The 57,542-nt window shown below is 69.4% G+C and carries 46 protein-coding genes; 32 read left to right on the top strand and 14 right to left on the bottom strand.

The features are described 5' to 3' along the window. Positions 1–201 precede the first annotated feature (201 nt). Positions 202–1,158 carry a prolyl aminopeptidase gene (pip, locus tag QMK61_RS15015; protein WP_302073041.1) on the top strand — a complete coding sequence of 319 codons (957 nt, stop codon included), beginning with the start codon at positions 202–204 and terminating at the stop codon, positions 1,156–1,158. A 95-nt stretch (positions 1,159–1,253) separates the two neighbouring features. Here the strand turns inward: pip and QMK61_RS15020 are convergent, their stop codons facing one another. The 4 genes from QMK61_RS15020 to QMK61_RS15035 all read right to left on the bottom strand — a co-directional run bounded on the left by QMK61_RS15020 (position 1,254) and on the right by QMK61_RS15035 (position 6,931). Next, entirely contained in the window at positions 1,254–3,998 is a 2,745-nt protein-coding gene (locus tag QMK61_RS15020) for a lamin tail domain-containing protein (protein ID WP_302073042.1), read from the bottom strand. Between the two features lie 133 nt (positions 3,999–4,131). After that, a complete protein-coding gene (gene upp, locus QMK61_RS15025) occupies positions 4,132–4,776 on the bottom strand; it encodes a uracil phosphoribosyltransferase (protein ID WP_302073043.1) in 645 nt (214 codons plus the stop codon). A gap of 109 nt (positions 4,777–4,885) precedes the next feature. Continuing rightward, complete coding sequence (locus QMK61_RS15030; protein ID WP_302073044.1) at positions 4,886–5,251, bottom strand: PsiF family protein; 366 nt, start codon at positions 5,249–5,251, stop codon at positions 4,886–4,888. 183 nt (positions 5,252–5,434) lie between these two features. Next, positions 5,435–6,931: an aminotransferase class III-fold pyridoxal phosphate-dependent enzyme gene (locus QMK61_RS15035; RefSeq protein WP_302073045.1), complete on the bottom strand. Its 1,497-nt coding sequence runs from the start codon at positions 6,929–6,931 to the stop codon at positions 5,435–5,437. A gap of 261 nt (positions 6,932–7,192) precedes the next feature. On the opposite strand from QMK61_RS15035, the gene QMK61_RS15040 reads away from it, so the two are divergent. The 10 genes from QMK61_RS15040 (at position 7,193) to secF (ending at position 17,753) form a co-directional block, all read left to right on the top strand. Beyond that, complete coding sequence (locus QMK61_RS15040) at positions 7,193–8,104, top strand: ABC transporter ATP-binding protein (RefSeq protein ID WP_302073046.1); 912 nt, start codon at positions 7,193–7,195, stop codon at positions 8,102–8,104. Continuing rightward, positions 8,104–8,874 carry an ABC transporter permease gene (locus QMK61_RS15045; RefSeq protein ID WP_302073047.1) on the top strand — a complete coding sequence of 257 codons (771 nt, stop codon included), beginning with the start codon at positions 8,104–8,106 and terminating at the stop codon, positions 8,872–8,874. The genes QMK61_RS15040 and QMK61_RS15045 overlap by 1 nt, the downstream gene beginning before the upstream one ends. Positions 8,875–8,894: 20 nt before the next feature. Then, positions 8,895–10,112 carry a sensor histidine kinase gene (locus tag QMK61_RS15050; RefSeq protein ID WP_302073048.1) on the top strand — a complete coding sequence of 406 codons (1,218 nt, stop codon included), beginning with the start codon at positions 8,895–8,897 and terminating at the stop codon, positions 10,110–10,112. Further along, positions 10,109–11,320 (top strand): sensor histidine kinase, encoded by a 1,212-nt coding sequence (locus tag QMK61_RS15055; RefSeq protein WP_302073049.1) that lies wholly within the window; start codon positions 10,109–10,111, stop codon positions 11,318–11,320. Before QMK61_RS15050 ends, QMK61_RS15055 begins: the two co-directional genes overlap by 4 nt. Continuing rightward, a complete protein-coding gene (locus QMK61_RS15060; RefSeq protein WP_302073050.1) occupies positions 11,317–11,922 on the top strand; it encodes a response regulator transcription factor in 606 nt (201 codons plus the stop codon). The genes QMK61_RS15055 and QMK61_RS15060 overlap by 4 nt, the downstream gene beginning before the upstream one ends. 65 nt (positions 11,923–11,987) lie before the next feature. Next, positions 11,988–13,019 (top strand): tRNA preQ1(34) S-adenosylmethionine ribosyltransferase-isomerase QueA, encoded by a 1,032-nt coding sequence (gene queA, locus QMK61_RS15065; RefSeq protein ID WP_302073051.1) that lies wholly within the window; start codon positions 11,988–11,990, stop codon positions 13,017–13,019. A gap of 50 nt (positions 13,020–13,069) precedes the next feature. Then, positions 13,070–14,209, top strand: coding sequence for a tRNA guanosine(34) transglycosylase Tgt (gene tgt, locus QMK61_RS15070; protein WP_302073052.1), 1,140 nt, complete (start codon positions 13,070–13,072; stop codon positions 14,207–14,209). 235 nt (positions 14,210–14,444) lie between these two features. Next, positions 14,445–14,777 (top strand): preprotein translocase subunit YajC, encoded by a 333-nt coding sequence (gene yajC, locus QMK61_RS15075; RefSeq protein WP_302073053.1) that lies wholly within the window; start codon positions 14,445–14,447, stop codon positions 14,775–14,777. A gap of 99 nt (positions 14,778–14,876) precedes the next feature. Then, on the top strand, positions 14,877–16,778 hold the full coding sequence (secD, locus tag QMK61_RS15080; protein ID WP_302073054.1) for a protein translocase subunit SecD: 1,902 nt from the start codon (positions 14,877–14,879) through the stop codon (positions 16,776–16,778). Positions 16,779–16,790: 12 nt separating this feature from the next. Next, positions 16,791–17,753 (top strand): protein translocase subunit SecF, encoded by a 963-nt coding sequence (gene secF, locus QMK61_RS15085; RefSeq protein WP_302073055.1) that lies wholly within the window; start codon positions 16,791–16,793, stop codon positions 17,751–17,753. Between the two features lie 200 nt (positions 17,754–17,953). Here secF and murU read toward each other — a convergent pair whose 3' ends face one another. The 3 genes from murU to QMK61_RS15100 all read right to left on the bottom strand — a co-directional run bounded on the left by murU (position 17,954) and on the right by QMK61_RS15100 (position 20,394). Then, positions 17,954–18,673 (bottom strand): N-acetylmuramate alpha-1-phosphate uridylyltransferase MurU, encoded by a 720-nt coding sequence (murU, locus tag QMK61_RS15090; RefSeq protein WP_302073056.1) that lies wholly within the window; start codon positions 18,671–18,673, stop codon positions 17,954–17,956. Between the two features lie 211 nt (positions 18,674–18,884). After that, positions 18,885–19,901 carry a phosphotransferase gene (locus tag QMK61_RS15095; protein WP_302073057.1) on the bottom strand — a complete coding sequence of 339 codons (1,017 nt, stop codon included), beginning with the start codon at positions 19,899–19,901 and terminating at the stop codon, positions 18,885–18,887. A gap of 88 nt (positions 19,902–19,989) precedes the next feature. Next, the gene (locus QMK61_RS15100) at positions 19,990–20,394 is read right to left on the bottom strand and encodes a helix-turn-helix transcriptional regulator (protein ID WP_302073058.1); all 405 of its coding nucleotides are present in this window, start codon (positions 20,392–20,394) and stop codon (positions 19,990–19,992) included. Between the two features lie 105 nt (positions 20,395–20,499). Here QMK61_RS15100 and QMK61_RS15105 point away from each other — a divergent pair, with 105 nt between their 5' ends. Next, positions 20,500–22,494 carry a DNA methyltransferase gene (locus tag QMK61_RS15105; RefSeq protein ID WP_302073059.1) on the top strand — a complete coding sequence of 665 codons (1,995 nt, stop codon included), beginning with the start codon at positions 20,500–20,502 and terminating at the stop codon, positions 22,492–22,494. Continuing rightward, complete coding sequence (locus QMK61_RS15110) at positions 22,491–25,457, top strand: DEAD/DEAH box helicase family protein (protein WP_302073084.1); 2,967 nt, start codon at positions 22,491–22,493, stop codon at positions 25,455–25,457. Before QMK61_RS15105 ends, QMK61_RS15110 begins: the two co-directional genes overlap by 4 nt. A 66-nt stretch (positions 25,458–25,523) precedes the next feature. On the opposite strand, the gene QMK61_RS15115 is transcribed toward QMK61_RS15110, so the two are convergent. The 3 genes from QMK61_RS15115 to QMK61_RS15125 form a co-directional block, all read right to left on the bottom strand. Further along, positions 25,524–26,780 carry a hypothetical protein gene (locus QMK61_RS15115; protein ID WP_302073060.1) on the bottom strand — a complete coding sequence of 419 codons (1,257 nt, stop codon included), beginning with the start codon at positions 26,778–26,780 and terminating at the stop codon, positions 25,524–25,526. A gap of 148 nt (positions 26,781–26,928) precedes the next feature. Next, on the bottom strand, positions 26,929–30,168 hold the full coding sequence (locus tag QMK61_RS15120) for a TonB-dependent receptor (protein WP_302073061.1): 3,240 nt from the start codon (positions 30,166–30,168) through the stop codon (positions 26,929–26,931). A 202-nt stretch (positions 30,169–30,370) separates the two neighbouring features. Beyond that, positions 30,371–32,911 carry a glycoside hydrolase family 3 N-terminal domain-containing protein gene (locus QMK61_RS15125; protein WP_302073062.1) on the bottom strand — a complete coding sequence of 847 codons (2,541 nt, stop codon included), beginning with the start codon at positions 32,909–32,911 and terminating at the stop codon, positions 30,371–30,373. 311 nt (positions 32,912–33,222) lie between these two features. Between QMK61_RS15125 and QMK61_RS15130 the strand changes: the two genes are divergently transcribed. Continuing rightward, entirely contained in the window at positions 33,223–34,236 is a 1,014-nt protein-coding gene (locus QMK61_RS15130; RefSeq protein WP_302073063.1) for a LacI family DNA-binding transcriptional regulator, read from the top strand. Between the two features lie 128 nt (positions 34,237–34,364). Continuing rightward, positions 34,365–35,636, top strand: coding sequence for an MFS transporter (locus tag QMK61_RS15135; RefSeq protein ID WP_302073064.1), 1,272 nt, complete (start codon positions 34,365–34,367; stop codon positions 35,634–35,636). 34 nt (positions 35,637–35,670) lie between these two features. Here the strand turns inward: QMK61_RS15135 and QMK61_RS15140 are convergent, their stop codons facing one another. Then, complete coding sequence (locus QMK61_RS15140) at positions 35,671–37,026, bottom strand: ammonium transporter (RefSeq protein WP_302073065.1); 1,356 nt, start codon at positions 37,024–37,026, stop codon at positions 35,671–35,673. Further along, positions 37,010–37,348 (bottom strand): P-II family nitrogen regulator, encoded by a 339-nt coding sequence (locus QMK61_RS15145; protein ID WP_302073066.1) that lies wholly within the window; start codon positions 37,346–37,348, stop codon positions 37,010–37,012. Before QMK61_RS15145 ends, QMK61_RS15140 begins: the two co-directional genes overlap by 17 nt. 237 nt (positions 37,349–37,585) lie before the next feature. Here QMK61_RS15145 and QMK61_RS15150 point away from each other — a divergent pair, with 237 nt between their 5' ends. From QMK61_RS15150 to QMK61_RS15200, 11 genes are all read left to right on the top strand, one after another. After that, entirely contained in the window at positions 37,586–38,044 is a 459-nt protein-coding gene (locus tag QMK61_RS15150) for an SUF system Fe-S cluster assembly regulator (protein WP_302073067.1), read from the top strand. Beyond that, positions 38,041–39,510, top strand: a complete 1,470-nt coding sequence (gene sufB, locus QMK61_RS15155) for a Fe-S cluster assembly protein SufB (RefSeq protein WP_302073068.1) — start codon at positions 38,041–38,043, stop codon at positions 39,508–39,510. Before QMK61_RS15150 ends, sufB begins: the two co-directional genes overlap by 4 nt. 137 nt (positions 39,511–39,647) lie before the next feature. Continuing rightward, the gene (sufC, locus tag QMK61_RS15160; RefSeq protein ID WP_302073069.1) at positions 39,648–40,415 is read left to right on the top strand and encodes a Fe-S cluster assembly ATPase SufC; all 768 of its coding nucleotides are present in this window, start codon (positions 39,648–39,650) and stop codon (positions 40,413–40,415) included. Continuing rightward, the gene (gene sufD, locus QMK61_RS15165; RefSeq protein WP_302073070.1) at positions 40,412–41,713 is read left to right on the top strand and encodes a Fe-S cluster assembly protein SufD; all 1,302 of its coding nucleotides are present in this window, start codon (positions 40,412–40,414) and stop codon (positions 41,711–41,713) included. The genes sufC and sufD overlap by 4 nt, the downstream gene beginning before the upstream one ends. Positions 41,714–41,900: 187 nt before the next feature. Continuing rightward, entirely contained in the window at positions 41,901–43,145 is a 1,245-nt protein-coding gene (locus QMK61_RS15170; protein WP_302073071.1) for a cysteine desulfurase, read from the top strand. A gap of 87 nt (positions 43,146–43,232) precedes the next feature. Then, the gene (locus tag QMK61_RS15175) at positions 43,233–44,147 is read left to right on the top strand and encodes an acyltransferase (protein ID WP_302073085.1); all 915 of its coding nucleotides are present in this window, start codon (positions 43,233–43,235) and stop codon (positions 44,145–44,147) included. A gap of 3 nt (positions 44,148–44,150) precedes the next feature. Continuing rightward, positions 44,151–45,095, top strand: coding sequence for a 2-dehydropantoate 2-reductase (panE, locus tag QMK61_RS15180; RefSeq protein ID WP_302073072.1), 945 nt, complete (start codon positions 44,151–44,153; stop codon positions 45,093–45,095). A gap of 11 nt (positions 45,096–45,106) precedes the next feature. After that, positions 45,107–45,649, top strand: coding sequence for a GNAT family N-acetyltransferase (locus QMK61_RS15185; RefSeq protein WP_302073073.1), 543 nt, complete (start codon positions 45,107–45,109; stop codon positions 45,647–45,649). Beyond that, positions 45,646–45,975, top strand: a complete 330-nt coding sequence (locus tag QMK61_RS15190) for a non-heme iron oxygenase ferredoxin subunit (protein ID WP_302073074.1) — start codon at positions 45,646–45,648, stop codon at positions 45,973–45,975. The genes QMK61_RS15185 and QMK61_RS15190 overlap by 4 nt, the downstream gene beginning before the upstream one ends. Positions 45,976–46,367: 392 nt before the next feature. Further along, positions 46,368–48,584 (top strand): M1 family metallopeptidase, encoded by a 2,217-nt coding sequence (locus QMK61_RS15195; RefSeq protein WP_345783639.1) that lies wholly within the window; start codon positions 46,368–46,370, stop codon positions 48,582–48,584. Next, a complete protein-coding gene (locus tag QMK61_RS15200) occupies positions 48,584–49,504 on the top strand; it encodes a hypothetical protein (RefSeq protein WP_302073075.1) in 921 nt (306 codons plus the stop codon). Before QMK61_RS15195 ends, QMK61_RS15200 begins: the two co-directional genes overlap by 1 nt. A gap of 30 nt (positions 49,505–49,534) precedes the next feature. Here the strand turns inward: QMK61_RS15200 and QMK61_RS15205 are convergent, their stop codons facing one another. Both QMK61_RS15205 and QMK61_RS15210 read right to left on the bottom strand, forming a co-directional pair. After that, positions 49,535–50,074: a GNAT family N-acetyltransferase gene (locus tag QMK61_RS15205; RefSeq protein WP_302073076.1), complete on the bottom strand. Its 540-nt coding sequence runs from the start codon at positions 50,072–50,074 to the stop codon at positions 49,535–49,537. Beyond that, positions 50,071–50,559 carry an SET domain-containing protein gene (locus QMK61_RS15210; protein ID WP_302073077.1) on the bottom strand — a complete coding sequence of 163 codons (489 nt, stop codon included), beginning with the start codon at positions 50,557–50,559 and terminating at the stop codon, positions 50,071–50,073. The genes QMK61_RS15205 and QMK61_RS15210 overlap by 4 nt, the downstream gene beginning before the upstream one ends. A 328-nt stretch (positions 50,560–50,887) precedes the next feature. On the opposite strand from QMK61_RS15210, the gene QMK61_RS15215 reads away from it, so the two are divergent. From QMK61_RS15215 to QMK61_RS15240, 6 genes are all read left to right on the top strand, one after another. Next, positions 50,888–52,312, top strand: a complete 1,425-nt coding sequence (locus QMK61_RS15215; RefSeq protein ID WP_302073078.1) for a M20 family metallopeptidase — start codon at positions 50,888–50,890, stop codon at positions 52,310–52,312. Positions 52,313–52,564: 252 nt separating this feature from the next. Then, positions 52,565–53,299: a YggS family pyridoxal phosphate-dependent enzyme gene (locus QMK61_RS15220; protein WP_302073079.1), complete on the top strand. Its 735-nt coding sequence runs from the start codon at positions 52,565–52,567 to the stop codon at positions 53,297–53,299. 131 nt (positions 53,300–53,430) lie between these two features. Next, positions 53,431–54,081 (top strand): C40 family peptidase, encoded by a 651-nt coding sequence (locus QMK61_RS15225; RefSeq protein WP_302073080.1) that lies wholly within the window; start codon positions 53,431–53,433, stop codon positions 54,079–54,081. Between the two features lie 163 nt (positions 54,082–54,244). Continuing rightward, positions 54,245–54,910 (top strand): rhomboid family intramembrane serine protease, encoded by a 666-nt coding sequence (locus QMK61_RS15230; RefSeq protein ID WP_302073081.1) that lies wholly within the window; start codon positions 54,245–54,247, stop codon positions 54,908–54,910. Positions 54,911–54,926: 16 nt separating this feature from the next. After that, on the top strand, positions 54,927–56,285 hold the full coding sequence (locus QMK61_RS15235; protein ID WP_302073082.1) for an amino acid permease: 1,359 nt from the start codon (positions 54,927–54,929) through the stop codon (positions 56,283–56,285). 27 nt (positions 56,286–56,312) lie between these two features. Continuing rightward, entirely contained in the window at positions 56,313–57,422 is a 1,110-nt protein-coding gene (locus tag QMK61_RS15240) for an S-(hydroxymethyl)glutathione dehydrogenase/class III alcohol dehydrogenase (RefSeq protein WP_302073083.1), read from the top strand. The last annotated feature ends 120 nt before the right edge of the window (positions 57,423–57,542 follow it).

Raw genomic sequence — 57,542 nt, forward strand, 5'->3', positions numbered from 1 at the left:
TTCGCTCACCCCAAGGCCGAATACACGACTGCAACCGATTCATTCACCCCGCATCGACTGCTGCAGCACTCCGGGCTAGTTGCATGAGGAGTCCATACATGGTCGTGTTAGCCTTTCCGGACCCCGGCGATCACCCATGATCGCGTGGACCAACGGACGGCCATCAGGGCCGCGCTCTTCCAATTTCAACCGGGCAGGACCATGACGCAGGAACGCCGCACGCTGTATCCCGAGATCGAGCCGTACGACCGCGGCATGCTCGAGGTCTCGGAGCTGCACACGCTGTACTACGAGCAGAGCGGCAATCCGGACGGCAAGCCGGTGGTGTTCCTGCACGGCGGCCCGGGCGGCGGCACCAACCCGAAGTGCCGGCGCTTCTTCGACCCGGCGGCGTACCGCATCGTGCTGTTTGACCAGCGCGGTTGCGGCCAGTCCACGCCGCACGCGGAACTGCGCGGGAACACCACCTGGGACCTGGTGGCCGACATCGAGCGCGTGCGCGAGCATCTCGGCATCGCCCGCTGGCAGGTGTTCGGCGGCTCGTGGGGTTCCACGCTGGCGCTGGCCTATGCCCAGACGCATCCGGACAAGGTCACCGAGCTGGTGCTGCGCGGCATCTTCATGCTGCGCCGCTGGGAGCTGGAATGGTTCTACCAGAAGGGCTGCGACGCGCTGTATCCGGATGCCTGGGAAACCTACCTCGCCGCCATCCCCGAGGTGGAGCGCGGCGACCTGATGAGCGCCTACCACCGCCGCCTCACCAGCGACGACCCGGCCGTGCGCGTCGCCGCGGCGCGGGCGTGGTCGGTGTGGGAAGGCTCCACCAGCTACCTGCACCAGGACCCGGCCAGCATCGGCTCGCACGACGAGGATGCCTTCGCGCTGGCCTTCGCCCGCATCGAGTGCCACTACTTCGTCAACGGTGGCTTCTTCGAGCACGACGACCAGCTGCTGCGCAACGTGGACCGCATCCGCCGCATCCCCGCCGTGATCGTGCAGGGCCGCTACGACGTGGTGTGCCCGATCCGCAGCGCGTGGGACCTGCACCGCGCCTGGCCGGAGGCGGACCTGCGCATCGTGCAGGACGCCGGCCATTCGGCCTTCGAGCCGGGCAACATCCACGAGCTGGTCGAGGCGACCGACCGCTTCCGCGGCTGAGCGCCGGCCGATCGCGCGGTCCCCTCCAGGGACGCGGCGGCTTCAAGGGCCGGTGCTCCCTCTCCCCTTTTGGGAGAGGGAGCTCGTACGAGGTCTCAATGCCGCGCGGACGGCAGCCGCGGATCGAACAGGTCCACCACGAAGCCGTCGTGGTCGGAGACGCCGATGGCGCGGGTCCAGTCGTTGGCGCTGGCGGCGTCGTCCTCGGCCTGCACCGGCGCGTCGAGGTCGGCGCGGCCGTATTGCATGCGCAGGAAGCGCATGCGGGCCGGGACGTTCAGCAGCGCGTGGTCGAGTACCTGGAAGGTCGGCACGGTGCGGCCGGGGTTGCCGCTGCCGGCCCGGGTGTAGCCCTGGATCTCGCCGAAGTTCTCGGTGTAGAGGAAGGAATAGCGGTCGTTCGGCGGCACCGACTCCACCGCGTCCCACAGCGCGGGCCTGACGATGTTGCCGCCGAGCTTGAGCAGGTTCTGGTCGTCGTCGTAGCGGCCGGCGACCAGGTTCACCACGTCGGCCCAGCCATCGCTGAACGGGTAGGCGTTGAAGTCGCCCACCACCAGCAGCGGCGTCTTCGGGGCGGCCTTCTGCAGCGCCTGCACCTGGGTGGCCAGCGACTTCGCCTGCAGGAAGCGCTTCTCGCGGTCGCGCACGGCGTCGGCGGTGTCGTCGTCGACGTTCTGGCGCGCCTTCATGTGCACGGAGACGACCTCGAAGGGCATGTCGCCGGCCCGTCCGGTGAGCAGCAGCGGCGGGTGGTCGTGGATGTAGGCGGTGTGGCCGTCGTCGTCCCAGGTCTCGTCGGCGGCGAGCTGGCTCACCGAGAGCACCTGCACGTGGTCGCGGCGGACCAGGAAGCCCACGTTGATGCCGCTGGGGTCGTGGCCGGGCAGCAGGTAGGCGTCATAGGCCACCTGGTAGTCGGCCTCGATCTGCCGGGCCAGGCCCTGCAACAGCGGCAGCGTCTCCACTTCTTCCACCGACAGCACGTCGGGCAGGCGCAGCACGCCGCCGATGTAGCTGGACAGGCGCCGGATCTTCAGCGCCACCTGGTCGGGCGTGGGTTCCTTGCCGCCGCCGCTGCAGGTGTAGGTGGTGTCGAAGACGCTGTCGCAGAAGCGCTCCACGTTGAACGCGCCGACGCGCAGCGCCAGCGGCGGCTCCGGCGCGACCGGGCGCGGGATCGTCGCGGCCTGCTTCACCTTGAACGCGGTGGGGATGAAGGTGTAGGCGCCGAAGTCGTAGGAGATCACGCCCTCCGCGCTGAAGGTGGTGCCGGCGTTGAACGGCGTGTTGGCCGGCACCGCGCCGAAGTCGGCGGTGTTCATCTTGAACACTTCCGGATTGCCGCTCCAGTTCGGCAGCTGCACGCCCGCGGGAACCGGTACGCCGAATTCCACGCCGGGCAGGCGCAGCGAGCGGCGGCCGTTGGCGGTGATGCTCACCTCGGCGTAGGGCTCGTTGCTGAAGCGCTTGTTGCCCGTGTTGATCATGCCGTGCTCGATCTTCACCCGCATGCTCATGAAGCACTGGAAGTTGGTCGCGCCGCAGGACAGGTGGTCCGGGTTGGGCGAGGGCGTGTGCTGGCCGAACACGACGGCGCGCGGCAGGCGCACGCGGCGGTCGACTACGGTGATCGCCGGGTTCTTCAACTCGGTGAGGCCGTAGTAGTCGTCCACCACCGCGGTGACGTCCACCGCGTCGCCCACGCGCACCGCCGGCGTGTCGCCGGCGAACACGTACACGCCGTTGGAGGTGAGCGGGTTGCGGTCGTCGCGCGCGTCGGGCGTCTGCATGGTGAAGCCCTGCGGGCCCACCGCGGTGACCACGTTGTCGTGGGTGATCACCGGCTTGCCGAGCAGCGGCGAGCTTTGCCCGGTGCCGTTGATCTGCCAGATCTCGGCGGCGACCGGGATGTCGTAGAGGATGGCGCCCACCGCGCTGGCGTCGCCCAGCGCCACGCCGCCGGTGGGGTCGCTCAGCGTGACGCCGAAGGCCTTGTCGTCGCTGGGCGTGGTGCGGCCGTACACGGTCACGTCGAACGTGGCCTGGGTCTCGCCCGCGGCAATGGCGAGGGTGGTGTCGACGGCCTCGTAGTCGATGCCGGCCCTGGCGGTGCCGTCCGCGGTGGCCACGTGCACGTCGATGCCGCCGGCGGGAGCGGGCTGGTTCAGCGTGACGGTGAACGGCATCGCCACGTCGCCGGCGCCGCGCACGCTGACGCTGCTGTCGGCGATCGACAGCGACGGCCCCATCGCCACGCAGGGACTGGCGCGGTCGTGGGGTGCGGTGGGAGCCAGCTTGACGAAGTCGGCGCCGTTGTCGTCGCTGTCCTGCGGCAGGCCGGCGCTGTTCTGCCGGCGCCGGTAGCCCTGGTCGGTGTTGCCGCTGCCCAGCGAGGCCAGCGGCGTGCCTTCCTTGTAGGCCGAACCGCTGCTCAGACCCACCTGGTCGACGATGTTGCCGGCGGTGTCGAGCACGGCCAGCCCGCCGGTGTCGGTGATGCCGGTGGCATAGCCGAGGTCGCCCGCCACGCTGCCGGAGTAGCCGCCGCTGGCGCTGTTGGTCAGCAGCAGGTAGCAGCCGGAAGGCAGCGTGGTGCCGGACGGGAAGGTCAGCCGCGTGCCGGTGGTGCCGCTGGCGTTGGAGGCGTCGAGCCTGTAGCCGGAAAGGTCCAGCGTGGCCGGTCCGGCGTTGAACAGCTCGACGAATTCATCGTTGCCGCCGGCCGGCCCGCGCACGCGGAACTGGTCGATGGTGAGGTCCGCGGCCTGCGCCGCGAAGGTCGAGGCGATACCTGCCAGCAGCAGCCACAGGCTGCGCCGCGCGAGCTTTCCGAGCATGGCTTTTCCCCGTCGAGTCCGGACGTCCGGAACAGGGCGAACCTAGCAGGGGGCCGTGAAGGTTCCGAGAAACACGCCAGGCATGGCCGGCCGGACGTGTCGCGTGCCCGCGAAACTGTGACGCCGTTCGGCTTTATGCGTCCGATGACAGCTGCTTGGTGCCGAAGATCTTGTCGCCCGCGTCGCCCAGGCCAGGCAGGATGTAGCCATTCTCGTTGAGCCGCTGGTCGATTGAGGCGGTGTAGATCTCGATGTCCGGATGTGCCGCCTCGATGCGCGTCAGGCCTTCCGGCGCGGCGACCAGGAACAGCCCCTTGATGCGCTTGCAGCCGGCGGCCTTGAGCATGTCCACGGTGGCGACCAGGGTGCCGGCGGTGGCCAGCATCGGATCCACGATCAGCGCGATGCGCTCGTCCATCCGGCCGGTGAGCTTCTCGTAGTAGGCGATCGGCTGCAGCGTGGTTTCGTCGCGCTGCAGGCCCACCACGCCGACCTTGGCCGAGGGGATCAGCTCCAGCACGCCGGGCAGCATGCCGATGCCGGCACGCAGGATCGGCACGATGGTGATCTTCTTGCCCTTGATCCGCTGCACGTCCACCGGGCCGGCCCAGCCCTCGATGCGCTGGTCGGTCAGCTCCAGGTCCTTGGTGGCCTCGTAGGTGAGCAGCGACGCCACCTCCGACGCCAGCTCGCGGAATTCCTTGGTGCTGATGCCGGCGCGGCGCATCAGGCCGAGCTTGTGGCGGATCAGGGGATGACGGACTTCGACGATCTTCATGGCGGACTTCGCGGGCAATGGGCGCCCAGCATAACCGCTGGCCGGGGCAGCGGCCGCGCACGAAAAAGGGCGCCGCCTTGCGGCGGCGCCCCAGGCATGGCGACGGTACTCAGGAGCCCTTGAGGCAGGTGCTCATGAAGCTCTTGCGGTCGGCACCCTTGAGCGCCTTGGTCTTGGCCTCGGCGTTGCAGGTCTTCATCTTCTCGCGCTGGGTCTGCTTGGCGCTGGCCGGCGCGGCAGCGGCGGGAGCGGCGGCCGCCGTGTTGGCGGAAGCGGTGCTCTTGCCCTTCAGGCAGGCGCTCATGAACGCCTTGTGGTCGGCGCCCTTCTTGCCCTTGGACTGGTGGCTGCAATCGGCCATGCGTTGCTGCTGCGGGGTGAGCGTCTTGGTGGCCGCGGCCGGCGCGGCGTAAGCGGAAACGGTGGCGAGGGCCAGCACGGCGCTGGCGGCAAGCAGGCTGAGTCGCATGGTCATGGGTGCTTCCTCCTGAAGATGGACCGGCGGCTGCCGGCCGGCGCAGTCTATGCCTGCGCGACGGGGCAACGGAAGCGGGTGCCGCGCGTCGTGCGGCAAGGATTCAGCGGCATGAACCGCCGCTTGCTGAGACGCGGCCCGCACCGGGCCGCGTCGCAGGAATTTGCGGCGCGCGCGCCGGCCTCAGGCGGCCTTGCTCTCGGCCTTGCGCGGGCCTTCCAGCAGGGCGTGCCGCACGTGGGCCACCACCAGGTCGACCTCGGCGCTGGTGACGTTGAAGTGCGGGGTGAAGCGCAGCGAGTTGGCGCCGCCGTGGATCACGCCGATGCCGCGCTCGCGCAGGTACTCCTCGGTGGAGCCGGCGCCGTAGCACTTGAACTGCGGGGCCAGCTCGCAGGAGAACAGCAGGCCGGTGCCCTGTACCTTGGTGATCAGGCCGCCCAGCTCGTCCTTCAGCGTATTGAGCTTGTCCACGAATTCCTTGCCGCGGGCGCGGATGTTGGCGCGCACGGCGTCGGTCAGTTGGTCGAGCGTGGCCAGCGCCACGTCGAGGGCGCGCGGGTTGGCGGTCATGGTGTTGCCGTAGATGCCCTTGCGGTAGAGCGCGGCGGCGCGCTCGTTCACGGCCAGCACCGACAGCGGGTACTGGCCGGCGTTGAGCGCCTTGGAGAAGGTCTCCATGTCCGGCGCGGGCAGCTTCTCGAAGCCCGGGTAGTCCACGATCGACAGCACGCCGTGCGCGCGCAGGCCGGCCTGGATCGAATCCACCAGCAGCAGCGTGCCGTGCTCCTCGGTGAGCCTGCGCGCGGCCTGGTAGAACGCCGGCGTCACCGCGCGGCCCGGGTCGCCTTCGCCCATCACCGGCTCCAGGAACATCGCCTCGATGAACCAGCCGTGCCGGTCGGCGTCGGCGAACACGGCCTCGAGCTGGGCCAGGTTGTACGGCTCGACCACCAGCAGGGTGTCCTCGTGGCGGTAGCTGGCCAGGTGCTGCTGGTAGGTCTTGCGCGAGGAATCGGAATACAGCGCGGGCTTGTCGGTGCGGCCGTGGAAGGCACCTTTCACCGCCACGCGCTTGATCGTGCGGCCGGCATGGCGGCCGCCGGCGTCGGTCAGCAGCTTGGCGTTGACGTCGGCGATGCGGCAGGCCAGGCCCACCGACTCGGAGCCGGAGTTCAGGCACAGGTGGCGCGCGTACGGGTTGCCGCCGCGGGTGCGGCCGAGCTCCGCGTTCAGCGCCCGGGTGAAGCGCAGCTGCGACACGCTGGGCGTCATCACGTTGGCCATCACCTGCGGGCGCGCCAGTGCGGCGTCGATGGCCGGGTTGTTGTGGCCGAAGCCGAGCATGCCGTAGCCGCCGTTGTCGTGCAGCACCGCGCCCTTCAGCGTGACGATCCACGGTCCGCGCGCGGCGGCCGGCAGGTAGGGGTTCACCGCGTCGTCGGGATAGAAGTTGACGTAGCCGGCCTGCGCCTGCGCCATCTGCTCGGCTTCGTCCAGCTTCAGGAAGTCGGCCAGGTCGGCGCGCAGTCCGCGGTGGTGCGCCACGGCGGCGGCCACGGCCTCGCCCAGCATCGGGTCCGCCGCCGCCATCCGCTCGACGGCGGCGTCGTCCAGGCCGGTGGTGCGCGGCTTGCCGCCGAATTCGCGCAGTTCGCGCAGCTGTTCGATCAAACCCATGGTTTTCTCCTCGAGTCCGGCGGCGCCTCGCAACCGGCGCGAAGCAGGCCGACGTGTGTCTGGGTGAGTGGCGGGAACCGGGGGTTCCCGGCGCTTTTCGCCGGCGTGACGCGGCGTTGCGCGCTCATGATGTCCGAGCATAACGCGCCGGACCGGGTCGCCGGTACCCCCTGGATGACGGCTGTCATGCAGGGCGACTGACGTCCGCGACTGGGGGCCGCGCGCCAGCCTGCCTACGCTGCAGCGCAAGGAGGAGACCTCATGACCGAAGCCCATGCACCTGTCGCGCGCCTTGCCGGCGCCGTGAAACGCTACGACAAGCGTATCGCCCTCGATGACGTCGATCTCGTGCTGCGCCGCGGCGAATTGCTGGCGCTGCTCGGTCCCAACGGGGCCGGCAAGAGCACCAGCATCGGCCTGCTGCTGGGCCTGGTCCGTCCCGACGCCGGGCGCGCCGAACTGTTCGGGCTGGACCCGCAGCGGATCGAGGCGCGCCGCCGCATCGGCGTGATGCTGCAGTCCGCCATGCTGCCGCCGACCCTGCGTGTGGGCGAACTGCTGCGCCTCACCGCCAGCTACTACCCGGATCCGCGCCCGCTGGCCGAGAGCGCCGCGCTGGCCGGCATCGCCGACCTGCTGAAGCGTCCCTACGGCAAGCTTTCCGGCGGCCAGCAACGGCGCGTGCAGTTCGCGCTGGCGCTGTGCGGCCGGCCCGAGCTGCTGTTCCTGGACGAGCCCACCGTGGGCATGGACATCGACGCGCGCCGGAAGCTGTGGACGGCGATGCGCGCGCTGGTCGCCGAAGGTTGCTCGGTGGTGCTCACCACGCATTACCTGGAGGAAGCCGAAGCGCTGGCGCAGCGCGTGGTGGTGCTCGACAGGGGCCGCGTGCTCAGCGAGGGCAGCGTGGACGAGCTGCGCGCGAAGGTGGCGCTGTCGCGCATCCGCTGCGTCAGCGATCTCGATGCGGAAGCGGTGGGGCGCTGGCCGCAGGTGGCCTCGGCGGCGTCCGTCGGCGGCCGGCTGCAGATCGCCACCGCCCAGGCGGAACACGTGGTACGCCGCCTGCTCGACGCCGACCCCGCCCTGCGCGAACTGGAAGTGCAGCGCGCCGGCCTGGCCGAGGCCTTCACCGAACTCACCCGCGACAGCGACCTGCAGGAGGCTGCCTGATGAACGCAACGACCGCTCCCGCCGCCATGCCCCCACGCCGGGTGCTCGGCGCCTACCTTGCCGAGGCGCGCAGCGAATGCCTGCGCTACCTGCGCGCGCCGTCGTTCATACTGCCGATGACGCTGTTCTCCACCGTGTTCTACCTGATGTTCGGCGTGCTGCTGAACCATCCCGGCAGCGATGCCTCGCGTTACCTGCTGGCCAGCTATACCGCGTTCGGCGTGATGGGGCCGGGCCTGTTCGGCTTCGGCGCGTCGCTGGCGATCGAGCGCGATGGCGGCCTGCTCACCCTGAAGCGCGCCCTGCCGATGCCGCCGGGCGCCTACCTGCTCGGCAAGATGATGATGGCGATGGTCGCTGCCAGTCTCGTGGTGGTCCTGCTGCTGGCGCTGGGCCTGACCGTCGGCGGCGTGTCGCTGGGTCCGGCGCGCGTGCTGGCGATGCTGGCGGTCGGTGCGTTCGGCGTGCTGCCGTTCTGCGCGCTGGGCATGTTCGTCGGCACGCTGATCAAGGGACAGGGCGCGCCCGGCCTGCTCAACCTGGTCTATCTGCCGATGGCCTTCCTGTCCGGCCTGTGGCTGCCGATCTCGATGCTGCCCGGTGCGCTGCAGACGCTGGCGCCGGTGTGGCCGAGCTATCACCTGAACCAGCTCACCCTGTCGGCGGTGGGCCTGCGCGCCGGGTCGCTGTTGCCCCACGTGCTGGCGCTGCTTGCCTTCGCCGCGGCGTTCCTGCTGCTGGCGGCGCGGCGGCTGCGCCGGTACGGCTGAACTGGCGCTAGCATGCAGGCATGAGCGACATGGCGCAGCGTCCCGGCAACATGCGATGGCCCGTCTGGCTGCGGCCGACGGCGGGTTCCACCGCGGCGAACATGCGCGCTGCGGGTCATTCGCCATGGGCGCACGCGTGGAACCTGCTGTGGTCGTTCTGGGTGTTCCTCGGCCCGCTGTTCCAGCCGCTCGGCGCCGGTTTCTGGTGGTCGCTGGCGCTGGGGTACCCGGTCTTCCTGCTGCTCTTCCTGCTCTCGAGCGTGCGGCCGGCGGCCGAGGTGAACGGCTACGTCGGCGCGCTGGTGGTGCTGACGGCGCTGTCGATACCGTGGAATCCCGCGGCCTGGACCTACGCCGTGTTCGCCTGCGCGATGGTGCCGTACCAGGGCTCGTGGCTTTCCAGCGCGATCAGGATCGCGATCATCCAGGCGCTGCTGGTGCTCGAGGGCATCTTCATGCACTGGCCCTGGTATGCCTACCTGATCCTGGTCGGCGTGTGCACCAGCACGGGCACCGGCGCGCTGGTGGGCCGCATCACCTGGGACAAGAACACCAGGCTGCGGATGTCGCACGAGCAGATCCGCCAGCTCGCCGCCACCGCCGAGCGCGAGCGCATCGGCCGCGACCTGCACGACCTGCTCGGCCACACGCTGTCGCTGATCACGATGAAGCTGGAGCTGTCGCGCCGGCTGCTCGACGCCGACCCGGACACGGCGCGCCGCGAGCTGGCCGAGGCCGAGGGCGTGGCGCGCCATGCATTGGCCGAGGTGCGCGCGGCGGTCACCGGCATCCGCGCCGCGGGTTTTGCCGCCGAGCTGGCCTCGGCCAACCTGCTGCTGCGCACGTCCGGCGTGCAGCTCGACCCGCACCTGCAGGCCTCGAACCTGCCCGAGCCGGTGGAGTGCATGCTGGCCCTGGTGCTGCGCGAGGCCGCGACGAACATCGCGCGGCACGCGCACGCGACGCTGGCGCGCGTGTCGCTGACCCGCGTCGGCGACGACGTGCGCCTGTGCATCGAGGACAACGGCCGCGGCGGCATCCGCGCGGCCGGCAACGGCCTGCACGGCATGCAGGAACGCGTGCAGGCGCTGGGCGGCAGCCTGCGGCTGGATTCGCCGCCGGACGGCGGCACGCGGCTGGACGTCGAAGTGCCGCTGGCCGCGAAGGCCGTCGCGCACGACCCGGACCTGCTGCGGGCCGGCGCGCTGGCGCCCGTCCGGGTGCGGCACGCCACATGAGGCCCGCCTTCCTCGCCCGCTGGTTCACCCCCGCCCCGGATTCCGGGGTGGCCGACGACATCCGCCGCGGCAAGTCGCCCTGGGCCGACAGCGTCCACCTGTTGTGGTCGGTGTGGATCTTCGTGACGCCCCTGTTCGATCATGGAATCCAGGGCTATACATGGACCTGGATACTGTTCACGCTGGTGTCCTATCCGCTGTTCCTGCTGCTCTTCGCCAAGATCCAGCTGGCGTCGCAGCGCACGGCGTATCTCTATGCCTGGGCCATGGCGGTGCTGTGCTTCGCCTTGCTGCGCTGGTATCCGAGCGGCCTCAGCTACTTCGTTTACGCCTGCGTGATGTTGAATCATTGCCGCATGCGTTTGCGAGCCCAGTTGGTCCAACTGGTGCTGCTCAACGTGACGCTGGTGGGACTGGCATGGTGGATCGGTTATCCAGCCAGCATCCTGGTGATCATGCCGGCTTCGGTGATCGTGATCAGCGTGATCATGCTGGTCGAGCGCATCAACAAGGAAAAGGATGCCGCGCTGCGCCTGTCGCAGGACGAGGTACGCCGTCTCGCCGTGCTGGCCGAGCGCGAGCGCATCGGCCGCGACCTGCACGACCTGCTCGGCCACACGCTGTCGCTGGTGACGCTGAAGTCCGAGCTGGCGTGCAAGCTGGCGCTGGCCGACCCACCGCGCGCGCAGCGCGAGATGGAAGAGGTGGAGCGCGTCTCGCGCCACGCGCTGGCCGAGGTGCGCGCCGCGGTCACCGGCATGCGCCGCAGCGACCTCGCCGCCGAACTGGTTTCCGCGCGGCTGATGCTGGAGGCCTCGGGCATCGCGTTCGAGGCGGACGCGCCGGCGACGCGCGAACTGTGGCCGGACGCCGAGGCCTCGCTGGCGCTGGTATTGCGCGAGGCCGTCACCAACATCCATCGCCACGCGCGCGCCACGGCGGCGCGGGTGGTTTTCTCCAGCAACGCGGAAAGCTTCCACATGCGCATCGGCGACAACGGACGCGGCGGCCTCGCCGCCCACGGCAACGGCATCAGCGGCATGCGCGAGCGCGTGCGCGCTTTGGGCGGCACGCTCGCGATCGACTCGCCCGCGCGGCGCGGCACCACGCTCGACATCGCGGTGCCGCTGCGCGCGACGCGGAAGCCCCTCGCGGAAGGTGTGCACGGCGCCTCGCCGCTGCTGGCCGGGCAGGAGGGCGCCGCATGATCCGCGTGCTGCTGGCCGAGGACCAGGCGATGGTGCGCGGCGCGCTGTCCGCGCTGCTCAACCTGGAAAGCGACATCGAGGTGCTCGGCTCCGCGCCCGACGGCGAGGCGGCGTGGCGCGAGATCCAGCGCCTCAGGCCCGACGTGCTGGTCACCGACATCGAGATGCCCGGCCTCACCGGGCTGGAGCTGGCGCAGCGCATCCAGCGCCACGACGAACTGCCGGTGAAGGTGATCATCGTCACCACCTTTGCCCGCCCCGGCTTCCTGCGCCGTGCGCTGGACGCCGGCGTGTCCGGCTACCTGCTCAAGGACGCGCCGGCGGAGAACCTCGCCGAGGCGCTGCGCACCGTGCACCGCGGCGGCCGCGCCATCGACCCGCAGCTGGCGCTGGAGGCCTGGTCGGAAGCCGACCCGCTGAACGACCGCGAACGCCAGGTGCTGCGCCTGGCCGGCGAGGGACAGTCCGCCGGCGACATCGCCACGCGGCTGAACCTGTCGCACGGCACGGTGCGCAACTACCTGTCCGAGGCGATCGGCAAGCTCGGCGCCGCCAACCGCATCGAGGCCTACCGGCTGGCGCGGCAGAAAGGCTGGCTGTAGGCGGTGCAGCACCCCGGACCGGTTAGGAGCGATAATCCCGCGTCTCCCATCCCGAATCCGTTGCCTTGAAGAAGTCCGATTTCGATTTCGACCTGCCGCCCGAGCTGATCGCCCAGGCGCCGCTGCCCGAGCGCTCCGCCAGCCGCCTGCTGGTGCTCGACGTGGCGGCGCGGTCGCGGCAGGACCGCCTGTTCCGCGAGCTGCCCGGCTTCCTCAGGCCGGGCGACCTGCTCGTGTTCAACGACACGCGGGTGTTGCCGGCGCGGCTGTACGGGCGCAAGGAGACCGGCGGGGCGGTGGAGATCCTGATCGAGCGCGTCACCGGCGCGCACGAGGCGGTGGTGCAGCTCGGCGTCAGCAAGAAGCCGAGGGAGGGCGGGCGGATCGAGCTGGCCGACGGCAGCCACGCCACCGTGCTGGGGCGCGACGAGGGCTTCTTCCGGCTGCACTTCGAGGCGCCCGAGCCGCTGGAGAAGCTGCTGCTGAAGCTGGGCGAGATGCCGCTGCCGCCGTACATCGAGCGCCACGCCGATGTGAGCGACATGGAACGGTACCAGACCGTCTACGCACGCGAGCCCGGCGCGGTGGCCGCGCCCACCGCCGGCCTGCATTTCGACGAGGCGCTGCTGGCCGCGCTGCGCGAGCGCGGGGTGGATTCCGGCTACGTCACCCTGCACGTGGGCGCGGGGACTTTCCAGCCGGTGCGGGTGGACGACATCAGCCAGCACCATATGCACAGCGAATGGCTGAACGTGGGCGCGGGGCTGGTCGAGCAGATCCACCGCACCCGCGCCGCCGGCGGCCGGGTGATCGCGGTGGGCACCACGGTGGTGCGCGCGCTGGAAAGCGCCACGGTGGACGGCGAGCTGCACCCGTTCGCGGGCGAGACGCGCATCTTCATCTTCCCCGGCTACCGCATCACCAGCATCGACGGGCTGGTCACCAACTTCCACCTGCCGCAGTCGACCTTGCTGATGCTGGTGTCGGCGCTGGCCGGGCGGGAGTTCATGCTGGATGCCTACCGGCATGCGGTGGAACAGCGCTACCGGTTCTTCTCCTACGGCGACGCGATGCTGATCCTGCCGCAAGGCGCCTGAGCTTTTCCCTCTCCCCGGAGGGGAGAGGGAGAGAGTGCGATAATGACCGGATGACTTCCCTCAGCTTCGACCTCCTCGCCACCGACGGCGCGGCCCGCCGCGGCCGCCTGCGCTTCCCCCGCGGCACGGTGGAGACGCCGGCGTTCATGCCGGTGGGCACCTACGGCTCGGTGAAGGCGATGACGCCGCGCGACATCACCGACACCGGCGCCGGAATCATCCTCGGCAACACCTTCCACCTGTACCTGCGGCCGGGGCTGGACATCGTCGGCAAGTTCGGCGGGCTGCACCGCTTCATCGGCTGGGACAGGCCGATCCTCACCGACTCGGGCGGCTTCCAGGTGTTCTCGCTGGCGCACAAGCGCAAGCTCACCGAGGAGGGCGTGACCTTCGCCTCGCCGGTGGACGGCTCGAAGGTGTTCCTGTCGCCGGAAGTGTCGATGAAGATCCAGACCGTGCTGGATTCCGACATCGCGATGATCTTCGACGAGTGCACGCCCTACCTGGTCGACGGCGAGCCGGTGTCGCCGAAGCAGGCGGCGGACTCGATGGAGCTGAGCCTGCGCTGGGCCGGGCGTTCGCGTCGCGCCTTCGACGAGCTGGGCAACCCCAACAACCTGTTCGGCATCGTGCAGGGCGGCGTGCACGAGCCGCTGCGCCGGCGCTCGGCCGAGGGCCTGGTCGGCATCGGCTTCGACGGCTACGCGGTGGGCGGCCTGGCGGTGGGCGAGCCGGAGGAGGAGCGCAACCGCACGCTGGACTTCACCGTGCCGATGCTGCCCGCGGACAAGCCGCGCTACCTGATGGGCGTGGGCCGGCCGGAGGACATCGTCGAGGCGGTGCGCCGCGGCATCGACATGTTCGACTGCGTGATGCCCACCCGCAACGCGCGCAACGGCTTCCTGTTCGTGCCGGAGGGCACGTTGCGCATCCGCAACGCGAAGTTCGCCGACGACACCCGGGTGATCGAGGAAAGCTGCGACTGCTACGCCTGCGCCAACGGCTTCAGCCGCGCCTACCTGCGCCACCTCGACCGCTGCAACGAGATCCTGGCCAGCCAGCTCGCCACCATGCACAACCTGCGGCACTACCAGCGGCTGATGGCGGGCTTGCGGGAAGCCATCGCCGCAGGCAGTCTGGACGACTTCGCCGCGGCGTTCCATGCGCGGCGGACGGGGGCGGTGGTCTAGCCGACGGGTCGGGCGTCGACGCGCCAGGCCGGCCGGATGTCGTCCGCAGGGAACCTGCGGGCCCGCCGGCGATCCACTTGTAACGGTCCCCGGCCGCCCCGATACCGGGCGGAAGCGGTCGTGCAGGCGCCTTCCGGCGCCGTGCATGGCCAGGGGAGGGCGTGGCATAATCCACGGTTCTTTATCGGGCGCGCGGCAAAAAACCTGCCGGCGCCACCACTTGCGAGACAAAACGATGAGTTTTCCGATGCCTTTCGTGATCGCCCAGGCCGCCCCCGCGGGTGCCGCCGGCGGCGGCGTGTCCATGCTGATCTTCATGGTGGTGATCTTCGGCGCCATGTATTTCATGATGATCCGCCCGCAGATGAAGCGGCAGAAGGAACACCGCGCGATGGTCTCCGCCCTCGCCAAGGGCGACGAGGTGGTCAGCAACGGCGGCCTGGCCGGTCGCGTCGACGAGGTGGGCGAATCCTTCCTCGTCATCGAGATCGCGCCGAACGTCAGGGTCAAGCTGCAGAAGGGCGCGGTGTCGCAGGTGCTGCCGAAGGGCACGCTGAAGTCGGCCTGACGCGGGGCGCCCAGGGGACCGGGTTTTCATTGAGCAAGCGACCGGACGGCCGCTTTTTGGTTTGCGTGGACACGGACGACCGCAGAAGGACTCCCAAACATGAGTGATTTCCCACGCTGGAAATACGCACTGGTCGCCATCGCGATGGTGTTCGGCATCCTCTACGCGTTGCCCAACGCGTTCGTGCCGATGCCCGCCGTGCAGGTGTCCGCCACGCACAACGCCCTGGTCGACGCGTCGCTGCAGCAGAAGATCGTCGACGCGCTGCAGAAGGCCAAGGTTCCCTACGCGAACATCGGCCTCAAGCACGACAAGGCCAAGGGCGACTACGTGCTGATCGGCTTCGCCAACGGCGACCTGCAGAACACCGCGGCCGACGCGCTGAAGCCGGTGCTGGGCAACGACTACACCGCCGCCTTCAACCTCGAGTCGACCGTGCCGCACTGGCTGCAGGCGATCGGCGCGCGCTCGATGCCGCTGGGCCTGGACCTGCAGGGCGGCGTGCACTTCCTGATGAAGGTCGACCAGGGCGACGTGGTCGACAAGCAGGAGATCCGCTACACCGAGGACATCTCCGCGCTGCTGCGCGAGAAGAAGATCCCGTACACCTCAGTCACCCGCAACAGCGTGCGCGGCAAGGGCGTGGTGGTGCTGCTGCCCTCGGCGGCCGACCGCAGCGCCGCGTCCGACGCCATCGCCACCGAGTTCCCCGACCTCAATGTCGCCGACGGCCCCAGCACCGGCGACCGCTTCGTGCTGAACGCCACGGTGAAGCCGGACAAGCTGCGCGAGCTGGCGCAGAGCACGATCAAGCAGAACCTGGGCACGCTGCGCAACCGCATCAACGCGCTGGGCGTGTCCGAGCCGGTGATCCAGGCGCAGGGCGAGGACCACATCGTGGTCGAACTGGCCGGCGTGCAGGATCCGGCCGAGGCGAAGAAGGTGATCGGCGCCACGGCCACGCTGGAATACGTGGCCGGCCTGGGCGACGCGCGCGACCCGCGCGTGCAGGATGCATTGCGTACCGGCAACGTGCCGCCGGAAGCGCATCTCTATGAAGGCGCCCCGGGCACCCCGTGCCCCTGCCTGGTCAGCAAGAAGATCATCGTCACCGGCGACGAGCTGGTGGACGCCACTTCCGGCAACGATCCGCAGAACGGCTCACCCAGCGTGAACGTGTCGCTGAACTCCGCCGGCGCCCGCAAGATGCTCGACTTCACCCGCGACAACGTGGGCAAGCCGATGGCGGTGGTCTACGTGGAGCGCGTCACCGACACCAAGATGGTGGACGGCAAGGAAGTACGCACGCCGAAGATCACCTACAAGGTGATCAATTACGCCACCATCCAGGGCGTCTTCAGCAACAAGTTCCAGACCAACGGCCTGTCCAGCTCGAAGGAAGCCTCCGAGCTGGCGCTGCTGCTGAAGGGCGGTTCGCTGGCCGCGGCGATGGACATCGTCTCGGAAAACGTGATCGGCCCCAGCATGGGCAAGGAGAACATCAGCAAGGGCCTCGACGCGGTGTTGCTGGGCCTGGGCCTGGTGCTGCTGGCGGCGGCGATCTACTACAAGCTGTTCGGCCTGGTGGCCGACGTGGCGCTGTTCTTCAACCTGGTGATCCTGGTGGCGGTGATGTCGCTGATCGGCGTCACCCTGACCATGCCCGGCATCGCCGGTATCGTGCTGACGCTGGGCATGGCGATCGACGCCAACGTGCTGATCTGCGAGCGCGTGCGCGAGGAACTGCGCAACGGCTCCACGCCGCTGGCCTCGATTCGCGCCGGCTACGAGAAGGCGTGGTCCACCATTCTCGACGCCAACGTCACCCACCTGATCGCGGCGGTAGCGCTGACCACGGTGGGTTCCGGTCCGATCAAGGGCTTCGGCATCACGCTGCTGATCGGCATCCTCACCTCGCTGTTCACCTCGGTGACGGTGACCCATGCGATCACCGCGCTGCTGCACGGCGGTCGTCGCAAGCTGAAGACGCTGTCGGTGTAAGGGGAGCTCAACATGGAAATCTTCAATCCGAACAGCAACGTCCACTTCCTCGGCCTGCGCAGGTACAGCATCGGGCTGGCGATCGCGCTGATGATCGCCTCGGTCGCGCTGATCTGGGGCAAGGGCCTGAACTACGGGCTGGACTTCACCGGCGGCGTGGAAATCCAGGCCAACTACAGCCAGCCGGTGACCACCAACGACGTGCGCGACGCGCTGGAGAAGGGCGGCATCAAGGACCCGACGGTGCAGAGCCTGGGCGGCACGCGCCAGGTGCTGATCCGCTTCCAGCCCAAGGACGACACCGTCCATCCGCCGCAAGGCGACAAGGTGAACCTCGACGTGATCGCGGGCGACGTGGGCAAGGCGCTGAAGGCGGCCCGGCCCGACGCCGTGGTGGCCAGCCGCAACTACGTCAGCTCGCAGGTGGGCGACGAGCTGCGCAGCAGCGGCACGATCGCAGCGATCCTGGTGATCATCGGCATCGGCCTGTACCTGTGGATCCGCTTCGAGCGGCGTTTTGCCGTCGCCGCGCTGGCCACCGAGGTGCACGACGTGCTGGTGACGCTGGGCGTGATCGCGCTGGTGCAGCGTGAGTTCGACATGACCGTGCTGGCCTCGGTGCTGGCGGTGATCGGCTACTCGATCAACGACAAGGTGGTGGTGTTCGACCGCATCCGCGAGCTGTTCCGCCTGGCGCGCAAGGCCGAGCCGGAGGAGATCCTCAACCGCTCGATCAACAGCACGCTGTCGCGAACCATCATCACCTCGCTGTTCACCGGCATCGCGATGGCCGCGCTGTTCTTCTACGGTGGCCCCAGCGTGCACGGCTTCGCGGTGACCATGCTGATCGGCATCGTGGTGGGCACGCTGTCGTCCATCTTCGTGGCCAGTCCGATCCTGCTGTGGCTGGGCGTGTCGAAGAAGGACCTGATGCCGGTCACCCGCGAGAACCCGGAGCTGGCGCGTCGTCCATGAGCATGCATCGCCCGCTCCGCGGGCGATTCCGCCATTTCTCCCCCGCTCGCGGGGGAGAGGTCTGAAAGGCAGAGAGGGCCGCTTGGTTTTCTCTCCCCCGCGTGCGGGGGAGAGGCCCGCAGGGCAGAGAGGGCAAGCTCTCCCAAGCTCCATCCGAACGGCCCGGATTCCGGGCCGTTCGCGTTTCCGGCAATCGACCCTTATCCCGCCGACCCGGCGGCAGGAAGCTCCGCATCCAGCTGCGCCAGCCGTTCCGGCGTGCCCACGTCGGTCCAGCGCCCGCGGTGGCGGCTTCCCTGCAGCCTGTTCCGCGCCATCGCCGCCTCCAGCAGGGGCCGCAACTTGAAGCGCGGCGGTTTCGCCTCGGCGCCGGGCGCGTCGCCCACGGCCTCGCGCCAGTCGTCCAGCAGCTCGCGGCGGAACACGCCGATGCCGCCGTAGGTGAGCTTGGGTGCGCCGCCGGCATGCAACAGGTCGTCGTCGCCCAGCGCGAAATCGCCTTCCGGATGATGCGCGGGATTGTCCACCATCAGCAGGTGGGCCAGTCCGCCCGGTTCGGCGGGCAGGGCGGCGAAGTCGGCATCGCACCACACGTCGCCGCTGATCGCCAGCACCGGCTCCGGCCCGAGCAGCGGCAGCGCGTTGAGCAGGCCGCCGCCGGTCTCCAGCGGCACCGGCCCCTCGTAGGCGTAGCGGATGCGCAAGCCCCAGCGCGAGCCGTCGCCCAGCACCTCGGGAAATTGCCCGGCGAGGTGCGAGGTATTGACCACCACGTAGTTCACCCCGATGGCGGCGAGTTTCTCCAGATGCCACACGATCAGCGGCTTGCCACCCGCTTCCAGCAACGGCTTGGGCGTGCGTTCGGTGAGCGGGCGCATGCGTTCGCCCAGGCCGGCCGCGAAGATCAGCGCGTGCCTCATGGGCTCGCCTCCCATCCTTGCAGGGGTACCGGACGCGCTCCTCCCCCTGCAAGCAGGGGGAGGAGAAAAACCTGATGTGCGTCACGCGCCCCCTCCCCTGCTTGCAGGGGAGGGTCGGGGAGGGGTGCTTCTGGCGCGGGGGCCAAGAGCACCCCCTCCCGGCCTCCCCCTGCAGGCAGGGGGAGGGGGAAGGCGCTGCGAGCTTCGGTGCTCATGCGCCTGCCGCCTGCGCAAGGTCGCGGCCCGCGACGTGCCGTTCCAACAGCTCGGCGAATGCCGCCAGTTCAGGATAGCCGCGCGCCACTTCGATCACATAGCGATACACCTGCGGCACGTCCTTCAGGTAGCCCGGTTTGCCGTCGCGGTACCACAGCCGGTAGAACTGGCCGAGCACGCGCACGTGGCGGTGCAGGCCGGTGAGGTCGAACCAGCGGCGGAAGCGCGTGGCGTCCACCGCGTCGTCGATCACGCCGGCGCCGAGCAGCCGCCGCCGGTACGACTCCACCCATACCTCCACGCGCTCGCGCGGCCAGGCGACGTAGGCGTCGCGCAGCAGCGAGGCGAGGTCGTAGGTGAGCGGCCCGTGCAGCGCGCCCTGGAAGTCGATCACGCCCGGGTTGCGTTCGTCCGTCACCAGCAGGTTGCGGCTATGGTAGTCGCGGTGCACGAACACGCGCGGCTGCGCCAGCGCGTTGCGCACGATCACGTCGAAGGCGGCTTCCAGCACGTCCCATTCTCCGCAGCTTGGCGCATGGCCGAGGTGGCGCTCGAGGAACCACTTCGGCATCACTTCCAGGCCGTTCACCAGCACCGTGCGGTCGAACGGCGGCAGGTCGTCGCACGCCACGCGCGTCTGCATGACGAGCAGTGCGTCTATCGCGTCGCCGTAGAGGCGGTCGGCGCTGGCGTCGTCCAGCGCGTCCAGGTACAGCCGCGAACCCAGGTCCTCGATCAGCAGGAAGCCCTGTTCCAGGTCCTGCGCGCGCACCTCGGGCACGTGCAGGCCGGCGGCGGCCAGCCGCGCGCCGATCGCCAGCCAGGGGCGAGGGTCCTCCCGCGCCGGCGGCGAGTCCATCACGATCCAGCTTCGCCCGTCGTGCCGCGTGCGCCAGTAGCTGCGGAAGCTGGCGTCGGACGAGGCTGGAGCGAGAACGAGGCGGGCGTCGCCGAGGGTCTGGCGCGCCCACGCGAGGCGGGTGGCGGCGCGGTCTTGGGAGACGGTGGGCATGACGTGCGGGTGGCCGGAAACACGCCATGCAGCTTAGCGGCGCGGCAGTCGCCGCGCGAGCTGCCGGCATCGGCGAGGCCGGAAACGGTCAGTCGGAAGGCTTGCGTGCGGTGGTGGCGGCAAGCGACGCGATCAGTTCGCGTACCAGTTTACGCTGCGCATCGGGGAGGGCGAGAAAGTCCTCGATGGCCAGGCGGTCATGGCCGCGGACGTGGTCGGGCCAGGCGACATTGGGTTCCCGCACACCCTTGCGCGATGGCGCGCCGAACCGCAGCTCGTGCGGCAGCATGCCCACGATGCGCGCCAACGCCTGCATGTTCGCCTGCTTGGGCAGGTGCTTCCCGGAAAGCCAACTGGAAATCGCCTGCGGGGTCACGTTCTCGCCGCCGTACTTGGGTACCAGCTTCTCGAGCACCGTGGGGCTTGCTTCGATGCCCGCAGCTTCGAGTGCGGCGGCCAGGCGCTCGGCGAAGGCGGACTGTTCGGTCTTCATGGGCGATGACCATAGGCGGCGCCATCGCGAGCGAAGGAAACTATTGCTTTATAAAAATTGAAAGTTTTGCTTTCATTGGCGATCGGAATCCTGCCGGTCGTCGCCATGCCCAAGTCCCTGCTCGAACAGTTGCCCGAGATCGTCGCCCGCGGGCGACAACAGGCGGAGAAGATCCTGGAGAGCCTGGAAGGGCGGCACCGCGTGGGCCTGCAGACCCGCGAGTGGGTGCTGCCGTCGCGGGACACCCGCGACACGGACTGGATCGCTGCCGCGAACCGGCAGGCGCATCTGGATGCGGAAGGCGAGGGCGGTTGGACGAACCGGCTGATCTACGGCGACAACCTGCTGGCGATGGCCGCGCTGCTGGCCGGCGACGAACACACGCCCAGCCTGCGCGGCAAGGTGGACCTGATCTATATCGATCCGCCGTTCGATTCCAAGGCCGACTACCGCACCAAGGTCGAGTTGCCCGGTGTGGAACTGGAGCAGCGGCCCACGGTGATCGAACAGTTCGCGTATTCCGACACGTGGTCGGATGGGACGGCATCGTATCTGGCGATGATCGTGCCGCGCCTAGTGTTGATGCGGGAGCTACTGTCCGATACGGGATCGATTTATGTCCATCTGGGCATCCAGGTTAGCCATTACGTGAAAATCGTGATGGACGAAATTTTTGGTAAGGACAATTTCGTCCAGGAAGTCATCTGGGCTTACGGCTCACCGTCCGGGGGGCGGGCCGCTGGCCCCAAGATGGTCAAGATCCATGAGTACATTGCGCACTATGCGAAGCGCTACGACAACCGGTACACCAAGAAGGTGTATCTACCCTACGACGAGAAGTACATCAACGATTGGTTCAAATACACGGATGAAGACGGTCGTCTGTATCAGCGCCGGCAACGCGGCCGGGATGAAAACGGCGAAGCCATTTGGGAACGTCAGTACTTGGATGAAAGTAAGGGGGTGCCGGCGTCCACCGTCTGGACAGACATCAAGCAGATCTATGCAGACCCGCGCGCCTATAAGGCCAATCAGGCTAGGCATTCCGAAATCACGGGGTATGAGACCCAGAAGCCGGAACGCCTCCTGGAACGGATCGTCGAGCACTCTTGCCCCGAGAGGGGGCTCATAGCTGACTTCAATGGTGGCTCCGGCACCACAGCAGTCGTTGCCGAAAAACTCGGCCGCCGCTGGGTTACCACAGACCTGGGCAAGCCCGCCTGCATGATCATGCGCAAACGTCTGATCGACCGGGGCGCAAAGCCGTTCCTGTATCAGGTCATTGGAGACTATCAGGTGGAGGCGGCCAGAAACGAGCTGGGCCGCCGCTTCCGCGTGGGCGACCTGTCGACCATCGTGCTGTCACTATATGGCGCGTTGCCATTGCCGGTGGAGGAGAGCCCGCTGCGCAACCTCGGTGCGGTGGTGTTCAACGGCAAGAAGACGCTGGTGCTGGTCGACTCTCCGAACAAGCTCACCGGCGACGCCACGCTGCGCAAGGCGATCGCCCAGCGCGACAACCTGATGGGCGGCTGGGATCGCGTGGTAGTGCTGGGCTGGAACTTCGAACCGTCCATTGGTCAGAGCATCGCCGCGCTCAACGATGACCGGCTGGAAGTGCTGGTGATCCCGCCGGATTTGCTCGACCGCCTGCGCAAGAAGGGCGGCATCGAGAAGCTGCGCGGGCAGGTGCGCTTCTCCAGCCTGCAGTACCTCACCATCAAGCCCGTACGCCGCCAGCGTAGCGGTGATGGTGAGCAGTTGCAGGTGAAGCTGGACAACTACGTGCTGCTCTCGCCGGAGGCAATCAACCTCGACGAGGCCAATCGCGCCAAGCTGCACAGGGTGATGAACGCCGAACCACTGGCGCTGATCGAGTACTGGGCGGTGGACCCGGACTACGACGGCATGGTGTTCCGCTCGGTGTGGCAGGACTACCGCGGCAATACCGCCAACGACGACGACCCGCTGCGCGTGGTGACCGAAGCGCGCTTCGACGTGCCGGGCAAGGAGGGTGCGCGCCGCGTCTGCGTGCGCGTGGTGGACGTGTTCGGCTTCGAGGCCGAGGTGGTGCAGGCCGTGGCGGAGTGCGCGCCATGAGCCGCGCCGCATCGACCGACGATCAGCTTGCGCTGGCCAGGGCGCTGACGCAGCGCGCGCAGTCGCTTTGCCTCGGGCTGGAGCATGGCGAGGCGGAAATCCTCGAGCTGGTCACGCCGACCACGGCGGAGTTGTTGAGCTGGTGGTTCAGCGAGGATGCCTGCCAGTCGCGCGCCTTCAATTTTCACGCCGGGCAACGGCAGGCCATCCTCAACACCATCGTGGCGCACGAGGTGCTGGACAGCCCGAATCTCGCCGACCTGTATCGGCAGGTATGCGCGGATGAACTCCTGAAGGGCGACCGGCTAGCCGAAGTCGGGCAAGGCAAGCACGCGCACCCGAAGTATTGCCTGAAGATGGCCACCGGTACCGGCAAGACCTGGGTGCTGCAGGCGCTGCTGGTCTGGCAGATGCTGAACCGCACGGCCGCGTTGGTGGGAGGGTTCGACGATCCGCGCTTCACCCGGCATTTCCTGATCGTCGCACCGGGGTTGATCGTGTACGAGCGCCTGCTGGACGCGTTCCTGGGCAAGGAAGGCGGCGACGGGCAACGGCGCTTCGAGACATCCGACGTGGCGGTCTGCAGCGAGTTGTTCGTGCCGCCGGCGCATCGCGAGCAGGTCGAGCAGTTCGTGCGCGGCAACGTCTGCACCAAGCAGGAGATCGGGCTGAAGGCGACCGGTGGCGGCATGATCGCCATCACCAACTGGCACCTGCTGGTGGATGCCGAGGCGGAAGAAGAACAGCAGGAAGCCGAGGACCCGTCGCTGGCGACGCCCGGCATGGTGGCGGATGCCGCCGCGGTGGCCTACGACGTTCTGCCGCTGACGCCGGGACGGGCGACGGGCAACAGCCTGGACGTGCTGGATCGCCGCTGGGCGCGCGGCAACGTGCTGGCGTACCTGGCCGGCCTGCCGAGGTTGATGGTGTTCAACGACGAGGCACACCACATCCACGAACTGAAGCGCGAAGGCGAGGCCGACGAGGTCGAGTGGCAGAAAAGCCTGTCGCGCATCGCCGCCGGCAAGGGGCGGCATTTCGTGCAGGTGGATTTCTCGGCGACGCCCTACAACGATGTGGGCGGCGGCAAGAAGAAGCGCAAGCTGTACTTCCCGCACATCGTGGTGGATTTCGACCTGAAGGACGCGATGCGTGCCGGGCTGGTGAAGTCGCTGGTACTGGACAAGCGCAAGGAGATCGGCGCGCTGCCGCTGGAGTTCAAGGCCGAGCGCGACGAGAACGGCAACCCGGCCCTGTCGGAAGGCCAGCGCGTGATGCTGCGCGCCGGGCTGCACAAGCTGCGCAAACTGGAAGCCGATTTCGCGAAGCTCGACCCGACGCGCAAGCCGAAGATGCTGGTGGTGTGCGAGGACACCAAGGTTTCGCCGCTGGTGTCGGACTTCCTGCGCGACCAGGGCCTGCAGGACGACGACGTGCTCACGGTGGATTCCGGCAAGAAAGAGGAGCTCGGCGAAAAGGAGTGGCAGCGCGTCAGGCAACAGCTGTTCGACGTGGACCGGCGCGCGCAGCCGCGCGTGATCGTCAGCGTACTGATGCTGCGCGAGGGCTTCGACGTCAACAACATCTGCGTGATCGTCCCGCTGCGTTCGTCGCAGGCGCAGATCCTGCTGGAGCAGACCATCGGGCGCGGCTTGCGGTTGATGTGGCGCGACCCGGGGCCTGTCCAGGACATCAAGCGCGACAACCGCGAGCGTATCAACCGCGGCGAGGAACCGGATTCACTGATCGACATTCTTTCCATCGTCGAGCATCCGGCGTTCCAGAGCTTCTACGACGAACAGCTGGGCAAGGAGCTGGTGGGCGAAACCGGCGATGATCTGGAAAACAGCGTTGGCGACCTGATTCCGGTGGGGCTGCGGCCGGATCACCAGAAATACGACTTCGCGATTCCCTTCATCCTGCGCGAGGCGGAGGATACGCTGGAGCACCTGCCGATCGACGTGACCGGCCTGCAACCGTTCGGCGGCATGACGCGCGAGCAGTTGAGTGCGCTGGTCGGCAAGGGGGATGTATTCACGTCGCACGACCTGCAGAGCAGCACCTTGTTCGGCGACTATCGTGTCGATGGCGCGATCATGGATGTTGGCGGCTACAACGAATGGCTGTCGAGGCTGACCCGCCGGATCACCCAGGCGCTGAGCCAGCCGCTGCCGGAAGGGCGCAGGGTCGCCGCCCATCTCGCCAAGCCGTACACCCAAGTTGGTTCGGCGGTGTTGGCCACGGCCATCGACGACTACATCCGCTCGCGGCTGTTCCGGGAGGCGTTCGAGCCCTTTGAGAACGAGAACTGGCGCCTCCTGATGCTCCAGCCGGTGGTCGATCACGTGGTCAAGGTATTCGCGCTGGCGCTGGTGAAGGCGGAAGACCGCAGCACGAGCGGCGTGGTGGAGGTGCGCCATCGCCGTCTGTCCGAGGTAAGCCAGTTGCCGATGCGCGCGAGCGCGTCGCTGGAAGTGGAAAAATGCATCTACCTGCGCTTGCCGTACCCAAGCCGAAGCGGTGGCCTCGAGCGCGCCTTCATCGAATGGGCCTTGCACGACGCCGGCGTGGCGGCGTTCTGCAAGATCAGCGAGACAAGGCACGACTTCGTGCGGCTGCGCTACGTCAAGGACACCGGCATGCCGGCGTTCTACTCGCCGGATTTCCTGGTGCGCACGGCGGATGCCATCTATCTGGTCGAGACCAAGGCGCAGGACCAGACCAGCCATCCGAACGTGCGGCGCAAGCGCAAGGCCGCGGCAGCCTGGTGCGAGCGCATCAACGCCTTGCCATCGGAGTCGCGCAGCGGACTGCCCTGGCATTACGCGCTGGTCGGCGAGTCGATCTTCCACGATTGGCGGCAGAATGGCGCGCGGCTCGGCGAACTGCTGGCATATGCGAAGGTGCGTGAAATGCCGACGGCACAATCCCAGGGCGGCCTGGCTCTGGGCGATGGCGTGTAAAGGATCTCGCCGGAAGGCACTCGGGCCGACAGACCAAACGAGAGTTTCGCTGGCGCATCCATCCCATCACTGTGGGCGAGTGCTGACGGTTCTGTCAGGCAGGTAAGGATTGCGGTCCAGCGCGGCGAGCACGGCCCAGGCCGTCGCGGCGAGGCACGGTTGGTGGCGGTACCAGGAGTACACCGCGGTGATGCGCGGCGCCGGCGTGGCGTAGAGGAAGCCGCCCGGCGACGCCTGCCGCGCGATCGAGGCGAACAACGGCTCCGCCCTGGCCCCATCGCCCACCCGGCGGTAGACGAGCGCGGCCTGCGCGGTGCCTTCCGTCCATAGCCCGTCGCGGTCGTCGGTGAAGTCGAAGCCGCCCTGCACGGCGTTCATGCGTTCGACCCAGGCCAGCGCGCGTCGCCATGGCTTCGGCGCGTCCGGCAGCAGCTGCGCCCAGAGCTGCACGTCGAGCGCGGATGGCGTGCGGAGCGGCGTCGCGCCATCGGCCGTGGTGCCCATCCAGAAGTGGCCGCTCGCCGCGTCCCATTGCGCGGCGACGAAGGCGCGGGCGCGCTGCGCCTGTGCACGCCAGTCGCCGCCCGGTGCGTCGATCCGGTCCAGCCACCCGAACAGTGCGGCGAGGTCGATGTTGTGTTCGGTCGATTTCCACGCTGCCTTCCTCGGCGCCAGCAGGAAGGATTCGACGCCGCCACTGAATCCGCCCGCGCCGCGCGTATCCAAGGCATGGCCGACCACCCAGTTGGCCAGGCGTACGGCGGCGTCGCGCCAGCGTGCCTCGCCGGTGGCATCGTGCAGCGCCAGCAAGGCCAGCGCGGCCCAGGCGACATTGCCGCACGAGCTGCCGTCCTGGTACGCGCCGGCATACTGGCGCGCGGCGTCGACCCAGCGTTTCCGCCCCGCATCCCACCATCCGTTCGGCAGCGGCCGGTCGCCCGCGACGACGCCGGCGCGGTAGGCGTCGCGCAGGCGCGTGTCGCGTGTCGCCGCGAGCCGCAGGGCTTCGCCGATGCGTTCGGCCTGCGGGCGCCGGTTGCAGGCGAGCAGGGCGATGACGGCGAGTGCGTTGTCGTAGGTGAACGCGGCCGAGCGCAGGGAGGGAAGGTCGGGTACGCCCCGCCCGCGCCGGTTGTCGTAGCTGCGCAGCAGGACCGGGGCCTTGCCCGGCAGTGCGTCGACGCGCGACGCGATGGCGTCGCAGCCGGTCGCCGCGATGGCCTCGATCCTGGTCGCCACGGAATGCGCGTGCGCCGGCGGTGTCGCCCGGGCCGGCGGTGTCGCGGGCACGGCAAGCACCAGGCATGCGGCGATTCCGAACAAGGCCGCCATTCCCGATCGACCGGCCCGTGGCCGTGGCGAAGCGTCTCGCGGGAATGGCGGCAACGGGGAGATCGCCATGCGGTTGTCTCGTCCCGCCGCGGCGCATGGCTGGCATGCGCCACGGCGGCGGCTTGCCGGGCGCGCCTCGTCAGAAGTCCGCGCGCAGGCTGAGGTTGTAGCGGGTGTCGTCGCGGAAGAAGCCCTTCGGCACGGACAGGCCGTCGGTGTTGACGATCTCGCGGGTCTTGAACGTCGAGTTCAGCAGGTTGGCCACCTGCAGCGCGACCTTGACGTGGTCGTTGAGCGCGTAGATCACCGAACCGTCCAGCCGGCCCTGGGCGTCGGCCATGACCGGCAGGAACGGATAGTCCGCGCCCTGGCCCGAGATCAGGAACTGCGAGCGCCAGTTCCAGGCCAGCCGCGCCGACCACGGGCCTTTCTCGTAGTAGGCGGTGAAGTTGAAGGTGTCGCGGGACAGCTCGGACGGCGGCAGCTTCTTCTGGTTGATGCACTGCGTGGGTGCCACGTAGCCGCTGGGGCAGTAGTCGACTGCGCCGAAGCCGAGCCCGTGCGGCTTGATGTAGGTGTAGTTCATCTGCGTGCCGAAGCCGGACAGCCAGCCGGGCAGGAAGTCGTACTTCTGCTGGTAGGCCACCTCCACGCCGCCCACGCTGCCCTTCTGGTCGAGGTTGGCCAGGCCCGCGGTGTACTGCTCGGGATAGGTCACTCCGTTGTTGGTGACCGTGGTATCGACGACGCTGGTGATGTACTGGATGGTGTGGTTCAGCTGCTTCCAGAACAGCATGCCGGTGAGCGAGCCGGCGTTGCCGAAGTACCACTCCTGGGTCAGGTCGAAGTTGTGCGCCGTGATGGGCTTGAGATAGGGGTTCGCGCCGGAATAGCCGTTCCCCACCGTCGGCACGGTGCTGCCGTTGGTGCCGTAGGGCAGCAGTCCGCCGACCGATTGCCCTGCCTGCAGCTGGACCAGCGATGGCCGGTAGATCGACTTGGAGAAGGCGAAGCGGGTGATCAGGTCGTCGGTCCAGCCGATCGCCAGGTTGAAGCTGGGCAGCCAGTTGCCGTAGGCGTTGCTGGCCGTGATCGGGGTGAACGCGCCGTTGGCGAAGTTCATGTAGTCCTGCTGCTGCGCCGGCGTCAGCGCGCAGAACGTGCCCGGCTGCGGCGCCGGTCCGTTTGCGCCCGAGTTGCAGTACTGCGCGACGGTCTGTCCGTTGAGGGTCTGCGCCATGTTCGGCAGGATCAGGTAGCCCGAGGCGTCGTCCTGGGTATGGATGTAGCGCAGGCCGACATTGCCGCTGATCTGCAGGCCGCTGAGGAAATCCATGTTGTTGTTGCCGAAGTTCAGGCGCACGTACGTGGCGTTGGTCTTCTCCCTGTTGGAGGCGATTTCCTGCGGCAGGTAGTACGTGCCCGGCACGAACCGGTCGCCCGCGACGTACTGCTCGCGGTCGTAGTTGGTGTAGTAGGGTCCGACGGCCCCCGGGGTGGTGGCCAGCCACTGCTGGTTGATCCGCTTGATGGCGGCGGCGGCCTGCCAGAACTGGGTGAGCGGGTTCAGGTTGAAGTAGGGCACGACGACGCCGAAGTCGCCATGGTCGAAGGCTGGCAGGTCGACGTGGTACGGGGCCACGTCGGCGGGCGTGTCGGCGGCGGTGATCGGGGCTATCCCCGGGCTCGGCGTGCTGATGGGCACGTAGTTGAACGCCGAGCTTCGCACCGTTTCGCTCTGGTCGGTATGCCGGAAACCGAACTGGAGGTCGTTCAGCGGGCCGCTGTCCACGTCGAAGCTGCCGTCCAGGCGGAAGGCGCGCTGGTTGCCCCAGGAATACCGCTGGCTGTCCTGTGCCGCCGCCCAGTAGGTGTTGGCGGGGTTGGCGAAGTACTGGGCCGTGGTTTCGTTGGGGTCCGGCGACAGCAGCTTGACCGTGGGCACGTTGTCGCCGTGCGTGGCGAGGTACCAATTGGCGTTGGTCAGCTGGCGGATGTAGTAGTAGGCGTACTTGTACTGGGAGTGCGTATCCTGCGCGTCGAGGCTCAGGTGCAACCGGTCGTTGACGTTCCACTTCAGGTTGAAGCTGTAGTCGTTGGTGACGTAGCGGCTGCGGTAGCCGGTGCTGTCGAACTGGGTCGGCAGGCCGCCGTACCGGGACGGGTAGCTGTAGTCGCTGGGCAGCGCCGTGACGATGCCGGACTGGAACACGCCGCGCGAGTCGAACACGGGCGTGGTGCCCGCCAGCGGGATGTCGCACTGGTTGGGATCCGACCAGGCGCAGCCGTCCGTCGAGGCCTGCAGGGTGTGCTCGTAGGTGGTTTCGGTGTCCGAGGCGCGGTCCCACTCCAGCGTGGCCTGCCAGGCCTTGTCCGGGCTTTCCCACTGCGCCGCGAGCACGTGGCCGAAGCGCGTGCTGGTCTGGTCCTGGGTGCGCAGGTCGGCGCCGATCGGCAGGTAGGCGTAGGGGCCGTCGGTGCCTTCCGGCAGGCCGGGGTAGTTGTCGAGCCGGTTGCCCGGCAGCGTGCAGCCATTGCAGCGGCGCTGGAAGTCGACCAGCGAGATCGCGTTGTCGGCCTGGTCGATGCGGTCGTAGGCCAGGTTGGCGAGGATGCCGAAGCGGCCGATGCCGGTCGTCCAGTTGTGGCTGAACAGGCCGGCGAACTGCGGCGTGCCGCGCTTGTCGAGGCTGCCCCAGTAGTCACCGACGGTGAAGGCCGCCTGCGTGTCCTTGTTGCTGTCGAACGGCTTGCGCGTGTGCAGGTCGATCGAGCCGGCGATGCCGCCCTCGATCATGTCGGCCGTCTGGTTCTTGCTCACCACCACCGCGCCGATCAGCTCCGGCGATACCGTGGAGAAGTTGAGTCCCTGGCCGCCGCCGGCGGAGAACACCTCGCGGCCGTTGAACAGCGTGCTGGTGTAGGGCAGGCCCTGCAGGCTGATGTCCGAGCCCTGGATGGAGAAGTGGTCCGGGTCGTTGGCGACGCCGAAGGCGCTGACGGCCAGGCCCGGCACGCGCTGCAGGGCCTCGGTCACCGACAGGTCGGGCAGCGAGCCGGCGTCCTGCGCCGAGATCGCGTCGACCACGGTGTCGGCGTAGCGCTTGATCTCCTGCGCCCGGTTCAGGCTGGACGAGAAGCCATTGACGGTCATGCCGCTGAGTTGCGTCACGCTCTTGTCGGTTGCCGGCCTGGAGCCTTTCTGGGCGGCCGGCTTCGTGTCCTTCTTCGCGGCTTGCGCGGCGGGCGCGTTCTGGTCGCCTGCCGGCGTCGCGGTCTGTGCGGTCTGCGCATGCAGCTGCCCGGCCGCCAACAGCGTCAGCGCGATCGCGAAGGACAGCCGCTGCGGCTGGTGGGCGTTGCGTGCATGCGAATGCATGGATGGCTTGTTCACTTCTGCTCTCCCCGGATGTTCAGTGAATACTCGACCGTTGCGGTCTCGTCCCTCGGCTTTCCGCTCTTCTGTTTTTCTGCAAATCCAGGCCATGCCTTTGCCGCGGCAGCCTGCGGGAAGCGAGGATCGTTTCCCCGATTTGCGATCGAATGCCCCGAAACGATTGCGATATGTAACCGACTGCCTGTTACCGCACCCCCACGCTTGCGCACGACAGGTCGCGGCGGTTCGCCGCGGCCACGGCGCTGATGCGGATGTCGGCGAAGGACGCGGCGAACGGCGCGTCTGCCCTGATCTCGAACGGCACGTCGACGTGCGCGAGGTCCGCGCCGCGCCGGGCGAAGCAGGCCAGCGGGATCGACACGCTCTGCCGCGTGCCGGCGGCGTAGCCGGCGAGCACCGGGCCGAGATCGACGCTGCCGCCGCAGTGGCTGCCGCAGCCCATGGCCAGCGTCACCGGACCCTTCGCCGGGGTGTCGACCACCACGTCGAACTGCAGCGCCGCATGCGCCGCGGCGAGCCGGGACAGGTCCACCGGCTGCGCGCTGCGCGCCAGGAAACGGGCGGCGCCCAGCCAGGCGACGGCCTTGGCGTCCTGCTGCGTGTTGACCTGCACGGTGCGCAGGCGCAGCAGCGGATGCTCGCCCGGCCAGGCGGTCTCGCCGTTGAGGTCCGATCCCACCGCCTGTTCGCCGTGCGCCGCGTCCGCGAGGTACAGCGCGAACGGCGCCACCGCCAGCGTGTGGAACACCGACATGCTGGACGCGTCGGCGCAGGTCTTGACGTCGTCGTGCGCGGGCAGGGCGGGAAGGTCGTGCCGCGTGGGATAACGCAGGCCGTAGCCCGGCGCGAACAGCCAGCGCGACGGGCCGGCCCGCTCCGCGTCGGGACAGGGCACGCCGGGCCAGGGCCTGGGGAGGGTGCCGCGGAAGTTGTGGCCGCCGCGGGCGAACAGCACGTCGGCCACGCCGCCGCCTTCGCTGCCCGGCAGCCACGCCATCACGAAGGCATCCGACAGGTCGAGCACGGGGTTCACGAACAGCGGCCGCCCCGCCACGAACACCACCACCAGCGGCTTGCCCGACTTCGCCACCTTCTCCAGCAGCGCCACGTCTTCGGGGTAGCGGTCGCCGAAGCGCAGCGTGGACGAGGGCGCGATGTCGCCCATCATCTCCGCGGACGGCGTCTCGCCGACCACGGCCACGATGGCGTCGTAGTCCTTCGGATCGATACCCTGCGCGTTCTCGCTGAAGGTGACGTTGGCCGCGCCGTCGGCGTCGCGCAAGCCATCCAGGATGCTCTGCGCATTCGGGAAGTCCGCGTTGGTGTTGTCCGTGCCCTGCCAGGTCAGCGACCAGCCGCCGGCCTGGTTCGACAGGCTGTCGGCGCTCTTGCCGACCACCAGCAGCTTCGTGCCGTGCTTCAGCGGCAGCACGTCGCGGTTGTTCTTCAGCAGCACCAGCGATTCGCGCACCGCGCGCCGCGCCAGCGCGCGGTCCTGCAGCAGGCGGGCGTCGCCCGCGCCGGGCAGCTGCGACGGTCGCTTGCCGAACAGGCCCATGCGCAGCTTGGCGCGCACGATGCGGCCGACCGCGTCGTCGATGCGCGCCATCGGGATCGCGCCGTCACGGACCTGGCGGATGGTGTTGGCGATGAAGGCCTTCCAGTCCCCGGGCACCATCACCATGTCGATGCCGGCATTGATCGCCTGCGGGCAGCTGGCGTCGCTGCAGCCGGGCAGCTGGCCGATCGCGTTCCAGTCGGAGACCACGAAGCCCTTGAAGCCCATCCGGTCCTTCAACGCGCCGGTCAGCAGCGCGCGGGAACCGCTCATCTTGCCGTAGTCGACCCCGCCGGCCACGTCGTCCCAGCTGTTGAACGAGGCCATCACGCTGAGCACGCCGGCCTCGAGCGCGCCGTAGTAGCCCGCGCCGTGCACGTTGACCATGGTGGCCTTGTCGACCCGCGCCTGGCCCTGGTCGATGCCCTGCCAGGTCGCGCCGTCGCCGATGAAGTGCTTGGCGGTGGCCATCACGTTGTGCGGGCCGAAGTCGCCCTGCAGGCCTTCCACGTAGGCGCGCGCGTACTCGCGCACCAGCGGGGCCTGGCTGGAGAAGCTCTCGTAGCTGCGGCCCCAGCGCACGTCCTGCGCCACCGCCAGCGTCGGCGCGAACGCCCAGCTGACGCCGGTGGCGCGCACGGCCCGGGCGGTGGCCGCGCCGATCTCGCGGACCAGCCCGGGGTCGTGCGCGGCCCCCAGGCCGACGTTGTGGGGAAACAGCGTGGCGCCGTACACGTTGTTGTCGCCGTGCACCGCGTCGGTGCCCCAGATGACCGGTACCTTGATGGCCATGTCGGTGGACATCGACGCGTCGTAGTAGCGATCGGCCAGCGCCAGCCAGGCCTTGATCGACGCGTGCTTGTCCATGCCCGGCCACGCGCCGCCGCCGTTGAGCACCGAGCCGAGGTAGTACCTGCGCACGTCGTCCGGGGTGACCGACTTGATCCCGGCCTGGGTCATCTGGCCGACCTTCTGCGCCAGCGTCATGCCCGCCACGATCCTGCGCGCGCGCGCGTCGAGCGCCGGGTCGCCGGCGTCGGCGCCCTCGATCGTCGGCCAGTCGGCGTAGTGCGTGGCCGGCGGCAGGCCAGGTCCGGTGGCCCGGGCGCCGGCTGCGTACGCCACGACGGCCATCGCGACCAGCCCGCACCAGTGACGACTGTTCATCAAGCCTGCCCCTCGCATGCCTTGTGTTTCCCGTCGCGCGGCCTCGCCGTCCCGCCGGCGTGGCCGAAGCCGCCGCAGGGCATCCGCGAAGTTGCCGCGGTGGTCGTCGTTGCCCGTTCCCCATGCGCTGTGCGCCGCGGCGTGCCGGCTTTCGCGCCCGTCGCAAGCTAATCAAATGTACAAGCGCTGTCAATACGAAATACAAGCGCTGGCATTTTTGTCGGGAAAACGCGGATCCGGATGGTTGCACGCCTTCCGCTTGGGGTAGCATGACCCGCTGCACAGTCACACGGGGCAGGGGCTGCCGACACATGCCTGCGAGAATCGAAGACGTCGCCGCGCATGCCGGCGTGTCCACCAAGACGGTGTCCCGCGTCCTCAACGGCCACCCGACCGTGCGGCCCAAACTGCGCGCCCGGATCGAGGCCTCGATCCGGGCGCTCAACTACGTGCCCAACCCGTCGGCACGCGGCCTGGCGGGCAACCGCTCGTACCTGGTCGCGCTGCTGTACGACAACCCGACCGCCGGCTCCAGCTACATCATGGAACTGATCGTGGGCGTGCTGCAGGCCTGCAAGGAGACGCCGTACAACGCGGTGCTGCATCCCTTCGAGGCCTCGGACGACCTGGTCGCGCGCATCGACGGCTTCGTGGCGCAGCACCGCCCCGACGCGCTGGTCCTGGTGCCGCCGCACGCGAACAACACCAGGCTGATGCAGCGGCTCGACGAGCTCGACATCCGCTACGCCACCCTTTCCTCGAAGTCGCGCCAGGCGCGCATCGACATCGGCTTCGACGAGCGCAAGGCGGCGGCGGACATCGTGGAGCACCTGATCTCGCTCGGGCACCGCCGGATCGGCCACGTCGCCGGCCTGAAAGGGCACGGCGCGTGCGCGTGGCGGTTGAACGGCTACCGCGACGCGCTGCGCCGGGCCGGCATCGAGTACGACGAGTCGCTGGTCGCGGAGGGCGATTTCGCCTTCGCCTCCGGCATGGCCGGCGCGAAGGCGCTGCTCGGCCGGCGCCATCCGCCCACGGCGATCTTCGCCGCCAACGACGACATGGCCTGCGGCGTGATGCGCGAGGCCTACGAGCGCGGCCTGTCCGTACCCGGCGACCTTTCGGTCTGCGGCTTCGACGACACGCCGGTGTCGCTGCTGATCTCCCCCGGCCTGACCACCGTGCACCAGCCGTGCCGCGAAATGGGGCGCCTGGCGGTGGAAAGCGTGCTGAGCTCGATCCGCGACCCGGCCCTGCAGCAGCGCAAGCGCGTGCCGTACCAGCTGGAACTGCGCGCCTCCACGGCGGCGCCCGGAAAGCGGTAGGCACTGCTTCGGCGGCACGGCGGTTCCCCGCCGGATGCTGAAGGGCATGGGTTCCCATGCCGCCGGCTGAAGGCACAATGGCGCCCTGGGGACGGAACTGGCGCAGGGGAGCTGGGGGCCGGATGAAGGTGGGCGACAAGAGGCTCGAGGCCACGATGCCGCGGCGGGGCGGTCCGGCGGGCGAGCGCGTCGGCTGGCCGTTCGTGGCGGCCTATGCCATCGCCTATACGGGCATGTGGATGGCGTTGCTGTCGCCGGTCCTGGTGGGGCTGACGCTGCGCACGCGGGCGATCGACGCCGCGCATGCCCCCGCCGATCTGTCGCTGGTGATGGGCGTGGGGGCGCTGCTCGCGCTGTTCGGCAACCCGTTCTTCGGCCACCTGTCGGACCGCACCACCTCGCGCTTCGGCATGCGCCGGCCCTGGCTGCTCGGCGGCGCGCTGGGCGGGGCGGCGGGGTTGGCTGTCGTGGCGCAGGCCGCGTCGGTGCCGCAGCTGCTGTTCGGCTGGTGCGTTGCGCAGCTGGCCTACAACGCGCAGCTGGCCGCGCTGGTGGCGATCCTGCCCGACCAGGTGCCGCCGCGGCAGCGTGGCATGGTGTCCGGCATCGTGGGCGTCAGCCTGCCGGTGGGCATGGTGGGCGGCACCTGCCTGGTGCAGGCGATCGCGGATTCGACCCTGGCGATGTTCCTGCTGCCTGCCGCCATCGCGGTGCTCGGCGCGGCCTGTCTGGCATGGGTGCTGCCGGACCGCCGGCTGGCCCTGGCGCAGCGGCCGCGCTACGGCCTGCACGAATTCCTCGCCAGCTTCTGGGTCAACCCCCGGCGCTTCCCCGACTTCGGCTGGGCCTGGAGCAGCCGCTTCCTGCTGTTCGCCGGCGTGGCGGTGCTGATGACCTACCAGGGGTTCTACCTGATCCAGCAGCTGGGCCGCGCGCCGGCCGAGGTGCCGCGGCTGGTGTTCCTGTCCACGCTGGTGCATGCCTGCGCGGCGATGGTGTCCGGCGTCGCGGGTGGCTGGCTTTCCGATGCCGTCGGGCGGCGCAAGCCCTTCGTGGCCGGGGCGGCGCTGGTCTACGCACTGGCGTTGCTGGTCATCGCCTTCGCCGCTTCGTATCCCGGCTTCCTGGCGGGCATGGCGATCGCCGGTGCCGGCCAGGGGATGTATCTTGCGGTCAACCTCGCGCTGGTGACCGACGTGCTGCCGGACCGCGAGGTCCACGCGGCCAGGAACCTCGGCATCCTCAACATCGCCAACGTCCTGCCGCAGTCGCTGATGCCGGCGCTGGCCCCCGCCATCCTGCTCGCGGACTGGGGGAGCTACACGGCCCTGTTCGTGATGGCGGCGGTGCCCGTCGCGCTGGGCGCATGGGCCATCCGGCCCGTGCGCGGGGTGCGCTGAGGCGTTTGCCTGCGCCGCCCCGGCGCGGCCGGCTTCAGGACAGGTTGTAGGCCTTCTCCTCGTGCTCGGCGAGGTCCAGCCCGATCTGCTCTTGCTCGGCATCCACGCGCAGGCCCAGGGCGCGATCGAGCAGCCTGAGGATCGCCCAGCTCAGCACCGCGCTCCACGCCACCGTGAACGCGACGCCCTTGGCCTGGATCCACAGCTGCCCCCATGCCGACGCCACTTGGCCGAAGCCGCCCAGCGCGGGCGAGGCCAGCGGCCCGGTGAGCAGGGCGCCGACGATGCCGGCGACGGCGTGCACGCCGAACACGTCCAGCGCGTCGTCGTAGCCAAGGCGGTACTTGAGCCGGGTGGCGGTGAAGAAGCAGGTCACGCCGGCGACCAGGCCCAGCACGAGTGCGCCGCCCGGGCCGCAGGTGCCGGCGGCGGGCGTCACCGCCACCAGTCCCGCCACCGCGCCGGAGACGATGCCCAGCACGCTGGCGCGCTTGTGCGCGATCCACTCCGCCGCGGTCCAGCCGATCGCGGCGGCGGCGGTGGCGATCTGCGTCACCAGCATCGCCATGCCCGCGCCGCCGTTGGCGGCCATCGCCGAGCCGGCGTTGAAGCCGAACCAGCCCAGCCACAGCAGGCTGGCGCCGACCACGGTGTAGCCGAGGTTGTGCGGCGGCATCGGCGTGTGCGGCCAGCCGCGGCGCCTTCCGATCACGATGCACGCCACCAGGCCGGCGATGCCGGCGTTGATGTGCACTACGGTGCCCCCGGCGAAGTCCAGCACGCCCAGGTCGCCCAGCAGCGAGCCGGGACCGCCCCACACCATGTGCGCCATCGGCAGGTAGACCACGGTCAGCCACAGGGCGCTGAACCACAGCATCGCGCTGAACTTCATGCGCTCGGCGAAGGCGCCCACGATCAGCGCGGGCGTGATGATCGCGAAGGTGAGCTGGAACATCACGAACACGCTTTCCGGCACGGTCTGGTAGCGCGAGTCCGGCGTGAGCCCGGCCAGCAGCGCGCGGTCGAGCCCGCCCACGAAGGAATGCAGGCCGGTGACGCCGGCGTGCATGCCTTCGCTGCTGAAGGCCAGCGAGTAGCCGTACAGCATCCACAGCACGGTGACCAGCGCGGTGATCGCGAAGCACTGCATCAGCACCGACAGCAGGTTCTTGGCGCGCACCATGCCGCCGTAGAACAGCGCCAGCCCCGGTATCGTCATCAGCAGCACCAGCATCGACGCGGTGAGCATCCATGCGGTGTCGCCGCTGCTGGCCGCCGGCGTGCCCTGCGCGAACGCCGGCGCGGCCATCGCGGACAGGCCGCAGAGCAGTGCGCCCCGCGCCGTGCCGCGCCGCCAACCCGTTCCCCCCTTCTCACAGCGCATCGGCATCGACCTCCTGCGTGCGGATGCGGATCACCTGTTCCAGCGGACTGACGAAGACCTTGCCGTCGCCCACCTTGCCGGTGCGCGCCGCGGCGACGATCGCCTCGATCACCTGCTCGGCCTGCCCGTCGGCCACCGCCACCTCGATCTTCAGCTTGGGCAGGAAATCCACCACGTACTCGGCGCCCCGGTACAGTTCGGTGTGCCCATGCTGGCGGCCGAAGCCCTTGACCTCGGTCACCGTCATGCCCTGCACGCCGGCCTCGGCCAGCGCCTCGCGCACTTCGTCCAGCGTGAACGGCTTGATGACCGCCGTGATCCACTTCATGCCGCGCCCCTCGTTGGCTGCCTTGCCGGGGCACAGCAGGTTGCGTGCCAGCCGCCGGAGGCGTTGCGGCGCGGGGCTTCGGGGGTGCGGGCGGCCGTCGCGGGAGGAGCGGCGGGCGGCGATCCGGTGCAAGCCTTGCCCCGTCGCGGTGCAAGCCGGATGGACGTCCATTTGACCGCGGCAGCCATAAACAGTACCATTTTGGTCTGGATTAAGAGCCCCGAGTCCCGCAAGCCCATGCTCCGCGTCAGCCGACTCACGGATTACGCAACGGTGGTGATGACCTGCATCGCCGCCCACCCCGGCGACGTGCTCAGCACCGCGCAGATCGCCGAGGAGGCGCGCCTGGAGCTGCCCACCGTGAGCAAGCTGCTGAAGTCGCTGGGCCATGCCGGGCTGGTGGATTCCTTCCGCGGCGTCAACGGCGGCTACCGGCTGGCGCGCCCGGCCGGCGAGATCAGCCTGGCCGAGATCGTCGAGGCGATGGAGGGCCCGATCGGCATGACCGAGTGCGGCACCCGCGAAGGCCAGTGCGGCCGCGAGGCGCAGTGCGGCGTGCGCGGCAGCTGGCAGCGCATCAACCACCTGCTCGACGGCGCGCTGCGCGCGGTGAGCGTGGCCGACCTGCTGCGTCCGGCCGCGCCCGCCGAAGTGGCCGTGGACATCCGCACATTGAAAGGCAGAACCACCGCATGACCAGCGAACGCGACAACGCCGCCGCCGTGCTCCGCGACAACGCCGAGGTCGCCGAGGCGCTCGGCCGCAGCTACAGCGCCGGCTTCATCACCGAGATCGAGAGCACCGGCCTGCCGCCGGGCCTGGACGAGGAGACCATCCGCCAGCTCTCGGCGATCAAGCGCGAGCCGGAATGGATGACCGAGTGGCGCCTCGAGGCCTACCGCCACTGGCTGACCATGCCGCCGCCGGACTGGGCCAAGCTGAAGCTCGACCCGATCGACTACCAGGCACTCAGCTACTACTCCGCGCCGAAGCAGGCGCCGAAGTCGCTGGACGAGGTCGACCCCGCGCTGCTGGAAACCTACGAGAAGCTGGGCGTGCCGCTGCACGAACGCGCCGCGCTGGCCGGCGTGGCGGTGGACGCGGTGTTCGACTCGGTCTCGGTGGGCACCACCTTCCGCAAGCAGCTCGCCGACGCCGGCGTGCTGTTCTGCTCGATGAGCGAGGCGATCCGCGAATACCCGGAGCTGGTGCGGAAATACCTCGGCAGCGTGGTGCCGCAGGGCGACAATTTCTTCGCCGCGCTGAACTCGGCGGTATTCTCCGACGGCAGCTTCGTGTTCATCCCGAAGGGCGTGCGCTGCCCGATGGAGCTGTCCACCTACTTCCGCATCAACGCGCAGAACACCGGCCAGTTCGAGCGCACCCTGATCGTGGCCGAGGAAGGCGCCTACGTTTCCTACCTGGAAGGCTGCACCGCGCCGCGCCGCGACGAGAACCAGCTGCATGCGGCGGTGGTCGAGCTGGTGGCGCTGGAAAAGGCGCAGATCAAGTACTCCACCGTGCAGAACTGGTACCCCGGCGACGAGAACGGCATCGGCGGCATCTACAACTTCGTCACCAAGCGCGGCGACTGCCGCGGCGACGACAGCAAGATCAGCTGGACCCAGGTGGAGACCGGCTCGGCGATCACCTGGAAATACCCGTCCGTGGTGCTGCGCGGCGACCGCTCGGTGGGCGAGTTCCACTCGGTGGCGCTGACCCACCACTTCCAGCAGGCCGACACCGGCACCAAGATGATCCACATCGGCAAGGACACCAAGTCGAAGATCGTCTCCAAGGGCATCAGCGCCGGCCGGAGCAACAACAGCTACCGCGGCCTGGTGAAGGTGGAGAAGGGCGCCGAGCGCGCGCGCAACTACACCCAGTGCGACTCGCTGCTGATCGGCAAGAAGTGCGGCGCGCACACCTTTCCGTACATGGAAGTGAAGAATCCCGGCGCCATCGTCGAGCACGAGGCCACCACCTCGAAGATCTCCGACGACCAGCTGTTCTACTGCCGCTCGCGCGGCATCGGCGAGGAGGACGCCGTGTCGATGATCGTCGACGGCTTCTGCAAGCAGGTGTTCCGCGAGCTGCCGATGGAGTTCGCGGTGGAGGCGAAGAAGCTGCTGGAAGTCAGTCTCGAGGGTGCCGTCGGTTAATGCCTTTCCCTTCTCCCTCCGGGAGAAGGTGCCCGCAGGGCGGATGAGGGTACGGACGGAGCGGGCGTTCCGTTCCAACCGAACCCTCACCCCAACCCCTCTCCCGGTGGGAGAGGGGCTCAAGACCAGGAACAACCATGCTGAAGATCGAAAACCTGCACGCCCGCGTCGAGGGCAAGGACATCCTCAAGGGCCTCTCGCTCACCGTGAAGCCGGGCGAGGTGCACGCCATCATGGGGCCGAACGGGGCGGGCAAGTCCACGCTGGGCAACGTGCTGTCGGGCCGCGAGGGCTACGAGGTCACCGCCGGCTCGGTGAGCTGGAACGGTATCGACCTGCTGGCGCTGGAGCCGGAGGCGCGCGCCGCCGCGGGCGTGTTCCTGGCCTTCCAGTACCCGGTGGAAATCCCAGGGGTGAACAACACCTACTTCCTGCGTGCCGCGCTCAACGCGCAGCGCAAGGCGCGCGGCGAGGCGGAACTGGACTCGATGCAGTTCCTCAAGCTGGTGCGCGAGAAGCTGAAGATCATGCAGATCTCCGACGAGCTGCTGCACCGCGCGGTCAACGAGGGCTTCAGCGGCGGCGAGAAGAAGCGCAACGAGATCTTCCAGATGGCCGTGCTGGAGCCAAGGCTGGCGATCCTCGACGAGACCGACTCGGGCCTGGACATCGACGCGCTGAAGCAGGTGGCCGGGGGCGTCAACGCGTTGCGCTCGCCGGAGCGCAGCTTCCTGGTGGTCACCCACTACCAGCGCCTGCTCGACTACATCGTGCCCGACCACGTGCACGTGCTGGCCGGCGGGCGCATCGTCGAGAGCGGCGACAAGACGCTGGCGCACAAGCTGGAAGAACACGGCTACGCCTGGCTGGCCGAACACGGCGAGCCGGCCGGGGCACAGGCATGAGCGAGCCGGCCGTGCCCTTCGTGGCCTCCACCTTGGCCGCGCCGCTGCCGCCCAGCGGCATCGGCTGGCTGGACGAGGCGCGCCGCGAGAACCTGGCCGCCTTCGCCGACGCCGGCCTGCCCGACACGCGGGTGGAAGCGTGGAAGTACACCGCGCTGCGCGCGCTGGCCCAGCGCCGCTTCGTGCAGGGCGATGCGCAAGCCGCCACGCGCGAGGTTGACGCGGCCGCGCTCGCGCTGCCGGGGCTCGACGGCCCGCGGCTGGTGTTCGTCAACGGCGTGTTCCGCGGCGACCTGTCGGACCTCGCGAACCTGCCGGCCGGGTTGACCCTGCAGCCGCTGTCGCAGGCCCTGGCGCAGGATGCCGAGCCGTTGCGCTTCGCGCTGTCGCGCCGCTACCGCGAGCGCGGCGACGCCTTCGCCCGCCTCAACGCGGCACAGGCCGCCGACGGCGTGGTGCTGCGCGTGGCCGCGGGTGCGAAGATCGCCACGCCGGTGCAGCTGGCTTTCGTGGGCGTCGCGGCCGAAGGCGAACTCGCCTGGCACGCGCGCACCGTGGTCGAGCTGGGCGAGGGCGCCGAACTGGCGCTGGTCGAACGCCATGTCGGCAGCGGCGTCGCGCGCCAGCTCGGCACCCTGGTTGCCGACCTGGTGCTGCGCGACGACGCCCGCCTGAGCCATGTGCTGGTGCAGGACGCGGCGCCGGAAGCCGTGCTCGTCCACCGCCATGCGCTGCAACTGGGCGCGCGGGCGCACGTGTCGTTGCACGCGCTGGAACTGGGCGGCTCACTGGTGCGTCACGACCTGCAGGCCGAACTGGCCGGCGACGGCGCGCGCCTCGACACGCGCGGCGTGTTCGTGCCGCGCGGCCGCCAGCACATCGACACCCAACTGGCGATCCGCCACCAGGCCCTGGACACCGCCTCCAGTTCGACGTGGCGCGGCGTGGCCGACGGCCGCGCGCGCGGCGTGTTCCGCGGCGCCATCGTGGTGGCCCCGGGCGCCGACGGCGCCGACGCCCGCCTCAGCAACAAGAACCTGCTGCTGTCGCCGAACGCCGAAATCGACACCAAGCCGGAACTGGAGATCTACGCCGACGAGGTGCAGGCCGCGCATGGCGCCACCGTGGGCCAGCTCGACGAGCGCGCGCTGTTCTACCTGCGCTCGCGCGGCATCCCGCAGGCCGAGGCGCGCACCCTGCTGACCGCCGCGTTCTGTCGCGCGGTGCTCGACGACCTGCCGGACGCGGCGCTGCGCGAGCACCTCGATGGCCTGCTGGCGGTAAGGCTGCCGGCATGACGCGCTTCCGCCAGTGAGGGAGCGCCCGCCTTTCTCCTCCCCCTGCTCGCAGGGGGAGGCCGGGAGGGGGCAGGCTTGCCGCAAGCCTGCCCCCTCCCCAACCCTCTCCTGCGAAGCAGGGGAGGGAGCTACAGACACTTCTCCTCGCCCTGCGTGCAGGAGAGGGCGCCAACACGGAAACCCCGAGATGAACGCCAAAGCCGACGCCACGCCCGCCCTCGACCTCGCCCGCATCCGCGCCGACTTCCCGCTGCTCGCGCGCCAGGTGCACGGCAAGCCGCTGGTATATCTCGACAACGCCAACACCAGCCAGAAGCCGCGCCAGGTGATCGAGGCGGTGGATCGCCACTACCGCGAGCACAACGCCAACGTGGCGCGCGCGGTGCATCAACTGGGCGAGGAAGCCACCGGTGCCTACGAGGGCGCACGCGACGCGCTGGCGCGCTTCATCAACGCGCCGTCGCGCAACGAAGTGGTGCTCACCTCGGGCACCACGCAGGCCACCAACCTGGTCGCCTACAGCTACGCACTGCCGCGGCTGCAGCCCGGCGACGCGATTCTCACCACGGTGATGGAGCACCACGCCAACATCGTGCCGTGGCAGCTGGTGGCCGCGCGCAGCGGCGCCACGGTGAAGGCCGCGCCGATCGACGGGCGCGGCGAGCTGATCGTGGAGAAGTTCGTCGAACTGCTCACGCCGGAGGTGAAGCTGGCCTGCGTCGGCCATGTCTCCAACGTGCTGGGCACGGTCAACCCGGTGCGCGAACTGGCCAGGGAATGCCGCAAGCGCGGCATCCCGCTGCTGGTGGACGGCTCGCAGGCGGTGCCGCACCGGCCGGTGGACGTGCAGGCGCTGGGCTGCGACTTCTACGCGCTGACCGGCCACAAGATGCTGGCGCCCACGGGCACCGGCGCGCTGTGGGCGAAGAAGGAACATCTCGACGCGATGCCGCCGTTCTTCGGCGGCGGCGAGATGATCCGCGAGGTGCGGTTCGGCGGCACCACCTTCGCCGACCCGCCGCACAAGTTCGAGGCCGGCACGCCCAACATCGCCGGCTTCGCCGGCGTGGCCGCGGCGCTCGACTACTACGCCTCGCTGGGCTTCGACGCCATCCGCGCCCACGAGCGTGCGTTGCTCGACCATGCCACCGCGCGCCTGCGCGAGGTGCCGGGCCTGCGCATCATCGGCGAGGCGGCGGAGAAGGAGCCGGTGATCTCGTTCCTGCTGGAAGGCGCGCAGGCCACCGACCTCGCCACCCTGCTGGACCTGGAAGGCGTGGCGGTGCGCTCCGGCCACCATTGCGCGCATCCGCTGATGCAGTTCTTCGGCGTGCCCGCCACGCTGCGCGCCTCGCTGGCGTTCTACAACACGCACGAGGAAGTGGACGCCTTCGTCGCCGCGCTGCTCAAGGTGCGCAAGCTGCTGATGTAGCCGCGCCCGCCGCGCATTGAACGAAGGTCGCAGGCCGGCGTACCGGGCCTGCGGGTACCCTTGCGTTTCCCGATGACCGTGAATCCCATGCTCGCCTCGCTGCCCCGCCCGATCCGCGTCCCCCTCGTCGTGCTGCTGCTGGCGCTCAACGTGGTGGCGCACGTCGTGCCGTTGTTCGCGCTGACCCTGTTGAAGCTGCTGCTGCCGCTGGCGGCGTTCCGCCGGGCCTGCTCGCACGGGCTGGTGGCGATCGCGGAAAGCTGGATCGGCGTGAACAACGCGCTGTTCGGCCTGTTCACCCGCATCCGCTGGCAGGTGGAAGGCCTGGACGGCCTGCGCCGCGACCGCAGTTACCTGGTGCTGTGCAACCACCAGAGCTGGGTCGACATCCCGGTGCTGCAGAAGCTGTTCAACCGGCGCATCCCATTCCTGCGCTTCTTTCTCAAGCAGCAGCTGGTCTGGGTGCCGCTGCTGGGGCCGGCGTGGTGGGCGCTGGATTTTCCCTTCATGAAGCGCTACTCCCGCGAGACGCTGGCGAAACACCCGGAACTGCGCGGGCGCGACCGCGAGGCCACCCGGCGCGCCTGCACGAAGTTCCGCCACCTGCCGGTGTCGGTGATGAACTTCGTCGAGGGCACCCGCTTCACCCCGGCCAAGCACGACGCCCAGGCGTCGCCGTACCGCCACCTGCTGCGGCCGCGCGCGGGCGGGCTGGCCTTCGTGCTTGACGCGATGGGCGATGCGCTGCACGCCATCCTCGACGTCACCATCGTCTACGCGGACGGACCGTGCAGCATGGCGGACCTGGTCGCCGGCCGCATTCGCGACATCCGATTGCACGTGTGCGAACGGCCGGTCGAACCGTCGCTGCGTGGCGACTACGAGAACGACGCGGCCTTCCGCGAACGCTTCCAGGCGTGGGTCAACGCGCTGTGGCAGGCGAAGGACGCCCAAGTCGGCCGCATGCTCGCGTCCGCCGCCGGCCCTGCAAGAGGAGATTGAACGATGCGTATCCTGATCGTGGGCGCGGGCGCCACCGGTGGCTATTTCGGCGGGCGCCTGCTGCAGCACGGCCGCGACGTGAGCTTCCTGGTGCGCGAGCGGCGCGCCGCGCAGCTGGCGCGCGACGGGTTGGTGATCCGCAGTCCCGCCGGCGACGCCATGCTGCCCGCGCCGCCCACCGTGCTGGCGCGCGAACTCGGCGCGCGCGGGCCGTTCGACCTGGTCGTGCTGGGCTGCAAGGCCTACGGGCTGGCGCAGGCGATCGACGATTTCGCGCCGGCGGTGGGGCCTGACACCGCGATCCTGCCGCTGCTCAACGGCATGCGCCATCTCGACCTGCTCGACGCGCGCTTCGGCGCGGACAAGGTGCTGGGCGGGCAGTGCTCGATCGCCGCCACGCTGGACGACGATGGCGCCATCCGCCACCTCAACCGCATGCATGACCTCGTCTTCGGCGAACGCGACGGTACCGCGTCGGAGCGCATGCAGGCGATCACCCGGGCCCTGGCCGGCGCCGGCTTCGACGCCCACCCCAGCGACGCGGCGCTGCAAGCGATGTGGAACAAGTGGGTATTCCTCGCCTCGCTGGCCGGCATCACCTGCCTGATGCGCGCCCCGGTGGGCGACATCATGGCCGCGCCCGGCGGGCGCGAGACCACGCTGGCGTTGCTGGAGGAATGCCGCGCCACCGCGGGACGCGCCGGCCACGCGCCCAGCGACGCCGCGCTGGAGCGTGCGCGCGCCATGCTTACCGATCCCGCTTCGACCCTCACCGCCTCGATGCTGCGCGACCTGCAGCAGGGCCATCCGATCGAGGCCGACCACGTGGTCGGCGACATGCTCGCGCGGTCCGGCCGCGAGCCCGGCGACGGCTCCATGCTGGCCGTCGCCTACGCCCACCTGAAGGCCTACGAGGCGGGTCGCGCCCGCGCCGCTGCCCGGCACTAGAATCCACCGCCATGACGCATCCCGCTGCCCCCTTCACTTTCCGCATCGCCACCGCCGCCGACGTCGCCGTCGTGGTGGCCCTGGTCGAATCCGCCTATCGCGGCGATTCCGGCCGCCGCGGCTGGACCACCGAATCGGACCTGCTCGACGGCCAGCGCACCGATCCCGACGACGTGGCGGCCACCATCGCCCGTCCCGACAGCCTGATCCTGCTGGCCGAGCGGGACGGGCGCCTGCTCGCCAGCTGCCACATCGAGAAGCTGCCGGAAGGCGGCTACTTCGGCATGTTCGCGGTGGACCCGGCGCAGCAGGGCGGCGGCCTGGGCAAGGCGGTGCTGGCCGAGGCCGAGCGCATCGCGCGCGAGCGCTGGCAGTGCCGCGCCATGCACATGACGGTGATCGTGCAGCGCGACGAGCTGATCGCCTGGTACGAACGCCGCGGCTACCGCCGCACCGGCCACTACAAGCCGTTCCCCTACGGCGACGCGCGTTTCGGCATCCCGCTCCGCGATGACCTGCGCTTCGAGGTGCTGGTGAAGGACCTGCCCGCATGAGCCTGGCGGCCGAGGGCTGGGTCCGCGTGGGCACCCGCGGCGAGCTGCTGCCGGGCGAGTTCCGCGTGGTCTACGACGGCGATACGCCGATCGCGGTCTACAACATCGACGGCGACCTCTACGCCGTGGAGGACCTCTGCACCCACGACGGCGGCGACCTCGCCGGCGGCGAGCTGCACGGCTTCGAGGTGGAATGCCCGCGCCACGGCGCCCGCTTCGACCTGCGCACCGGCGCGGTCACCGCTCCGCCGGCCTACGAGCCGATCGCCCGCTTCCCCGTGCGCGAGGAGGACGGCGCCATCTGGACCCGCGACGACCGCGGCTGAGAGCCTGTTCGAAATCTCCCCGTAGCTCGCGTTGCCTTGTCCTGGCCGCCCGGCGGGAGTGCGTGGCGCAGCGCCTGCCTGGCTGGCAGAGCCTGCCCCTGCGAAGACAGGGGCCAAGCCGCGCGCTGCCGCATGGCAGCCAGGGCAAGGCAACCCTTCGGGCCGGGTCTGTTGGCCCGCATCCCTGCGTCATCGCTCCGTCGTGGACGGACGTCCACGCCTTCGCTCTTCCTTGGCCTGCGCGCAAACAGCTCCCGGCGCGGGCCACGGGGAGATCTTGAACAGGCTTTGAGTCCTCCGGGACCATGACCTCTGGCCTATGACGAACGACCTGCCCGGGCGCAGGCTGGACGGATCGATCCTTGGGGGAGGGCGTGCCGATGGGGTTCCGTATGGGCGGACGCGGTTGGGTGGGGCTCGCGATGCTGGCCTGCAGCGTCGCGTGGTCGCAGCAGGCCAGGGCACAGGACGCGCCGACGGCCGGCGCGCCGGCCGCGGCATCTTCCACGACCGCGGCACCGATCCCGTTCGCGCCGGCGCACCAGACCATCGTCACCACGCCCAGCGCACCGGGCGCCTGGGGCGGGCAGCGCACCGGCAGCGAGGCCACGCTGTCCGACCGGGTGGTCAGCTACGCCATCGACGCCAGCCTGGACGCGGCGAAGCACCAGGTCGCCGGCAAGGAGCACATGACCTGGCGCAACCGCAGCGACCGGCCGGTCGGCCACGTCTACTTCCACCTGTACCTCAACGCCTTCGCCAACGAGGGCAGCACCTGGTTCACCGAGCGCAAGGTGCTCACCGCGCACGGCCGCTCGCGCGGCAACGCGCGGCTGAAGAAGGGCCAGTGGGGCTGGATCCGCCTGCAGCAGGTGCGGCAGGACGGTACGGCGCTGAAGTGGAGCTTCGTGCAGCCCGACGGTGGTCCGAAGACCGACGAGACCGTGGTACGCGTCGACCTGGCCCAGCCGGTGCCCGCCGGCGGTACGCTGGCGCTGGACATCGACTTCCTCAGCCAGTTGCCGCGCGTGGTCGAGCGCACCGGCTGGTGGGGCGACTTCAACCTGGTCGGGCAGTGGTTCCCGAAGATCGGCGTGCTGGAACTGCCCGGCGAGCGCGGCGCCACCGCCGTGCGCTGGAACGTGCACGAATTCCACTTCAACAGCGAGTTCTACGCCGACTTCGGCAGCTACGATGTGCACATCACCGCGCCCAGCGACTACACCGTGGGCGCGGTGGGCCAGCAGCAGGGCGCGCCGGTGACGAAGGACGGCCGCACCACCTACCACTTCACCCAGGCCGACGTGCACGACTTCGCCTGGGTCGCCGCCAGGGGCTACAAGACCCTGGACGGCAGCTGGACCGGCCCGGGCAGCCCGAGCGTGGCGGTGCGCGTGATCTACCCGCCCGAGTACGAGGGCAGCGCCGCGCCCACGCTGAAGTCCACCCGCGCCGCGCTGAGCTATTTCTCCGACACGCTGGGGCCGTACCCGTACCACACCGTCACCGCGGTGGTGCCGCCGTACAACGCGCAGGAAGCGGGCGGCATGGAGTACCCGACCTTCTTCACATCCGAGGGCTACACGAAGGTCGAGCCGGGCACGATCAGCCAGTACGGCAGCGACTTCGTCAACATCCACGAATTCGGCCATGGCTATTTCTACGGCATCCTCGCCTCGAACGAGTTCGAGGAGCCGATGCTCGACGAGGGCATGAACGAGTACTGGGACGACCGCATGCTGCGCGACACGCATGATGACATCGCCCTGGCCACGCCGTTCATGAAATGGCTGGGTATCGTGCCGACCGCGAACGCCTACCAGGTGGAACGCCTCGGCGCGACCCTGAAGCAGCCGGCCGACCCGTTGGCGCAGAACAGCTGGGACCGTCTCTCCAGCAGCAGCTACGGCACCGTCTACACGCGCACCGCCACCGCCATGCACGACCTGGAGGCGCGCCTGGGCACGGCCACGATGGAAAAGGCCATGCGGCTGTACTACCAGCGCTGGCGCTTCCGCCATCCCTCGGTGGCCGACCTGCGCCAGGCGCTGGTCGACGGTTCGGGCGATGCGAAGGACGTCGACGAGATCTTCGCCCAGTTCGTTTACGGCACCCACCATATCGACGATCGCGTGGCCGACATCGACACCCACCAGGTGCTGCCGCAGGCGGGCGTGACGTGGAAGGACGGCACGCCGGCGGAAGTCGATGCCGCGGCGCTGGACAAGCAGGTCGAGCAGCGGCAGGCGGACTGGAGGAAGGCGCACCCTCAAGCCAAGCCAGGCACCGGCGGCGCCTTCCCCTGGCACAGCACGGTGACCGTGCTGCGCGACGGCGCCCGCGTGCCCGAGACGCTGCGCGTGAGCTTCGCCGACGGCAGCCACGAGGACGTGCGCTGGGACGACGACCGCCGCTGGGCACGCTTCGAGTTCGAGAAGCCCAGCAAGGCGGTGTCGGCCGAGCTGGACCCGCAGCGCCGGCTCTATCTCGACGCGGACAAGCTCAACGACAGCCTGACCACCAAGCCCAGTGGCGCCGCCTCGCGACGCTGGACCGCCGACGTGGCCGCCATGCTGCAGGCCTTCTACTCGATGCTGGTGACCCTGTGATGATGGCCTACACCACTTCCCGTCGCGTGGGCCCGGGCGCCCTTGGTTCCGCCATGCTGGCCGCCGTGCAGTGGCGGCTGCTGCTGCTGTGGCTGGTATTCATGCTGCTGCCGGCCACGGTGGTGGCATTGCCGCTGTGGCGCACGCTGGGTGGCCTGCTCGACCATTCCGTGCATGCCGGCGAATGGGCACGGCATTTCGACATGCTGATGTTCGGCGACGCGATGATGGCGCTGGGCCGGCACGCCGAGTGGTTCGGTGCCACCGCCTTGCTGGGCGTGCTGCTGACGCTGCTGATGTCGCCGTTCCTGGACGGCATGATGGTGGCCGGCGGACGCGCCGGGCGCGCGCTGGGCTTCGGCGCGCTGCTGCAGGGCGGCTGGGTCGAGTACGGCCGCATGTTCCGGGTGATGCTGTGGTCGCTGCTGCCCTACGCCGTGGTGGCGGTGGTGGCCGGCGCTGGCGCGCATGTGGCGGACCGCCACGCCGAACGGGCGGTGCTGGAGTCACAGGCGGACGCCTGGGCGCACGGCGCGCGCTGGGTGCTGCTGGTGGTGTTCGTGCTGGCGCAGGCGGTCGTGGAATCGACGCGTGCCGCGTTCATCGCCGATCCCGAGTTGCGCTCGGCCACGCGCGCGCTGGGGCGCGGCCTGCTGCAACTGCTGCGGCGCCCGCTGGGTACGCTGCTGTTCTACCTGGTGGTGAGCGCGGTGGGTCTGCTCGTCGCCGGTGCGCTGGGCATCGCGCGCATCCATACCACGGCGGCGGACGGCGGCTTCCTGCCGGCCCTGCTGCTGGGCCAGCTGATCGTGCTGGCGATCGGCTGGATGCGGCTGGCGCGGCTGCTGGCGCTGGCGGCCGTGGCGCGCGCGTGGGCGGCAGGGCGCCGGCGCAGGCCGGGTCTGGCCGGCGCGCGCTGACGGCGCATCGGGGCCGTTGCGCGTCGTGCCTCAGCCGTAGGCGCGACGCGGCTCCGCGTGGGGCGGGTAGTAGGCGAACACGTGGGTGTCGCTGCCGTAGAAGTCCATGTCCTCGATGTGCTCGCCGCCGAGGCGCCCGGCCACCCGGTCGGAGGCGTCGTTGCCCACGCGCACCAGGCTGATCACGCGCGGCGCGTGCAGGCGACGCCAGGCGAAGTCCAGCACCGCGTTGCCGGCCTCGGTAGCGTAGCCGTGATGGCGGTATTCCGGCTTGAGCATCCAGCCCAGCTCCAGGTCGGGCCAGCCCTCGGGGTGGAACAGGCCGGCGCGGCCGATGAAGGCACCGCCGTCCTTCAGCTCCAGTGCCCACATGCCGTAGCCGCGCAGCTGCCAGTGGCCGATCAGCATGGCCAGCGAGCGCCAGGCGTTGATGCGGTCCAGCGGCAGGCCGTCGCCGATCCAGCGCGTGCTTTCCGGGTCGGACAGCATCGCGGCGTAGTCGTCGAAATGGCGTTCGGTGAGGGCGGTGAGGCGCAGGCGCGCGGTTTCGATGTTGGGAACGTCGATCATGTCGGTTCGGCAAGCGGGCGGCGGCCATCGAGCAAGGCGGCCAGCGCGCGGGTGGTGGTCGCCAGGCTCTCGGCCCAGGGCAGACCGACGATTCTCTCACCGGAGACCGCGTCGTCAAAATCCTCGGCCTGGCCGGGCGGCAGCAGGTGGCGGTAGTCCACGGTGATTTCGGTGTCGGCGGGCAGGTCGTCCAGCGCGAACACGAAGCCCAGGTGCCACAGGCCGGTGGGCCGGAAGCTGTGGTTGATGTAGCACTCGTCGGGCCAGTCGGGCGACAGCGTGTAGTGGTCCTCGAACCAGCGCGCGGCCGCGTGCATCTGGGCAGCCAAGGCCGGGTCGGCGGCGATCTCGGCGTGGCGCCAGGTGCGGTCGATGGCGTCGGGGGCGGTAATGATGCGGCCGGCGGGCACGGCCTCGCCGAGGAACAGGCCCTGGCCGGCGCCCCGGATGGCGGAAGGGGCGATGCGGTAACGCGGAAGGATCATGCGGGCAGGCGGCGAAGGCGGTACTACCCAGTGTAGCGCAGCCGGCGCCCCTCCCTGGCGCGCCGGCTGCTCCATCCTGGAACCGAATCCCTGTCCGGCGCCTTGTCCCCGGCGCCGGCGTTCCCTTGCGTGACGTCCCTGTGGCGACTTCCGTTGTCGACCGGGGAGTACTTTGCCGCAAGGGCCGGGCCGCTGCCGCCGGCGCCGGCGGTTTCCATACGTACGCGTTTGGCCAGCTGGCGTGTCAGGGAAACCTCACACGTGCGGCGGGGCTCCGGAGGCCGGCTGCTACACTGTGGGCTTTGCCAGCCTGCATGGAGCCCTCCTGATGGATACCGCCCGCCTTTCCAGCTTCGTCGGCCAGCTGTGGGACGACGAGATCGTGCCGCAACTGGTCGAATACATCCGCATCCCCAACAAGTCGCCGATGTTCGACAAGGACTGGCAGGCGCACGGCTACATGGACCAGGCAGTGAAGCTGATGTCGGGCTGGGCGCGGTCCAAGCTGGCCGCGCTGCCGGGCGCCACGCTGGAGGTGGTGCAGCTGGAGGGCCGTACCCCGCTGATCTACATCGAGGTGCCGGGGCAGGGCGACGATACCGTGGTGCTGTACGGCCACCTGGACAAGCAGCCGGAGATGACCGGCTGGGCCGAGGGCCTGGGCCCGTGGACGCCGGTGATCAAGGGCGACAAGCTGTACGGCCGCGGTGGCGCCGACGACGGCTACGCCATCTTCGGCTCGCTGGCGGCCCTGCTGGCGCTGCACGAGCAGGGCATTCCGCATGCGCGCTGCGTGGTGCTGATCGAGGCCTGCGAGGAATCCGGCAGCTATGACCTGCCGTTCTATGTGGACCACCTGGCCGCGCGCATCGGCAATCCCTCGCTGGTGGTGTGCCTGGACTCGGGCTGCGGCAACTACGACCAGCTGTGGCTCACCACCAGCCTGCGCGGCATGACCGGCGGCGAGCTGACCGTGGAGGTGCTCGACGAGGGCGTGCATTCGGGCGACGCCTCCGGCGTGGTGCCATCCAGCTTCCGCATCCTGCGCCAGCTGCTGGAGCGGCTGGAGGACGCCAACACCGGCCGTATCAAGCCGCAGGAACTGTACGTGGAGATCCCCGCCGAGCGCGTGGAGCAGGCGAAGAAGTCGGCCGAGGTGCTGGGCACTGCGGTGTACGACAAGTTCCCCTTCGTCGAGGGCATGCGGCCGGTCACCGACGACCTGGCCGAACTGGTGCTCAACCGCACCTGGCGCCCGCAGCTGGCGGTGACCGGGGCCGACGGCCTGCCGCCGCTGGAAAGCGCGGGCAACGTGTTGCGCCCGAAGACCTCGGTGAAGCTCAGCCTGCGCGTGCCGCCCACGCTGTCGGGCGCCAGGGCCGGCCAGTTCGTCAAGGAACTGCTGGAGAAGGATCCGCCCTACGGCGCCAAAGTGCGCTTCAAGCTGGAGAAGGACGGCAGCGGCTGGAACGCGCCGCAGCTTTCGCCGTGGCTGGCGCAGACCGTGGCGGAGGCGTCCGAGCACCATTTCGGCGCCCCGGCCGCGTACATGGGCGAGGGCGGCTCGATCCCGTTCATGGGCATGCTGGGCGAGAAGTTCCCGCAGGCGCAGTTCCTGATCACCGGCGTGCTGGGTCCGCATTCCAACGCGCACGGCCCCAACGAGTTCCTGCACATCCCCACCGGCAAGAAGGTGAGCATGGTGGTGGCCGAAGTGGTGGCGAAGCACTACGCGCAGGGCGCCGAGGGCTGACCCGCTTCTTCTCCCTCTCCCCTCCGGGGAGGGTCGGGGTGAGGGGCCAACCTCGCGGATTGCTTGAAAGAAACGAGGGGCGCTCGGTTGAACGTTTTCGCGAGCACCCGCCCCTCACCTCCATCCTCTCCCCGGAGGGGAGAGGAAGCGAAGGCAAGGAGCGCTTTGTTTGGATGGAAGCGGCGAGCACCCGCCCCTCACCTCCATCCTCTCCCCGCAGGGGAGAGGAGGCGAATGCAAAGAGCCACACTCATGGACCACTCCCATCTCGCCGCCAACTGGGCCGACATCCGCCGCCGCGTGGACGAGGCCTGTCGCGCCGCCGGGCGCGATCCGTCCGAGGTCGCCATCCTGCCGGTGAGCAAGACCTTCGGCCCCGAGGTGGTGCGCGAGGCGGTGGCGCTGGGCCTGCATCGCTTCGGCGAGAACAAGGTGCAGGAGATCCGCGACAAGTCCGGCCTGCTGGCCGACTGCGGCATAGCCTGGGTGATGATCGGCCACCTGCAGACCAACAAGGCCAGGGACGTGGCGCGGCTGGCCAGCGAGGTACAGTCGCTGGACCGCCCGGAACTGGCCGAGGCGCTGCACCGTCGTTTGACGATGGAAGGTCGCGCCATCGACGTGCTGGTGCAGGTGAAGACCTCGCGCGAGGAGAGCAAGTACGGCCTGCCGCCCGCCGCGTTGCCGGCCTTCCTGGACAGCCTGCGGCAATACGACACGCTGCGCGTGCGCGGCCTGATGACCCTGGCCATCCACACCGACGACCCGGCCGAGGTGCGCGCCTGTTTCCGCCAATTGCGCGAACTGCGCGACGCCGCCATCGACCGCGGCCACGACATCCCGCGCCTGTCGATGGGCATGAGCGGCGACTTCCCGCTGGCGATCGCCGAGGGCGCCACCGAGGTGCGCATCGGCACCGCGATCTTCGGCCGCAGGCCGTACCCGGATGCGTATTACTGGCCCGAAGGCGGCACGCCCGCACCGTGATTAGTGCACGACGAGGTTCAATTAACCTCATCCGAACAAGTTGACGGATTCCCTTTGCTAAGTTCACGGCTTCGTCACGGTCGTCAGCCATGCGGGCGGCCTGAAGTCCGGACCACTTTGGGAACCGCCGCATGCCCATCCACCGACTGACCGCCATTGCCGCGCTGGCCCTGGGCCTCCTGGCCGCTCCCGCCTTCGCCGCCGACGCACCCCAGGTTTCCGGTGCCGTGGCCGCCCGGGTCGCCGCTCCGCTGATGGACGGTCTGTCGATCATCAACCCGGTTTCGCGGCTGGCCCTGTCCACGCTGCCCAGCGGCCCGGTCACCCCGGCCGAACCGGCGGCCGATTCGCAGGCGCTGGAACTGCGCAAGACGCTGATCGACCTGGCCATGCGGCTGCGCAACAGCCGCTACGTGCGCGGCGGCCACAGCCCCACGACCGGCTTCGACTGCAGCGGCTTCGTGCGCTACGTGTTCGCCCACGCGCTGGGGCTGGAGCTGCCCACCAATTCCGCGGCGCAGTTCCGCGTGGGCCACAAAGTGAAGCGCGACGAGATGAAACCGGGCGACCTGGTGTTCTTCCGCACCGCCGGCCGGCACGGCCGCGGGCGCGTGTCGCACGTGGGCATCTACCTCAGCGACGGCCGCTTCATCCATTCGCCGCGCCACGGCGAGACGGTACGCGTGGACAGCCTGCAGGAAGCCTACTGGGCCAAGCGCTTCGCCGGCGCCAAGCGCCCGGACGCGATGGCCGAGATCGACCTCGCCGCCAACCAGGGCTGAGACGCCGACGATTCCGGTACGAAGGCCGCCTGCGGGCGGCCTTCGCGCTTCCGGGCCGTCCTGCGGCGCCGCCCCGGCGCGGCGGTCTTGTGCGATGCTCCCGGCGGCCGCATGACGTGGGACACGCGCACCGCCCCTGGCCCCACCGAACCGGAATCCCCGCATGCCGTCCAACCTGCCGCCCGTCACCCGCAACCTGCTGATCGCGAACATCGTGGTGTTCGCGCTGCAATGGCTGCTGCACGATTCGACGACCTTGGCGCTGAGCCGCGAGTTCGCGCTGTGGCCGCTGGGGCCCGACGTGACCGGAGCGGTGGCCGGCGGCCAGGTCATCACGGTCGGCTTCCGCTTCTGGCAGGTGGTGACCTACGCCTTCATGCACGGCGGGGTGACGCACATCCTGTTCAACATGTTCGCGCTGTACATGTTCGGCGGCACCATCGAGCGCACCTTCGGCACGCGTCACTTCATCGTCTACTACTTCGCCTGCGCCATCGTGGCGGCGGTGGCGCAACTGCTGGTGGTGAAGTACTTCACGCACGGCTTCTATCCCACCATCGGCGCTTCCGGCGCGATCTTCGGCCTGCTGCTGGCCTTCGGAATGCTGTATCCGCAGGAGAAGGTGATGCTGATCTTCCTGCCGGTGCCGATGCCGGCGTGGCTGTTCGTGATCGGCTACGCGGCGGTGGAGCTGGTGCTGGGCGTCACCGGCACCGCGGCCGGCGTGGCGCATTTCGCGCACCTGGGCGGTATGCTGGGTGGCCTGCTGCTGATCCAGTACTGGCGCGGCACGTTCCCGATCAAGCCGAAGCGCCGGCTGATGCGCTGATTCCACAGGGGTAGACATGAGCCAAGACCTGCAGCGCCGCCTCACGCCGCGCCACATCACCTTCATGGCGCTGGGCATGTGCATCGGCGCCGGGCTGTTCCTCGGTTCGGCCAGCACGATCAAGCTGGCCGGCCCGTCGGTGCTGTTCGCCTACGTGTTCGGCGGCGCGATGATCTTCATCATCATGCGCGCGCTGGGCGAGATGGCCGCGCACGAGCCCGTGGCCGGCTCCTTCGGCGCCTACGCGCACAAGTACCTGGGGCCGTTCGCCGGCTATCTCACCAGCTGGAACTACTGGATCCTGATGATGGGCGTGGGCATCGCCGAGAGCACGGCGGTGGGCATCTACATGAAGGCCTGGCTCCCCGACGTGCCGCAGTGGATCTGGGCCTTCGCCAGCGTGGGCATGATCGGCGCGCTCAACCTGCTGGCGGTGAAGGTGTACGGCGAGCTGGAGTTCTGGTTCTCGCTGGTCAAGGTGCTGACCGTGGTGCTGATGATACTCGGCGGCTTCGCGATGATCTGGCTGGGCTGGGGCAACCACGGCACGCCGGTGGGGCTGTCCAACCTGTGGATGCACGGCGGCTGGTTCCCGCACGGCGTCACCGGCATGGTGCTGGCGCTGCCGGTGCTGGTGTTCTCCTTCGGCGGCATCGAGACCATCGGCATGGCGGCGGCGGAAGCCGCACAGCCGGAGCGCACCATCCCGCGCGCGGTGAACTCGGTGATCTGGCGCATCCTGATCTTCTACATCGGCTCGTTGTTCGTGATCATGGCGATCTACCCGTGGAACGCGCTGGACGCCAACAGCAGCCCGTTCGTCACCACCTTCGCGCGGCTGGGCATTCCCAGCGCGGCAGGGCTGATCAACTTCGTGGTGATCACCGCGGCGCTGTCCAGCTTCAACTCCACCACCTTCAGCGGCAGCCGCATGCTGCACAGCCTGGCCACCAAGGGCCAGGCGCCGGCGGCGATGGGCCGGACCAGCGCGCACGGCGTGCCGGTGCGCGGCGTGCTGGTGACCATGGCCTTCCTGCTGTTCGGGGTGGTGATGAACTACCTGGTGCCGGGGCGCATCTTCGGCATGATGATGTCCATCCTCGCCTTCAACACGGTGTGGACCTGGGGCATGGTGCTGGTGGCGCACTGGAGCTTCCGCCGCCGGCAGGCGCAGCCGCTGGGCTTCCGCCTGCGCGCGTGGCCGCTGTCCAGCGTGCTGTGCCTGGCTTTCCTCGGCTTCGTGTGGGTGATGCTGGGCTACAGCCCCGATACCCGCGTGGCGATCTACGTGGGCGTGGCGTGGCTGGCGCTGCTCACCGTGGCCTATTACGCCTTCGGCATCGAGCGGCGCATGCGGCAGGCCGCGGCCGGTTGAATTTCGATCCATCGCAGGAGTACCGCCATGAAATCCCGTGCCGCCGTCGCCTTCGCCCCCGGCAAGCCGCTGGAGATCGTCGAGATCGACGTGGCCCCGCCGGAGAAGGGCGAGGTGCTGGTGAAGATCAGCCACACCGGTGTCTGCCATACGGATGCGTTCACGCTGTCCGGCGACGGCCCGGAAGGCCTGTTCCCCTGCGTGCTCGGCCACGAGGGCGCGGGCGTGGTGGTCGAGGTGGGCGAGGGCGTCACTTCGGTGCAGCCGGGTGACCACGTGATCCCGCTGTACACCGCCGAGTGCGGCGAGTGCCTGTTCTGCAGGAGCGGCAAGACCAACCTGTGCGTGGCCGTGCGCGCCACCCAGGGCAAAGGCGTGATGCCGGACGGCACCACGCGCTTCTCCTACAACGGCCAGCCGATCTACCACTACATGGGCTGCTCCACCTTCAGCGAGTACACCGTCGTCGCGGAAGTGTCGCTGGCGAAGATCAACCCGCAGGCCGACCACGAGCAGGTCTGCCTGCTGGGCTGCGGCGTCACCACCGGCATCGGCGCGGTGCACAACACCGCCAGGGTGCAGCCGGGCGACAGCGTGGCGGTGTTCGGCCTCGGCGGCATCGGCCTGGCGGTGGTGCAGGGCGCGCGCCAGGCGAAGGCCGGCCGCATCATCGCGGTCGACACCAACCCGGCCAAGTTCGAGCTGGCGCGCTCGATGGGCGCCACCGACTGCGTCAACCCGAAGGACCACGACCAGCCGGTCCAGCAGGTGATCGTGGCGATGACCGGCTGGGGCGTGGACCACAGCTTCGAGTGCATCGGCAATGTCGACGTGATGCGCGCGGCGCTGGAATGCGCGCACCGCGGCTGGGGCCAGAGCGTGATCATCGGCGTGGCCGGTGCGGGCCAGGAAATCTCCACCCGGCCGTTCCAGCTGGTCACCGGTCGCAAGTGGATGGGCACCGCATTCGGCGGCGTGAAGGGCCGCAGCCAGCTGCCCGGCATGGTCGAGGAGGCGATGAGGGGCGAGATCGAGCTGGCGCCCTTCGTCACCCACACCATGGGCCTGGAGCGGATCAACGAGGCCTTCGAGCTGATGCACGAAGGCAAGTCCATCCGTTCAGTGATCCACTACTGACATGCAAGCCCCTCTCCCGTCGTGTTTAGCCCGGACACATGGTGGACAGGTGTTCGGGGACATGGTGGACACATCCAGACTTTGCATCGGTCAGTTCGGAGGAGGCGGCCGATGCCTTGG

Source organism: Fulvimonas sp. R45 (assembly GCF_030504985.1).
GTDB lineage: Bacteria > Pseudomonadota > Gammaproteobacteria > Xanthomonadales > Rhodanobacteraceae > Rhodanobacter_A.

Bases quoted from the DNA above. Each gene is read 5' to 3' on its own strand.
- QMK61_RS15040 (WP_302073046.1), top strand. From the start codon at position 7,193: ATGACCGAAGCCCATGCACCTGTCGCGCGCCTTGCCGGCGCCGTGAAA.
- QMK61_RS15020 (WP_302073042.1), bottom strand. From the start codon at position 3,998: ATGCTCGGAAAGCTCGCGCGGCGCAGCCTGTGGCTGCTGCTGGCAGGT.
- QMK61_RS15110 (WP_302073084.1), top strand. From the start codon at position 22,491: ATGAGCCGCGCCGCATCGACCGACGATCAGCTTGCGCTGGCCAGGGCG.
- QMK61_RS15215 (WP_302073078.1), top strand. From the start codon at position 50,888: ATGGATACCGCCCGCCTTTCCAGCTTCGTCGGCCAGCTGTGGGACGAC.
- secF (WP_302073055.1), top strand. From the start codon at position 16,791: ATGGAAATCTTCAATCCGAACAGCAACGTCCACTTCCTCGGCCTGCGC.
- QMK61_RS15145 (WP_302073066.1), bottom strand. From the start codon at position 37,348: ATGAAGTGGATCACGGCGGTCATCAAGCCGTTCACGCTGGACGAAGTG.
- QMK61_RS15035 (WP_302073045.1), bottom strand. From the start codon at position 6,931: ATGGGTTTGATCGAACAGCTGCGCGAACTGCGCGAATTCGGCGGCAAG.
- sufD (WP_302073070.1), top strand. From the start codon at position 40,412: ATGAGCGAGCCGGCCGTGCCCTTCGTGGCCTCCACCTTGGCCGCGCCG.
- QMK61_RS15045 (WP_302073047.1), top strand. From the start codon at position 8,104: ATGAACGCAACGACCGCTCCCGCCGCCATGCCCCCACGCCGGGTGCTC.
- sufC (WP_302073069.1), top strand. From the start codon at position 39,648: ATGCTGAAGATCGAAAACCTGCACGCCCGCGTCGAGGGCAAGGACATC.
- QMK61_RS15060 (WP_302073050.1), top strand. From the start codon at position 11,317: ATGATCCGCGTGCTGCTGGCCGAGGACCAGGCGATGGTGCGCGGCGCG.
- QMK61_RS15140 (WP_302073065.1), bottom strand. From the start codon at position 37,026: ATGCCGATGCGCTGTGAGAAGGGGGGAACGGGTTGGCGGCGCGGCACG.
- QMK61_RS15190 (WP_302073074.1), top strand. From the start codon at position 45,646: ATGAGCCTGGCGGCCGAGGGCTGGGTCCGCGTGGGCACCCGCGGCGAG.
- QMK61_RS15105 (WP_302073059.1), top strand. From the start codon at position 20,500: ATGCCCAAGTCCCTGCTCGAACAGTTGCCCGAGATCGTCGCCCGCGGG.
- QMK61_RS15095 (WP_302073057.1), bottom strand. From the start codon at position 19,901: ATGCCCACCGTCTCCCAAGACCGCGCCGCCACCCGCCTCGCGTGGGCG.
- upp (WP_302073043.1), bottom strand. From the start codon at position 4,776: ATGAAGATCGTCGAAGTCCGTCATCCCCTGATCCGCCACAAGCTCGGC.
- QMK61_RS15235 (WP_302073082.1), top strand. From the start codon at position 54,927: ATGAGCCAAGACCTGCAGCGCCGCCTCACGCCGCGCCACATCACCTTC.
- QMK61_RS15150 (WP_302073067.1), top strand. From the start codon at position 37,586: ATGCTCCGCGTCAGCCGACTCACGGATTACGCAACGGTGGTGATGACC.
- QMK61_RS15225 (WP_302073080.1), top strand. From the start codon at position 53,431: ATGCCCATCCACCGACTGACCGCCATTGCCGCGCTGGCCCTGGGCCTC.
- panE (WP_302073072.1), top strand. From the start codon at position 44,151: ATGCGTATCCTGATCGTGGGCGCGGGCGCCACCGGTGGCTATTTCGGC.
- QMK61_RS15050 (WP_302073048.1), top strand. From the start codon at position 8,895: ATGAGCGACATGGCGCAGCGTCCCGGCAACATGCGATGGCCCGTCTGG.
- QMK61_RS15195 (WP_345783639.1), top strand. From the start codon at position 46,368: ATGGGCGGACGCGGTTGGGTGGGGCTCGCGATGCTGGCCTGCAGCGTC.
- QMK61_RS15220 (WP_302073079.1), top strand. From the start codon at position 52,565: ATGGACCACTCCCATCTCGCCGCCAACTGGGCCGACATCCGCCGCCGC.
- QMK61_RS15175 (WP_302073085.1), top strand. From the start codon at position 43,233: ATGCTCGCCTCGCTGCCCCGCCCGATCCGCGTCCCCCTCGTCGTGCTG.
- QMK61_RS15240 (WP_302073083.1), top strand. From the start codon at position 56,313: ATGAAATCCCGTGCCGCCGTCGCCTTCGCCCCCGGCAAGCCGCTGGAG.
- QMK61_RS15130 (WP_302073063.1), top strand. From the start codon at position 33,223: ATGCCTGCGAGAATCGAAGACGTCGCCGCGCATGCCGGCGTGTCCACC.
- QMK61_RS15200 (WP_302073075.1), top strand. From the start codon at position 48,584: ATGATGGCCTACACCACTTCCCGTCGCGTGGGCCCGGGCGCCCTTGGT.
- QMK61_RS15185 (WP_302073073.1), top strand. From the start codon at position 45,107: ATGACGCATCCCGCTGCCCCCTTCACTTTCCGCATCGCCACCGCCGCC.
- QMK61_RS15170 (WP_302073071.1), top strand. From the start codon at position 41,901: ATGAACGCCAAAGCCGACGCCACGCCCGCCCTCGACCTCGCCCGCATC.
- QMK61_RS15205 (WP_302073076.1), bottom strand. From the start codon at position 50,074: ATGATCGACGTTCCCAACATCGAAACCGCGCGCCTGCGCCTCACCGCC.
- QMK61_RS15030 (WP_302073044.1), bottom strand. From the start codon at position 5,251: ATGACCATGCGACTCAGCCTGCTTGCCGCCAGCGCCGTGCTGGCCCTC.
- QMK61_RS15120 (WP_302073061.1), bottom strand. From the start codon at position 30,168: ATGCATTCGCATGCACGCAACGCCCACCAGCCGCAGCGGCTGTCCTTC.
- pip (WP_302073041.1), top strand. From the start codon at position 202: ATGACGCAGGAACGCCGCACGCTGTATCCCGAGATCGAGCCGTACGAC.
- secD (WP_302073054.1), top strand. From the start codon at position 14,877: ATGAGTGATTTCCCACGCTGGAAATACGCACTGGTCGCCATCGCGATG.
- murU (WP_302073056.1), bottom strand. From the start codon at position 18,673: ATGAGGCACGCGCTGATCTTCGCGGCCGGCCTGGGCGAACGCATGCGC.
- sufB (WP_302073068.1), top strand. From the start codon at position 38,041: ATGACCAGCGAACGCGACAACGCCGCCGCCGTGCTCCGCGACAACGCC.
- QMK61_RS15055 (WP_302073049.1), top strand. From the start codon at position 10,109: ATGAGGCCCGCCTTCCTCGCCCGCTGGTTCACCCCCGCCCCGGATTCC.
- QMK61_RS15125 (WP_302073062.1), bottom strand. From the start codon at position 32,911: ATGAACAGTCGTCACTGGTGCGGGCTGGTCGCGATGGCCGTCGTGGCG.
- QMK61_RS15230 (WP_302073081.1), top strand. From the start codon at position 54,245: ATGCCGTCCAACCTGCCGCCCGTCACCCGCAACCTGCTGATCGCGAAC.
- QMK61_RS15210 (WP_302073077.1), bottom strand. From the start codon at position 50,559: ATGATCCTTCCGCGTTACCGCATCGCCCCTTCCGCCATCCGGGGCGCC.
- yajC (WP_302073053.1), top strand. From the start codon at position 14,445: ATGAGTTTTCCGATGCCTTTCGTGATCGCCCAGGCCGCCCCCGCGGGT.
- tgt (WP_302073052.1), top strand. From the start codon at position 13,070: ATGACTTCCCTCAGCTTCGACCTCCTCGCCACCGACGGCGCGGCCCGC.
- QMK61_RS15100 (WP_302073058.1), bottom strand. From the start codon at position 20,394: ATGAAGACCGAACAGTCCGCCTTCGCCGAGCGCCTGGCCGCCGCACTC.